At 55.4% G+C, this 57,671-nt stretch carries 43 protein-coding genes; 21 read left to right on the forward strand and 22 right to left on the reverse strand.

Annotated features, from left to right (window positions below):
- Positions 1-748: 748 nt before the first annotated feature.
- Both Poly41_RS18230 and Poly41_RS18235 read left to right on the forward strand, forming a co-directional pair.
- A complete protein-coding gene (locus Poly41_RS18230; RefSeq protein WP_146528141.1) occupies positions 749-1,705 on the forward strand; it encodes an ornithine cyclodeaminase family protein in 957 nt (318 codons plus the stop codon).
- 234 nt (positions 1,706-1,939) lie between these two features.
- The gene (locus Poly41_RS18235) at positions 1,940-3,457 is read left to right on the forward strand and encodes a sulfatase family protein (RefSeq protein ID WP_146528142.1); all 1,518 of its coding nucleotides are present in this window, start codon (positions 1,940-1,942) and stop codon (positions 3,455-3,457) included.
- Between the two features lie 110 nt (positions 3,458-3,567).
- Here the strand turns inward: Poly41_RS18235 and Poly41_RS18240 are convergent, their stop codons facing one another.
- Positions 3,568-4,143 (reverse strand): J domain-containing protein, encoded by a 576-nt coding sequence (locus Poly41_RS18240; protein ID WP_146528143.1) that lies wholly within the window; start codon positions 4,141-4,143, stop codon positions 3,568-3,570.
- A 428-nt stretch (positions 4,144-4,571) separates the two neighbouring features.
- Positions 4,572-5,318, reverse strand: coding sequence for a hypothetical protein (locus Poly41_RS18245; protein ID WP_146528144.1), 747 nt, complete (start codon positions 5,316-5,318; stop codon positions 4,572-4,574).
- A 184-nt stretch (positions 5,319-5,502) separates the two neighbouring features.
- On the opposite strand from Poly41_RS18245, the gene Poly41_RS18250 reads away from it, so the two are divergent.
- Both Poly41_RS18250 and Poly41_RS18255 read left to right on the forward strand, forming a co-directional pair.
- Positions 5,503-6,774: a prolipoprotein diacylglyceryl transferase gene (locus Poly41_RS18250; RefSeq protein ID WP_146528145.1), complete on the forward strand. Its 1,272-nt coding sequence runs from the start codon at positions 5,503-5,505 to the stop codon at positions 6,772-6,774.
- Positions 6,771-7,544, forward strand: coding sequence for a methyltransferase domain-containing protein (locus Poly41_RS18255; RefSeq protein ID WP_197231419.1), 774 nt, complete (start codon positions 6,771-6,773; stop codon positions 7,542-7,544). The genes Poly41_RS18250 and Poly41_RS18255 overlap by 4 nt, the downstream gene beginning before the upstream one ends.
- 250 nt (positions 7,545-7,794) lie before the next feature.
- Here the strand turns inward: Poly41_RS18255 and Poly41_RS18260 are convergent, their stop codons facing one another.
- Entirely contained in the window at positions 7,795-8,883 is a 1,089-nt protein-coding gene (locus Poly41_RS18260; RefSeq protein ID WP_146528147.1) for a DUF1570 domain-containing protein, read from the reverse strand.
- 178 nt (positions 8,884-9,061) lie between these two features.
- Between Poly41_RS18260 and Poly41_RS18265 the strand changes: the two genes are divergently transcribed.
- A complete protein-coding gene (locus Poly41_RS18265; RefSeq protein WP_231615760.1) occupies positions 9,062-10,366 on the forward strand; it encodes a hypothetical protein in 1,305 nt (434 codons plus the stop codon).
- A gap of 12 nt (positions 10,367-10,378) precedes the next feature.
- Here the strand turns inward: Poly41_RS18265 and Poly41_RS34975 are convergent, their stop codons facing one another.
- Positions 10,379-11,317: a hypothetical protein gene (locus Poly41_RS34975; protein ID WP_146528148.1), complete on the reverse strand. Its 939-nt coding sequence runs from the start codon at positions 11,315-11,317 to the stop codon at positions 10,379-10,381.
- Positions 11,318-11,456: 139 nt separating this feature from the next.
- Between Poly41_RS34975 and queG the strand changes: the two genes are divergently transcribed.
- On the forward strand, positions 11,457-12,434 hold the full coding sequence (queG, locus tag Poly41_RS18275; RefSeq protein ID WP_146528149.1) for a tRNA epoxyqueuosine(34) reductase QueG: 978 nt from the start codon (positions 11,457-11,459) through the stop codon (positions 12,432-12,434).
- Between the two features lie 30 nt (positions 12,435-12,464).
- On the opposite strand, the gene Poly41_RS18280 is transcribed toward queG, so the two are convergent.
- Positions 12,465-13,799 carry a hypothetical protein gene (locus tag Poly41_RS18280; protein WP_146528150.1) on the reverse strand — a complete coding sequence of 445 codons (1,335 nt, stop codon included), beginning with the start codon at positions 13,797-13,799 and terminating at the stop codon, positions 12,465-12,467.
- A gap of 219 nt (positions 13,800-14,018) precedes the next feature.
- Between Poly41_RS18280 and alaS the strand changes: the two genes are divergently transcribed.
- Positions 14,019-16,850 carry an alanine--tRNA ligase gene (gene alaS / locus Poly41_RS18285; protein WP_146528151.1) on the forward strand — a complete coding sequence of 944 codons (2,832 nt, stop codon included), beginning with the start codon at positions 14,019-14,021 and terminating at the stop codon, positions 16,848-16,850.
- 64 nt (positions 16,851-16,914) lie between these two features.
- Entirely contained in the window at positions 16,915-17,751 is an 837-nt protein-coding gene (locus Poly41_RS18290) for an SDR family NAD(P)-dependent oxidoreductase (protein ID WP_146528152.1), read from the forward strand.
- A gap of 371 nt (positions 17,752-18,122) precedes the next feature.
- Here the strand turns inward: Poly41_RS18290 and Poly41_RS18295 are convergent, their stop codons facing one another.
- From Poly41_RS18295 to Poly41_RS18305, 3 genes are all read right to left on the reverse strand, one after another.
- Positions 18,123-20,069, reverse strand: a complete 1,947-nt coding sequence (locus Poly41_RS18295) for a hypothetical protein (RefSeq protein ID WP_146528153.1) — start codon at positions 20,067-20,069, stop codon at positions 18,123-18,125.
- A gap of 250 nt (positions 20,070-20,319) precedes the next feature.
- Entirely contained in the window at positions 20,320-21,498 is a 1,179-nt protein-coding gene (locus Poly41_RS18300; protein ID WP_146528154.1) for a cysteine desulfurase family protein, read from the reverse strand.
- The gene (locus tag Poly41_RS18305) at positions 21,495-22,490 is read right to left on the reverse strand and encodes a tetratricopeptide repeat protein (protein WP_146528155.1); all 996 of its coding nucleotides are present in this window, start codon (positions 22,488-22,490) and stop codon (positions 21,495-21,497) included. The genes Poly41_RS18300 and Poly41_RS18305 overlap by 4 nt, the downstream gene beginning before the upstream one ends.
- Before the next feature lie 208 nt (positions 22,491-22,698).
- Here Poly41_RS18305 and Poly41_RS18310 point away from each other — a divergent pair, with 208 nt between their 5' ends.
- Both Poly41_RS18310 and Poly41_RS18315 read left to right on the forward strand, forming a co-directional pair.
- The gene (locus tag Poly41_RS18310) at positions 22,699-26,373 is read left to right on the forward strand and encodes a PAS domain-containing protein (protein WP_197231420.1); all 3,675 of its coding nucleotides are present in this window, start codon (positions 22,699-22,701) and stop codon (positions 26,371-26,373) included.
- Positions 26,374-26,504: 131 nt separating this feature from the next.
- Positions 26,505-27,410 (forward strand): ATP-binding response regulator, encoded by a 906-nt coding sequence (locus Poly41_RS18315; RefSeq protein ID WP_146528157.1) that lies wholly within the window; start codon positions 26,505-26,507, stop codon positions 27,408-27,410.
- 33 nt (positions 27,411-27,443) lie between these two features.
- On the opposite strand, the gene Poly41_RS18320 is transcribed toward Poly41_RS18315, so the two are convergent.
- Both Poly41_RS18320 and Poly41_RS18325 read right to left on the reverse strand, forming a co-directional pair.
- Entirely contained in the window at positions 27,444-28,364 is a 921-nt protein-coding gene (locus tag Poly41_RS18320) for an RluA family pseudouridine synthase (protein ID WP_146528158.1), read from the reverse strand.
- 8 nt (positions 28,365-28,372) lie between these two features.
- A complete protein-coding gene (locus tag Poly41_RS18325) occupies positions 28,373-30,022 on the reverse strand; it encodes a sulfatase-like hydrolase/transferase (RefSeq protein WP_146528159.1) in 1,650 nt (549 codons plus the stop codon).
- 203 nt (positions 30,023-30,225) lie between these two features.
- Here Poly41_RS18325 and Poly41_RS18330 point away from each other — a divergent pair, with 203 nt between their 5' ends.
- From Poly41_RS18330 to Poly41_RS18340, 3 genes are all read left to right on the forward strand, one after another.
- On the forward strand, positions 30,226-32,418 hold the full coding sequence (locus Poly41_RS18330; RefSeq protein WP_197231421.1) for a cation:dicarboxylate symporter family transporter: 2,193 nt from the start codon (positions 30,226-30,228) through the stop codon (positions 32,416-32,418).
- A gap of 373 nt (positions 32,419-32,791) precedes the next feature.
- Entirely contained in the window at positions 32,792-34,402 is a 1,611-nt protein-coding gene (locus tag Poly41_RS18335) for an OprO/OprP family phosphate-selective porin (protein WP_231615761.1), read from the forward strand.
- 128 nt (positions 34,403-34,530) lie between these two features.
- Positions 34,531-35,139, forward strand: coding sequence for a hypothetical protein (locus Poly41_RS18340; protein ID WP_146528161.1), 609 nt, complete (start codon positions 34,531-34,533; stop codon positions 35,137-35,139).
- A 124-nt stretch (positions 35,140-35,263) separates the two neighbouring features.
- Here the strand turns inward: Poly41_RS18340 and pstB are convergent, their stop codons facing one another.
- The 6 genes from pstB to Poly41_RS18370 form a co-directional block, all read right to left on the reverse strand.
- The gene (pstB, locus tag Poly41_RS18345; RefSeq protein WP_146528162.1) at positions 35,264-36,088 is read right to left on the reverse strand and encodes a phosphate ABC transporter ATP-binding protein PstB; all 825 of its coding nucleotides are present in this window, start codon (positions 36,086-36,088) and stop codon (positions 35,264-35,266) included.
- A gap of 11 nt (positions 36,089-36,099) precedes the next feature.
- Complete coding sequence (gene pstA / locus Poly41_RS18350) at positions 36,100-37,014, reverse strand: phosphate ABC transporter permease PstA (protein WP_146528163.1); 915 nt, start codon at positions 37,012-37,014, stop codon at positions 36,100-36,102.
- The gene (gene pstC / locus Poly41_RS18355) at positions 37,011-38,009 is read right to left on the reverse strand and encodes a phosphate ABC transporter permease subunit PstC (RefSeq protein WP_146528164.1); all 999 of its coding nucleotides are present in this window, start codon (positions 38,007-38,009) and stop codon (positions 37,011-37,013) included. The genes pstA and pstC overlap by 4 nt, the downstream gene beginning before the upstream one ends.
- Before the next feature lie 23 nt (positions 38,010-38,032).
- Entirely contained in the window at positions 38,033-39,100 is a 1,068-nt protein-coding gene (pstS, locus tag Poly41_RS18360) for a phosphate ABC transporter substrate-binding protein PstS (protein ID WP_146528165.1), read from the reverse strand.
- Positions 39,101-39,351: 251 nt separating this feature from the next.
- A complete protein-coding gene (ppk2, locus tag Poly41_RS18365) occupies positions 39,352-40,269 on the reverse strand; it encodes a polyphosphate kinase 2 (RefSeq protein WP_146528166.1) in 918 nt (305 codons plus the stop codon).
- Between the two features lie 177 nt (positions 40,270-40,446).
- The gene (locus Poly41_RS18370) at positions 40,447-40,869 is read right to left on the reverse strand and encodes a VanZ family protein (RefSeq protein ID WP_231615762.1); all 423 of its coding nucleotides are present in this window, start codon (positions 40,867-40,869) and stop codon (positions 40,447-40,449) included.
- Positions 40,870-40,982: 113 nt separating this feature from the next.
- On the opposite strand from Poly41_RS18370, the gene Poly41_RS18375 reads away from it, so the two are divergent.
- The 3 genes from Poly41_RS18375 (at position 40,983) to Poly41_RS18385 (ending at position 43,733) form a co-directional block, all read left to right on the forward strand.
- Entirely contained in the window at positions 40,983-41,828 is an 846-nt protein-coding gene (locus Poly41_RS18375) for a family 16 glycoside hydrolase (protein WP_146528168.1), read from the forward strand.
- A gap of 50 nt (positions 41,829-41,878) precedes the next feature.
- Positions 41,879-42,322, forward strand: coding sequence for a tRNA adenosine(34) deaminase TadA (gene tadA / locus Poly41_RS18380; protein ID WP_146528275.1), 444 nt, complete (start codon positions 41,879-41,881; stop codon positions 42,320-42,322).
- A gap of 199 nt (positions 42,323-42,521) precedes the next feature.
- On the forward strand, positions 42,522-43,733 hold the full coding sequence (locus tag Poly41_RS18385; protein WP_146528169.1) for a hypothetical protein: 1,212 nt from the start codon (positions 42,522-42,524) through the stop codon (positions 43,731-43,733).
- Positions 43,734-43,881: 148 nt separating this feature from the next.
- Here Poly41_RS18385 and Poly41_RS18390 read toward each other — a convergent pair whose 3' ends face one another.
- Together Poly41_RS18390 and Poly41_RS18395 are read right to left on the reverse strand one after the other, a co-directional pair.
- On the reverse strand, positions 43,882-44,736 hold the full coding sequence (locus tag Poly41_RS18390; protein ID WP_197231422.1) for a leucine-rich repeat domain-containing protein: 855 nt from the start codon (positions 44,734-44,736) through the stop codon (positions 43,882-43,884).
- Positions 44,737-44,830: 94 nt separating this feature from the next.
- The gene (locus tag Poly41_RS18395; protein ID WP_146528171.1) at positions 44,831-45,757 is read right to left on the reverse strand and encodes a sigma-70 family RNA polymerase sigma factor; all 927 of its coding nucleotides are present in this window, start codon (positions 45,755-45,757) and stop codon (positions 44,831-44,833) included.
- A 377-nt stretch (positions 45,758-46,134) separates the two neighbouring features.
- On the opposite strand from Poly41_RS18395, the gene Poly41_RS18400 reads away from it, so the two are divergent.
- Entirely contained in the window at positions 46,135-47,013 is an 879-nt protein-coding gene (locus Poly41_RS18400; protein ID WP_231615763.1) for an amidohydrolase family protein, read from the forward strand.
- Between the two features lie 9 nt (positions 47,014-47,022).
- Positions 47,023-48,063 (forward strand): zinc-binding alcohol dehydrogenase family protein, encoded by a 1,041-nt coding sequence (locus Poly41_RS18405; RefSeq protein WP_146528172.1) that lies wholly within the window; start codon positions 47,023-47,025, stop codon positions 48,061-48,063.
- A 107-nt stretch (positions 48,064-48,170) separates the two neighbouring features.
- Here Poly41_RS18405 and ispG read toward each other — a convergent pair whose 3' ends face one another.
- The 3 genes from ispG to Poly41_RS18420 form a co-directional block, all read right to left on the reverse strand.
- Positions 48,171-49,310, reverse strand: a complete 1,140-nt coding sequence (ispG, locus tag Poly41_RS18410) for a (E)-4-hydroxy-3-methylbut-2-enyl-diphosphate synthase (protein WP_146528173.1) — start codon at positions 49,308-49,310, stop codon at positions 48,171-48,173.
- A 104-nt stretch (positions 49,311-49,414) separates the two neighbouring features.
- The gene (locus Poly41_RS18415) at positions 49,415-50,872 is read right to left on the reverse strand and encodes a DUF1501 domain-containing protein (protein WP_146528174.1); all 1,458 of its coding nucleotides are present in this window, start codon (positions 50,870-50,872) and stop codon (positions 49,415-49,417) included.
- Positions 50,873-50,890: 18 nt separating this feature from the next.
- On the reverse strand, positions 50,891-54,397 hold the full coding sequence (locus Poly41_RS18420) for a PSD1 and planctomycete cytochrome C domain-containing protein (protein WP_146528175.1): 3,507 nt from the start codon (positions 54,395-54,397) through the stop codon (positions 50,891-50,893).
- A gap of 322 nt (positions 54,398-54,719) precedes the next feature.
- On the opposite strand from Poly41_RS18420, the gene Poly41_RS18425 reads away from it, so the two are divergent.
- Both Poly41_RS18425 and Poly41_RS18430 read left to right on the forward strand, forming a co-directional pair.
- Positions 54,720-55,037: a carbon storage regulator gene (locus Poly41_RS18425; protein WP_146528176.1), complete on the forward strand. Its 318-nt coding sequence runs from the start codon at positions 54,720-54,722 to the stop codon at positions 55,035-55,037.
- Positions 55,038-55,045: 8 nt separating this feature from the next.
- Positions 55,046-55,294: a BON domain-containing protein gene (locus Poly41_RS18430; protein ID WP_197231423.1), complete on the forward strand. Its 249-nt coding sequence runs from the start codon at positions 55,046-55,048 to the stop codon at positions 55,292-55,294.
- Positions 55,295-55,347: 53 nt separating this feature from the next.
- Here the strand turns inward: Poly41_RS18430 and Poly41_RS35430 are convergent, their stop codons facing one another.
- Positions 55,348-55,482, reverse strand: coding sequence for a hypothetical protein (locus tag Poly41_RS35430; protein ID WP_261344903.1), 135 nt, complete (start codon positions 55,480-55,482; stop codon positions 55,348-55,350).
- On the opposite strand from Poly41_RS35430, the gene Poly41_RS18435 reads away from it, so the two are divergent.
- Entirely contained in the window at positions 55,481-57,637 is a 2,157-nt protein-coding gene (locus tag Poly41_RS18435; protein WP_146528178.1) for a beta-galactosidase, read from the forward strand. The two genes, Poly41_RS35430 and Poly41_RS18435, sit on opposite strands and share 2 nt — an antisense overlap.
- Positions 57,638-57,671: the final 34 nt, after the last annotated feature.

Below are 57,671 nucleotides of genomic sequence, written 5' to 3' on the forward strand. Positions count from 1 at the left end.
TTTCTCGCTTTCTCTCTTTCTCTCTTCGTTGGCGGCCTCTATGCGGGTGAATCGCGTCGCGTTTTCTCCCTCTGCGAAACCCAATGGGACTGGAATGGCTCACACCGCGTTCCGGTATCTTATCGCGTCATGGATGAAGACGCTTCCGGAGAAACGCATTATGAGTATGAGTTCGCGCTTGATTGGAAGATCGGAGACGACAACCCAGACAGGTACCCGGAAACTTCCGTTCACGATTGGCGGCTGGGGTACTGCAAACTATTTGAACGAAAGTGTCACGATCAGGATCAACTGGACATAGACCGACGTGCATTAACCGATTTTATGTTTAGGGAGAAGCTCGGTGAAGATGACGAGAAAAGCTCCGATTGATCACGCCGGCAACGCTTTGTTTTCTGACATCGCCTCGTCGATATCGGTACCTGTGCGACAATCGTTGTGAATGGTAGTGGACGAGGCAACGAGTCCTCGTGAAGGATGCATCTGGGATGCAAGGGACTCGTTGCCTCGTCCACTACAGCCGACTCCGGTAACCTATCTGGATGAAACCCTAGCTGAATCGAAACTGGATGTTGGGCCTCGAGAAATGCTGGGCCTCTGTCAAAATGGATCCCTCGGAAAACTTTACACCAGAAGACATCAACGTCAGTGACAATTGATGTAAGATTCTCCCGTACGACGTCTGGATCCGTGCCGGTGGGTTCTTGCCAGATTTACGTTTTCGAAGACAAGTGCAGAGAATAAGCAAATGCAAGTCAGGATGCTGAGCGGGGCCGACGTCGCAGAATTGTTATCAATGGCGGAGGCGATCCGATTGATGCGAACCGCTTTTGCTGCCTTGTCGGCTGGGCGAGCGGTCATGCCGATGCGATCCTGCGTGGATTTCCAGAACGGCGATATCCATATGATGCCTGCCGCTTTGGATGGCGGCGACATCTGCGTCAAGCTTGTGGCAACCTTTCGAGGCAATCGACAACACCACCTGCCTGTCGTACAGGGACTGCTGACATTGACCGACGGCGAGACAGGCACGCCACGTGCTGTCATGAATTGTGGGCCGTTGACGGCGATTCGCACGGGTGCCGCAGGCGGTTTGGCGATCGATGTGCTCTCTCGCCAAGACAGCGAGGTTCTTGGCGTCATCGGGGCGGGTGTCCAGGCGCGTATGCAGATCGAAGCGGGATTGTGCGTGCGTGATTTTCGACAAGTGATTCTGTACGATCGCGACGTGAAGGCAGCACAAACGCTTCGTCAGCTGCTGCTCGATCGTCCCAATCCACCGGAGGTGACCATCGCAGCCGATTCGCAGCAGGCAGCCAAGCAGGCGGATGTCTTGATCACGGCAACCACGTCCGCTTCACCCACTTTCGAAGGCGCCGGCGTGCGGCCTGGCACTCACATCAACGCGGTCGGTGCCTACCGACCCGATGTCCGAGAAGTCGATGATGTTTTGGTCGAGCGTGCCTATGTGGTCACCGATAGTCGCGAGGCCTGTCAACGCGAGGCGGGTGACTTGATCATCCCCGGTTGTAAGGGCGATGCCGAACTTGGAGACATCCTAAACGGAGTGGCAGAGGGGCGATCGGATGACGAACAAGTCACCTTTTTTAAATCCGTTGGCCTGGCCATTCAGGACGCCGTCGTGGCCAGTTGGCTATTGAAGCAAGCTGAAGAACATGAGATCGGTTCGCTGATCGAACTCTAAGCATCGCGTGAACAACAAGTGACGACTTTGGTAGTGGACGAGGCCACGAGTCCCGTGTTGCAGGACTCGTTGCCTCGTCCACTATGTTCGTTATTGATCCCGCGTGCGAATCGCAAGCGTTGCCGGCAAACCGGCTCCGTGCAGACCACTCAACTTGATTGTCTCCGATTGGTAGACTGCGTTTCCAATATTTAGAGATAGCGAATTCGTTTTGGATTGTGAAGGGAGACTCGAATGAAGACTTGGTTGGTGCGTTTGGCGGCAGGTCTCGTAACGCTAGGGGGCCTTGCCGCGGAGGTGTCACTTGGGCAGGCAACGGATGCGTCGCATCCGAACATCATACTGCTCATGGGAGACGACCATGGCTGGGACGAGACAGGCTACAACGGCCATCCACATCTGAAGACCCCGGTGCTGGACGAAATGGCCGCTTCAGGACTGCGGCTGGACCGATTCTACTCCGCGCACCCCTCGTGTTCACCGACCCGCGGCAGCGTCATGACCGGGCGACATCCCGTCCGCTACGGTACGTTCGCTCCGGGCTGGTCCCTGCGACCCGAGGAGGTCACGATTGCGCATCTTCTAGGCAATACGGGGTATGCCTGTGGGCATTTTGGCAAATGGCATCTCGGTCCTGTCAAAGCCAATTCCCCCACCAATCCGGGAGCAATGGGATTTGACCAGTGGCTCTCGCATGACAACTTCTTTGAGCTGAACCCCACCTTTTCACGCAACGGTGGTCCGCCTCAGAAATTCGAAGGGGAATCCTCGGAGATCGTGATCCGCGAAACGATTGAGTTTTTGGCAGGGGCGAGGAAAACGAAACAGCCATTCTTTGCGGTCGTCTGGTTCGGGTCGCCTCACGAACCGTATAGCGGTCTCGCAAAGGACCTCGCCCTCTATGACGACTTGCCCAGCGAATACTCGGACCAGCAGGTCAGACTGACATCCAACGAAACGGGACGCCAAACAATGCGACCGCTCCGCGATGTCCTCAGGGAACGTTACGCAGAGATCACGGCGATGGATCGTTCGATCGGACAGCTTCGCCAGTGGTTGAAACAAGCACAACTGCAAGACAACACGCTGTTGTGGTATTGCGGTGACAACGGCACCCCACTTGACGGGATCGTCACATCACCTTTCCGCGGACAGAAAGGAAATCTGTATCAAGGCGGCATCCGAGTCCCTGGAATCATCGAATGGCCGTCAAGGATCAGCAAGCCAGGCATCTCGGAGATGAATGCCGTCACCAGCGACATGTTGCCGACCCTTTGCAAGCTGACACGCACCCCCTTACCGGATCGCCCGCTTGATGGAATGGACCTGACGCCAATGATTGACGGTCAGATGAGCCAGCGTCCGAGTCCGATCGGATTCTGGACGTTCGATTCCAATACCGAAGCCAAGAACGAACCGTACATCGAGGCGGAGCTTCAGCGCGGCACGACACCCTTGGTCAAGTTGATGGGAGACATCCACACTCGCAATTTCCGTAACTTCCATCACTCAGAAATCACAGAGCAGGACTTCGCCGGTTCGCGCGCGCTTGTTGGGAACCGATACAAACTGGTCGTTCAGAACAAGCGAGGCGGCGAGCCCATTAGCGAACTGTATGATCTCCTGAACGATCCCTCCGAGACGAAAAATCTCGTCGAGTCCAAATCTCAAGTCGCTGCGGGAATGCAGGTCGAGCTGAAGGACTGGCAACAATCGGTACTCAGCAGCTTGACCGCCGCCGACTACGAGTGACCCTCAACGAAGCACAAGAGCAAGTTTCGCGAACAGGGTGCCATCGTTCCAGGGCCGGGCTAGACGGGTACAACGCAGCCCGCGTGCCCTGGCTGGGGCCATCCTGCATTCTACGCGGATTGCAATGGAGAATCGGTGATTTTTGCGGGGCTATGTTCAATTCTCAAATGATTTGAAACTGTCGCTTGGTGGATCGATTCGATTTGGTCCACTCCGGCAGCCGTGATTGACAACTGGCCGCTTTCTTCGCGTCCGACCCAGCCCTTTTCACGAAAGTACCAAAGATGAAATTGGACGACTTCGGGTGGGTACGGAACAAGGGATTCGAGGGTGCCGAGACCGATCCCCGGTTTTCGGAAGTCGCGTCGTCGCTGCGAGTACAGCACCGACAATAACTTGTACCGCTCGATGCAATCATCGCCCGCTGAGTTCGCCCCTTCGACAATCTCTGCATTGACTTGCTTGTGCCGCTCGTACGAGATGTCATAGGCAGCTCGGGCTTCGGGATCACGGAGCGTTTCATAGGCATCGACCAACTTGGTGAATTGGGCGACATCATGATTCGCCGTCACATCGGGATGATACTTCTTCGCCAAGTAGCGAAAGATACGCTCGATGGTGGCCGGGCTGGCATTGGAGCTCACTTCGAGAACTTCGTAGTGGTCGACAAATTCTTGCGACGACATTTTCGTTCCTTAGGTCGATTGCGGGGGGCAGTTGAATCACAACAATGATTCAAATGAAACCTAGGTCGGTTTTCGCATGACCGGAGCGGAATCCGCGGATCACCACACGTTGCAGGGCAAGTCGTGCCGAATGAAACGGTTGCAGGGATTCCCCGGGCTACGGGGATTCCTAGCCCGGATGATTCGTTGGAGTGGTAGGCTTTAGCCGATTGCGTGCTGGATCCTTACGGAATCGGCTAAAGCCTACGACTCCAACGTGCGCAGTCTGTTTTTGACTCAATCGATGTAAGCGAATTGCATACACAGGGTTACGGAGAATGGGTTTGGACGGATGAATAATCCGGGCTAGAACGGCTTGCGGACGCATTCTGGTTTGGGTGCGACGATTGGCTACCGAGCGGCAGCGTGTTGTTTACGGCTTCGCGACCCTACGGCTGCATTTTCTCGAGCCCAACTTCGTTGTAGAGGGCCAACATGCTGCCAGCTTCTTCGATCTGTTTTCGATCGGATTGACTTAAGTAAGCGATCACTTGATGCGTCGAGCGAAATCGATCGACCGCAATCCCTCGTCGAATTGCCAATGAGGTCTCTTTGGGCATTTTGCCGTCGGTTGCAATCCGCTGGTTGAGTGACATGCGGGCGAAAGGTGGCAGTCCGATTCTGCGGACCAAATTGAGCCGCGATGCGAGATCTGCGAATTGCCCGTACTGCAAGGCGATATCGACATCGCTCGTTTCCTGAACGGTCGTCTTGTAGCTTGCCTCTCCGAATTCGATCGAATAGACGCTGGCATCAGGATCAAACTCGGGTGTCGCCAAGATCCCGAGCCTGGCTTGTTGTTCACGTGTTTCCGCGGCACTTCGAGCTTGGGCCGTGATCCGTACCAAGTCTTCGATCCCGATCGTCGAGCGTGTTTTGGTTTGCCGATCGAGCAAGATTACTCGTTTACGAGGTGAATCGTAAACGGTCACGAAGCGGTCCTCGATGATGGGCAGGTCATAGACCAAGCCACCATCGAATAGAATCAGGTGCTTAGCGACCGCATCCTTGCTGCTGCCCTCAAAAATGCTGGTTTCGACGCGAAACGTCGCGGGTTGAGCCCCCGCGGTTGCTGACAAACCGCAGGTCAGGGAAAAGACCCAAAGCAGCTGAAAAAGAGAATCGTTCCGTAGCATTTGATTTCTGACAGGGCAATGGAGGCAAGACGTCTGGACGCTTCTATCCGGTTCAACGTAGAAAAGATGCTTGCGGCGCGTCTAGATCAACCGTTCACTTTCCCCCTTTTCGGGATTGGATTCCGCCAGCCATCGTCGCCCTGGCTGCGTGTGAAACTCAATTCTTTCGTCGAGATCCCTTGTCATGCGCAGCACCCTGTTTACGATTCCACACGAATTTGCGGATCTACCGGTGTTCGGATTCGGGTGGGGCTTGATTTTGCTAGCGATCGCCTTGATCGTTCGGCTTGTGATTCTGCGCCGGCTTCAAAAGCATGCCTTTAGCGACTTTTTGTCGAGTGAAGCGATCATGTGGGGCGTCCTCGCGTTGGCGGTCGTGATCGTCTTGCCGATGGTGGAAATCAAGAACATTGACGGCGCACCGGTGGGTATGGCGATTCGAGGCTACGGCGTGATGCTGTTGATCGGCGTTTTGACGGCGGTTGGCCTGGCCATGCTGCGTACACGGCGGCGCGGCATCGATCCCGAGGTGATCATCAACATGGCGCCCTGGGTGTTCATTGGCGGAATCGCCGGAGCTCGGTTGTTTTATGTGATTCAATATCGCGACCGTTTCATTGGCGACTCGCTTTCCGAAACGGTTCGTGGCATCTTGACGTTCACCGAAGGCGGCTTGGTCGTTTACGGTGGGTTCATTTTTGGTGTGTTGGCAGCCGTGTTCTTCGTGGTTCGCCACCGTTTGCCCGTTCTGAAACTGGGTGATGCCATCGTGCCGTGCATGTTCTTAGGACTGTTTTTTGGGCGGATGGGATGCCTCCTGAACGGCTGTTGCTACGGGGGTCAGTGTGCCGAATACTGGGCCGCACTCCACTTCCCGGTCGGCAGCCCCGTGTACGTTGAGCAACTTGAAAAGGGTGTATTGGTTGGATTGGAAATCGATGAATCCTCAGGTCGAATCGAAAGCGTTCGTAAGGGTAGTCTCGCGGACAAGGCCGGGATTTCCAGCGGCAGCCGAGTCGAACGGATTCGCCTCGATGATCGATACCTGCGTGATGTCCCCAAAGACCGGCCCATTGAACGTGCACCGCGAGGTTTGTTGATGCTCGTTGATGGCAAGACCTATCAATGGAGTCCCGATCAATTACCGCCGCGAGCCGAAGCGGTCCAACCGGCTCAATTGATCAGCAGTTTTTCGGCGATCTGCTTGTGTGGACTACTGTGTGCCGCCTCGTACGTGTTTCGACGCGAAGGAGCGATTATGATGTTGGGGTTCGCGAGCTACGCCGTGCTCCGCTTTGGTTTGGAGTGGATACGAGTCGATGAGAAGGGGCAATTTGGAACAAGCCTGTCCATATCGCAATGGGTCAGCGTCATGGTGCTCGCCGGATCGGTCGCCGGATTGATCTGGATTTATCGGCGCGGTGCAATACAGTCAGTCCCAACCGCAAACACGTGAATACTCAAAAACAGTTCAAGGCGATGCCGCTGAATCGAGTCAGACAACTTGAATGGATGGACGATCCATCGCTTCCGGAATCCGATCGTCGATGGGCGCTCGCGGGTTTGTCGCGAATCAATCGGCTCAGCGGCGTTGCCGATGTCCTGCTCCATCAACTTCAACACTACGCACGCTCGTTACCGGAGCGGCCGCTACGAGTCCTTGATCTGGCGAGTGGTGAAGGGGATTTGCCGATCCATTGGGCTTTGAAAGCAAAATTGGCCAATGCAAAGCATGCCGATTGGGATTTGTGTGTGACCGCCAGCGATTCCTGCGACCGGGCCATCGAGCAGCAGCAGCGTCGAGCTGAGCAAGCGGGCGTCGGAATTCGAAGTTTGCAAATGGATTGTTTGAATGTTCCACTACCGAGCGGTTTCGACGTGATCGTTTGTTCGTTGTTGATGCACCAGCTTGACGAGTCCCAGGTTTTTCGGCTGCTTCAAGCGATGCAGCTGGCCTCGACTCGAGCGATGCTCGTTTGCGATTTCGAGCGGACCCGGTGGAATTTGGCAATCATCAAGACCGCGTCGCACTTATTGACTCGATCGCCCGTGTTTCATCATGACAGCGCCATCAGCGTCAAATCGGCGTTCACACGCGAAGAATTCGCACGCATTGCCCGCGCCGCATTGACCCGGCCAGTTCGAATTCGCTCTGTTGTTCCTTGCCGGTTCATGATGGTGGCCGATGAATCGGTTGTACCGGTTGTATCGCCTGTCTTCGCCTAAGATCGACCCCCCGTCCTTTTGCCGATCCCCGCTCGCCCTATTCCGCCACCAAAGCGGCGTCGGATCACTTGGCTCGAGCTTGGAAAACGACCGTTCAGTAGTACCTCGACCATCGATCGTGGTGGCAAGCCATTCTTGACGGGAAGTATCAATTGCAGCGTCTTGGAGGCACCAGCGAATGGGTGGCGCGGAGCGGGAAAGCGATGCCACCGGCTTGCCAACCCGCGGTTTGGGATTACGAATCAACCACCTACAACGAGCGGAGGAACCTTGTCACGCGGTTGCCAAAGTCGTGCACGTCCATTCCGACCACTCGCTCGAAGTCCTCAATCCGCTGGTCTCGATCGTAGTTTTCCAGCGGTGGCCGAGAGGCGGTGTGATTTAGGATCGCCGCGAATTGTTGTGGTTGACGTTCCGCCAAATAGAACATGACGGCCCATGAAACGGCGTAAGCCTGATTGACTTGTTTGACATCTTCGAACATTTCGTCACTGCCGACCAAACAATGGATTTTTGTCGCCAGCAAGCCATCTTCGTTGGCAAGGCCCTGCTGATTCAGTTCTCGCAAACTGTCGACGTTCACTCGCTCGGCGCGTCGACCTGCGGTTTGGGTCACGGTCATCGCTTCGGGTTCGAACAATTGCCCAATCCCTTCGGTGATCCAGCGGGGGGTGTCATTGACTCGGCTGTGAACGCCGCTGTTGAACGCCGATTGATGGGCTGCCTCGTGGCGGACCGTTGCGGCAATGATCGACGAATGTCGTCCGTCATGGGTCATGACGCGATTGGATAAAATCGAATAGACGCCTGCGACACGACTCATATCGATGCCTACTTTTTTGAATTCCGTATACATCGCGACCTCGTCCGGAAACACGATGGCGACCATCGGAAAACGACCTTTTCGCGTCCGTACGCCTCGTTTGCTCATGTAGCTGATAAAGCCACGATGGGACTGTTCAAACAAATGAGGCCAACGGTTACCCCGCCCGCGTGGCTGGACGATCAAGAAGTTGGAAGTCGATACCACCTCGTAACCCTTTCCGAATTCGGCTTGTAACTGATTGCGAAACAGTGGGACCGAGATCGGTTCGTACGATTGGCCGAGTTGGCGAATTTGCGTGTTCGGTTCCGTTGGATCGATCGAGTGCAGCCAACCGTCGGTCCCAATCACAATCATTTCTCGGGCAAGGCTGACGAGTGGCAATCCTTGGCGAATTCGACCCCCTTCGCGGAATTCAATCAAACCGGTGACTTGGGCGAGCGCCCGTCTTGGCGATCCAATGGATACGCATGCAAGAACCAGAATCGCGGCGAAGGCCGTTCGCTTGAAAACCATCAAATCAGTCCAGCAGTCGAGGGGGAACGGTGTAGAAACCGAGTCCGTGAATCGATACAGTGCACCTCAACCGTAGGTTACAATTGGGGGCTGGTGAGGATTGGCCGAGCGTGTCACGGGCAATTGACCGTCGCCGTGGCCCAGTACGTTTGACCGAGTAGCGACAACAAGGAATGCGATGAAGATGACAATCAAATCGATCGTCACGATTGGATGGAACAACAGCGCCATCGTGGCCGCCGTTGTGTTGCTTGGGATCGTCTCGGCGGCTGTGGCTGAGGAACGAGCATCGACCGATTTGAAGAATGATGTCCTGGAATGGATTGATCAACTCGACAGTCCAAGTGTGTCAAAGCGTGCAGCGGCAGAGCAAGCGTTGATCGAAGCGGGACCTGAGGCGCTGCCGTTTCTGCCTGAGACGAAGCAGGGGATGTCGATCGAGGCGAGCGAGCGTTTGGCACGAGTGCGCAGCTCGTTGCGTTCCACTCGTGCGGAAACCAACTCGGATGCGATCACCGTTCGACTCGACGGAGCATCGACGCTCGGTGATGCTCTTGAAGCGATCAGCCGCGACAGTGGTATCGAATTCGAGTATCCCGGAGACCAAAGCATTCCGATCGAAGCCGTCGCGACACCACTTTCGTTTTGGCACGCAGTTGACTATGTGCTGGATCAAGCAGACTTGGACATCAACTTTTATGGTGGCGATCGGGACACGTTGCAGTTGCAGAAACGGGAGGAAGATCGTCCTTCGCGAGTCGACTCTGCCGCCTACACTGGGGTCTATCGAATTGAACCTACATCGGTAACATCGCGTCGGGTGCTGAACCACCCGAACCTGAGCGCACTCAACATCAGCATGGAAATTAGTTGGGAGCCGCGACTGACGCCGATTGGTATGTCGATCCCTGTGACCCAATTACGAGGAAAGCTTGATGATGGTGCGATGCTGAAACCTCAAGAATCTGGTGAGACGATCGACATCGCGACCCATAGCGACATTTCGTTCAGCGAGTTTTATCTGCCGATGCAATTGCCGGCGGGTCAACCGGAATCGATCGAATCGCTCTCCGGCGTGATCCATGCATTGTTACCCGGTCAACGCCAAACCTTCGAGTTGCCGCTATCCGATTCGGCCGCCAACAAGAAAATCGATGCGATGGAAGTCAAGGTTGAGTCCATTCGCAAGAATGGACCCCTTCATGAGATTCGGATCGCCGTGACGCTGGAAGAGGCCGGACGGTCGCTGGAAAGCCACCGCCAATGGATTTTTGAAAACAAAGCCTTCGTACGGCGACCCGATGGATCGCACGCAGAACACTTGGGGTATGAGGTCTTTCGGCAATCCACCGATGGTGCGGGCATCGGCTATTTGTTCGATCTTGGTGACTCGGCACGCGAATCGATCTTTGTCTACGAATCGCCGACCGCGGTCGCGGAAAGCGAAGTCTCGTTCGTCCTCCAAGATATCCCGCTGCCGTAGCTCCTTTGCGACTCAGTCCGCTTTTTCTTGAGGCGACTCTTTTTGATCACCAGAATCGGAAAGTGACATTTCTTCCGTCTCCGCTTCTGGTTCCGGCGCCTCTTCGCGGTCGCTCGATGCATCGGGCTCAGCGGTTGCATCGGGCTCAGCGGTTGCTTCGGGCTCAGCGGTTGCTTCGGGTTCAGCGGTTGCTTCGGGTTCAGCGGTTGCTTCGGGTTCAGCGGTTGCTTCGGGTTCAGCGATTGCTTCGGGTTCAGACGTTGCCTCGGGTTCAGCGGTTGCTTCGGGTTCCGCGGTTGCCTCGGGTTCCGCAGTTGCCTCGGGTTCCGCAGTTGCCTCGGGTTCCGCAGTTGCCTCGGGTTCCGCAGTTGCCTCGGGTTCCGCAGTTGCCTCGGGTTCAGCGGAGGGTCGGCGGCGACCGCGAGGTCCCTCTGGGCTCGCTGCTGGATCGTCGCTGGTGTCAATCACGACGTCGTCGGGCATGTGCGTGAGCGTCGGTTCCGCAATCGGAATCAACTCCTTGCTCCATTCGTACTTGTAGGCATGGAGTCGAAACAGCATCAACTGACCATTGTTCGGTTGATAGACGGCATACAGATTGTAGTCACGAAACGGCAGCCCTGATGCCCAACTGTAAACCTCCACGGTGAAGTTCCCATCCTGAAATGTCTCCTTTGGCGGTTTGCCGATCATCTGTTGGACCATCTGATTGCTCATGATCTCGTTTTCGGGCACCGCATTGTGAAGCACGTTCTGATTGGCGACTTGATCATGCGCGCGTTGAACCGCAGCACGCGCGACTTTGTAGTCATAAAACAATGCAGCGGATACCAATCCTAAGACGAGTAACAGCAGCACGAGTCGACGGTTGCTTGAGGTGCTGTTGTTGCTCTGATCGGATTGGGGTTGCGACTGCTCAGAGTTCACGGGTTCGGGCTGGTGTGACATCATAGGATCCATTAGAACAGGACAGAAACAGGGAATTAATAAGCCGTTTGAAGCGGCGCATTGCCATCGTTGCCGAGAGGATCATTGTATCGCAACCCATCCTGTCCATGTGCAAGCGATCTTCACTGGAACCATCCCTTTTATGCATGACCCACGCGACACCGAGTTCTCCGCCTTATCCGTTGACGCGTTGGTCGAACAACTTCGGCTGCGGGCAACGGAACTTGGATTTGTCGGGTTCGGAATCTCAGCGGCGGTCGAGTCGACCGGCTTTTCCGATTTGGTTCGCTGGATCGATGCGGGCTATGCAGGCCAAATGGATTACTTTGCCAATCGTCTCGATGCCTACCGCCATCCCGGGGGTGTGTTGGAGGGTTGCCGAGCTGTCATTTGCTTGGCCTACCCCTATCCCGCCGGTCCCTCTGCGGACGTTCCGTCAGGGTTTGGCAGAGTGGCACGCTACGCATGGCCGGGAATCGATTACCATGACATTGTGCATCCGAAGTTGAAGAAACTGTGCCGCATGATCCGCCGATGGGATCCTGACTCCAGCGCACGCGGCGTGATTGATACCGCACCGATCCTGGAACGCGAATATGCGCAGCGTGCTGGCCTGGGGTGGCGGGGCAAGAACACCCTGCTGCTGAACAAACAACTCGGCAGCTACTTCTTCCTTGCCTGTGTATTGGCCGACATCGAGTTACCCCCGACGGAACCGCACGAGTCCTCGCACTGTGGAACCTGTACTGCATGTTTGGACCAGTGTCCAACCGATGCGTTTGTCCGTCCCGGCGTCCTCGATGCAACGCGGTGCATCAGCTACTTGACGATTGAACACCGTGGTGAGATTTCCCCGGAGTTTCACGAGCCCATCGGAGATTGGTTGTTTGGCTGCGATGTGTGTCAACAGGTCTGTCCATGGAACCAAAAACGGTCGCGTCAAGTGACGGCGCCCGAGGCTTCGTCTCCGTTACAAGCCGTTTCGCTGCAAGAAGTCGACCAGTTGGACGAGGCATCGTTCCGCCAGACCTACCGCAAGACTCCCTTTTGGCGGACCCGTCTGAGCGGCATTCGGCGAAACGCAAAGATCGTCCGTTACAACGGCCGCATCGGAAGTTAGCGGATCATGAAGGCGGGTGCATTGCGATCCTTAATTCTCTTCGACGACAGCTGCTGGCGTCGCTGCCTCCGTCGGGCCCCCCAGCAGTTCGCCGATCTTTGCATCACTGGCTGGCGAAACCCAACGCAAATCGACCGAGATCGCATGGTCGTCAAATCCGACGATCAAGGTAGGCAAATCCTCACGCAGTCGGTCGGCCCATTCCTTTGCAGAGAGGGTCTGATGTTCGACACGAACTTGACGCGATGGGAATCGCCATCGTCCTTTGGGCGTCACGAGCGCGGATTCGGCGGTGACTTGGCAAGTCTTGATCGAATCGGACCCGCTCAACCGAGTTGCCAATCGTTCGCAACGGGTCCGCAGGTTCTCTTCGCTGGTACGCATCAATTCCTCGATCGGTAACGCTCGCCCTATCACGCGGGTGGAATCTTGCAGCGTCGATGCCAACATCGCCAATACCGCGTTTCCTGCCGAAAATGAAGGCCAAATGGCGGTTGACGTGATCGCATCCAAGCGTTCTTTCTTGCCGATTAAAATGCCGCATTCTGGACCGCCGAACACGCCACCGCCTGCGACTAAAACCAGATCAGCTCCTTGGCTCAATGTCTGTTCGACGGAGGGCAAATCGGCCTGGTCACTTTGACACAGTGTCGCAACCGGTAACACAACCACCTGAGTCACCTGACGATCGCCAAAATCGAGTATGTTCGGAGGTTGGGTCGCCTGATTGTCGGCAAGGATCAAACAGAAGGAATCGAAATCGTCGAAGTCGGACATTTCAATACCATCGTTTGCACCAACTTCTTGCACAATCGGTACCAAGGCGTTCATCGTATCGACTAACGATACGCCGCTGCGCAGCCGAATCGATTGACTGCGATGCACCACGAGATCCTCTTGACTGCTCCCAATCACAAACGCGACCAAAGCCGCAGGGAAATTGTTGGTTACCGCGATGTCATAGGCTGGAGCGTCTGGCAGGTAGCGATGCAGATTCCTGCGCAACCGCTCCACCGCATCGTGATCGCTGCGAATATCTCCATGCAGACAAGCATAGGCCGCATCGACGGCGTCCGCCGAGACCGGCACTCCGGTGCCAAGCGGTGTCGACAAGATGCCGCTGGCGTTGATCAGCGGAATGGTCACGGCCGTTTGCTTTTGCGACCACTTCTGAACATTCTTGCGGCCGACTTCGGTCGCTCGCATCACGGCGTCGAATCCACGAGCAGCGGTTTGGGGTATTTCGTTCAGAATCTCCGTCGCCTGAGTCTTCAATTTTTCGATCGTTTCCGGTTCGCTGGCTCGGCGGGCAACATCGTTGAGGCCGCGGCGAAGGAGTTCTACGGTCCAAGGAGGAATGGCCATCGGGGGTTCGTTTCATGGGTGAAGGGCGGGAAGCGTAAGGGATCAATGGGCCATTATATCCGCTTTGTAGGAAATCGTCGCATTGACATCGGTTCTCGGTGGCTTTCGGATGTGCCCTCTGCCGAAACGGCTCGTTTCGATATCATCATGGGGAGTGAACGGTGCCGGTGGGCACCCCTTCCTGTTGACCCGCTGTAATCCCCCACGGCTGCAAACGCTATGAAAACTGACGAGTTACGTGAAAAATACCTAGCCTTTTTCGAGTCCAAGGGATGCGTTCGCAGACCGAGTGACGTGTTGGTGCCGACCTGGGACCCGTCGGTATTGTTCACCCCCGCCGGGATGAACCAGTTCAAAGACCACTTTCTCGGCAAAGTGAAGCTGGACTTCACACGCGCGGCAACCTGCCAAAAATGCCTGCGAACCGGCGATATCGATAACGTCGGTCGGACGGCTTTTCACCATACTTTCTTCGAAATGATGGGGAATTTTAGTTTTGGTGACTACTTCAAAGAGGATGCGATCCGCTGGGCGTGGGAGTTTCTGACGAGCAAGAAATGGCTCGGCATCCCCGCCGAAAAGCTCTCGGTCACGGTCTACAAGGACGATGACGAAGCGCATCGTTTGTGGCACGAAATCGCGGGTTTGCCGGAATCGAGGATCGTCCGGATGGACGAAGAGGAAAACTTTTGGCCTGCATCCGCGCCGAGCGAGGGGCCGGATGGCGTTTGTGGTCCCTGCAGCGAGATCTATTATCATCTCGATGACGGCAGCGACGTTGAAATCTGGAACCTCGTGTTCACTCAGTTCAATCGTGTTGGCGATCCCCCCAACAACCTCAACCCCTTGCCGAGCAAGAACATCGATACGGGCATGGGGTTGGAACGGACCGCCAGTGTGTTGCAGGGCAAACCGACCAACTTTCACATTGACAACCTGTTCCCGATCGTCGAAGCCGCCTCGGAAGTTTGCGGCATCAAGTACGAATACGCCAGCGACAACGGCCGCCGTTTGCGCCGCATCACCGACCATGCGCGTGCCAGCGTGTTCGCGATCCACGAAAACGTTTACCCCGGCCCCAAGGATGCCAAATACGTGATCAAGCGTTTGATCCGGCGGGCGGTCTTGGACGGCTACCAAATGGACCTGCGTGAACCGTTTTTGTTTAAATTGGTGGAAGCGGTCGCAGAGGCGTCCAAAGTTCCTTACCCTGAACTCAGCGAAACGACCGAGCGGGTTGCCCAAGTCATCGAGGCCGAAGAACGCGCCTTCTTTGGGACGATCGACGGAGGCATGAAGCGGATCGAGCAACTGTTTGAGCAGATGCGCGAAGAGTCGGGCGTGATGGTCCCCGGGTCCGAAGCGGCGGAACTCAACACCACCTACGGCGTTCCTCCCGAATTGTTGCAAACGCTCAGCGCCGAACAGAATTTCACGTTTGATTGGGCCGGTTATCGCGAAGCCATGGACGAGCATGCCCGCGTCAGCGGTGCCGGACAACGCGAATTGTTCCAAACCGGACCGTTGGAAACACTCAAGGAAGCACTTCGAGAAACGCCATTCTTGGGCTACGAGGCAACGGAATCGGAGGCCATTGTGAAAGGCATCATCACCCGGAAAGGAGGGAAAGGGGATGAGGGACAACTACTCAGCCATCTCGATCGCGCAGGCAAAAACGAGTTGCGATTGGTGCTGAACCATTCGCCGTTCTATGGCGAATCGGGAGGTCAAGTTGGCGATACGGGAGTGATTTCGAGCGACAAGTTCGAGTTTGTCGTCACCGATACCCAACGACATGCCGGATTGATCGTCCATCATGGCGTGCTCAGCCGTGGGGAAATCAGCGAAGGGGAAACCTGTACGGCGAAGGTCGACGCACAACATCGCAGTGCATTGTGTCGAGCCCATTCGGCGACCCATCTTTTGCACCATGCGTTGCATAAAAACGTGGGGAAACACGCACAACAACAAGGCAGCAAGGTGGAAGCAGACCGCTTGCGATTTGACTTTACCAATCAATACGCCATCGACGATGACACATTGCTACAAATCGAGAGGGACGTTTGGAATCAAATCGAGGCCAAGTCGACGATTGGTTGGGAAACGGTTCCTTTAGCCGACGCAAGGGCGGCCGGGGCGATGATGTTGTTCGGCGAGAAGTACCCGGATCCGGTACGCATGGTGTCGATGGGAGGATTCAGCAAAGAGCTTTGCGGTGGTACCCACCTCACGAACACAGAACAAGTTGAGGCATTCGAGTTAGTGGTCGAAGAGAGTGCTTCAGCAGGAACGCGGCGTATCGAAGCGTTAACCGGATCGCGGGCTCAGGCCCATCGAGTGGAAACGCAGCAATTGCTTGCCGACGTTGCCAAGACGCTCGGCTGCGATCCGCCACATGCCGTAGCGGTCACCGAGCAATTGTCGGCCGAAGTCCGGCAGCTGAAAAAGGAGTTGACGGCCGGAAAATCGGTCGACCATTCCAATACGTTTGTCGCGAAACCCGCAGAGAAACCGATTGATGCCGAAGACTACAACTCGGTTCGTGCGGCGGTTCGCGAAATCACGCGCCGCTTGAATGTCGCCGTGACGGATGTGCTCGAACGCTTGCAAGCACTCTTGGACGACCGCAAAAAATTGGTTCAGGAACTCAGTCACGCCACGGCCGGAGGCAAGCTCTCGGCCGATGACTTGATTGCCAGCGGGGTTTCCGTCGGCAATTCCTTGGTGATTGTTGCCGAGACCCCCGGCGCAAATCCGAATGTGATGCGAGGCTGGATCGACCAAATTCGAAAAAGGAGCGATCAACCGACGGCGGTTTTGCTTGCCGCAGTGCAAGGTGATAAAGTAGTTCTCGTCGGCGGAGTTAGCCGCGACTTGGTCGAGCGCGGAATCAAGGCAGGCGATTGGGTCGGAGCGACCGCGAAAATCGTCGGTGGAGGGGGTGGCGGACGGCCAGATATGGCACAAGCCGGCGGCAAAGACCCGACTAAGTTGCCCGAGGCCCTGGCAGCTGCCAAGCAATCGATGCAAGACAAAATGGCGAGTAGCTAGTCCACTTCGCATGGACCCCTCGCGAAGAAACGGTGCCAATCTGCTAACGAAATCAAGGAACAACATGACTGTTTTGAAAGGCCAGCGAGCCGTTGTGAGTGGATCTTCACGCGGCATCGGCCGAGGGATTGCAACCGAATTGGCGAAAGCCGGTGCGGACGTTGTCGTCAATTACCGCAGTGGTTCTGCCGAAGCCGATGAAGTGGTCGCCGAGTGTCGAAAGCACGGCGTACGTTCCTTTAAAGTCGCTGCCAACATGGGGGTGCAAAGCGAAGCGGAAGGGCTGATTGATCAGGCCGCAGAATTGCTTGGCGGTCTTGATATTGTTGTCAGCAACGCAGCGTATAGCGACCGACGTTTGATGTTGAAACAGGACTTGGACGAGTTCCGTAAGACGATTGACGTGACCATGTATGGTGCGTTTTACTTTGTTCGGCGAGCGGCTCAGTTGCTTGTCGAGGCAAAAAGCGGTGGCAATATTGTCGTCATTGGTAGCCCCATGGGACACTTAGGAATGCCAGGGTCGATGCCGTACAATATGGCCAAAGCAGCGCTCAACCAGATGGCCGTGACGGTGGCCTGTGAGTTGGCGGAACATCGAATCCGTTGCAATATCTTGCATCCGGGATGGATCGACACGCCCGGTGAACGCAAGTTTTTCAGTGAAGAAACGCTTCAACAAAAAGGCAACGAATTGCCACTTGGGCGACTTGGCAAGAGCGAAGAGATGGGCCATGGCGTCGTCTTTCTCTGCAATCCCGCCAGCGAGTACATCACAGGCAGCACACTGACGATCGACGGAGGTATTCAAATGCCGTTCGGGGAAATGTACCGCGTCCACGAAGCCGAAGCGCGCGCGGATGCTGAGGCAAAGGCCAAGTCGTCACGCTCGCAATCCTAGCCCGGATGATTCGTTGGAGTGGTAGGCTTTAGCCGATTGCGTGCTGGATCCTTGCTGAATCGGCTAAAGCCTACGACTCCAACGTGCGCAGTCTGTTTACGACTCAATCGATGTAAGCTGATTGCATACATAGGGCTACGGGGAATAGGTTTGGACGGATGGAGAATCCGGGCTAGCTCTTTGTCACAACGAAAGAATGACGGTTGAGGGTAGTGGATCTTGTTGAAGATCCCCGTTCGTAGGATCTCTAACAAGATCCACTACCCTAAGATCAAGCTGTGACGAAGGACTCGTCTGGCAGACATCACGATACCGGCCGGTCGCGTCGATCTTTGATTTCATGCGTTTGCGGGATTCGATTTCCTGCGGTATTACGCCACGGACGAATTGGCGACTTGTGAGATTCGCTTGGCGGCGACCAGGTCGTGGAATTGGTGCCGCAGGTTCTTTAGCCAAAAGATCAGGTACAGATTGCCGACAATCGAAATCAACAGTAGCCCATTGAAGAGCTTCTGAGCGGCAACCGTCTTTGGCGTCCCAGACAAGTGATCCGGTGGGGGCTTTGAGCCTGAAAAATCATTGCCATTTTGATCGGATGCCGACGAGGTCGCCCCTCCGTTGGCGAGGGGGCCTTGCGGCGGTCGAACCGCCGTGCCGGGGGCGCGCTGCGGAGGATCCTGCGTGCCAGGAAACCCGGTTGCAAAACCGGCACCTGCATAACTCGGTGGCGCTCCAACAGTTGGGCTTGGCGCAGAATCCGTGTTGTTGGCATATCGCGGTGCTGCGGGCGCAACGACTTGGCCATACTCATTCAGAACGCGGCCTTCGCGGTCGATGGGTTGATTCAAATGATTGTAGCTGTAGCCGCCCGGTGGGAGCGCATCCACCAAGTAGCGAGGCAGGCTCGGGTCGACCGTCGGATGAGATGAAGGGGGCGGAGAGAAGGTGGAGCCCATGCTACTTCCATAGGGCGCAATCCCCGTTGGTTGTGCGGGTTGTTGAGACGTTGTGGGGGCCGCTGCCGGCACCGTCAAATTCGCGTACGAGTTTTGCTGAGCTTGGAGGGCTTGTCGCTGAGCCATTTCCTGTTCACGTAGCTTTTGTTGCTGCAGCTCGCGCTCGTATTGTTGGCGTTCGTATTGTTGACGCTCATACTGTTCGCGCTGCAACGACTGCAGGTTCGTCGAAGGCATGCTTGTGGAAGTGGAGGCCGCGGTCGCATCCCAATTTGGTTGTCCAGTTGCCGCATTCGGCATCATCCCCGTTGGCGGCCTCCCAAAGGTCGGCGTGGTCCCCATCCCTGCGGTCGACCCTGAAGCGGAACTTGCCGGCGTCGCCCCCAGATTTGAAGCCGCCAGATCTGAAGCGGCCTGTGCACCGCTGGCGGATCCTTGATAGGGCGGTCCCTGGTAGGTTCTCGCTGCATTCATGCTCGACGTCGTGTCCGATGAAGCGGTGGAGCTCTTATTCAAGTCGTACCACGGACTGGCAGAGGCCCCGCTTGGCGCGGTCATCGGATCGGTTGTCGGTCCACCAGCGAGAGGGCTAGCGGCCGCAGCCATCGGATTACTGGAGGTAAACGCAGGAACCTGGTTGTTCGTGTTGCTCGACCCCGTGCGGGTCTGGATGGCCCCCGAGGCCGTTGGAGCCGGAGGCAAACTGTACTGGCTCGCGTTCCCAGAAGCAGCAGGGATCGAGGCCGAAGCGTTTGTGGGATTGGGCGAGAAACCCAGTGTAGATTTCGCCTGTTCCCCGAATGCGTTGGCAGCGCGCATCAGGTTGTCTTGAGCGGAATTCCCCGTGCCTTGCAGCGATGGCGGCAAGCTAATCCCCGTACCTGCCAACGGGTCATTCGGGTCCGGCTTCATCAGCGATTCGATTTGATTGGTTGACACGCCCGAGAAGGCAGTGGTGTTCATCCCGGGAATCGGATTTGCCTTTCTGGCGTGATTCATTTCTGGGATCGGGACGGCGGCTTGATCGAGCACATCGTAGGGGGGGCAATCGCCCAAGGCTTGTCGCAATTGGGTTTCTTGAACCGCAACGGTGCTCGGCGAATTCAACCCACGATGAAGCTGAGAAATGGACGTCGGTGTGCTGCGTGGGACGGGGCCAGTCCCCACGCGAATGATCACTCGCGATACATGGCCTTGTACCTCAGGATCGATGCGACTGCTGATCTCCCCAGCGCGCTGCAATTGTTGCAGATCTTCTGGGGGAACCTGAATAATGTACTCAACGCCGCCGCCACTATCCGGTTGCCAGCCATAAGTAACGCCGATTGCAGCTGCTAGCAGTAGCACGGGGACTCCGCCCATTGCCTCAATCCTTGATCAATCGCATAAAAAACTGTCAGTGGTGCTGCTGTCCGATCGAAGTTCCATCAACATTCGACACGATCGTCGGCATCCACTGAGCGTGGATATTGCCCGCGATGATAGCGGTTCACCCGACCGACGGTAAAGAGACATTTGGTGGGTAATTCAAGTGAGATGGATGTTTTCTGGCGAGCCAGGCGATCTAGAAGGAATGGGACGCTGTTTCATGCTAGCATCCACGGCAATCTTGTCACCGCTGCCCCGTCAATTGCTGCAGCTTTCGATAGCTTTCGACAAGCTGGTCGGCAGCCTCCATGATCTCGGGCTCGGTGTTGAAACGGCCAATCCCAAAGCGCACGCTTCGTCGTGTCGCGGACTCGCTGAGACCGATCGCTCGCAGCACGTGACTCGCGCCCGGCTCGACACTGCTGCATGCCGAGCCGCTGCTGAATGCCACCCCAGGCGTTGCGGACATCCAAGCCTCCCCCTCGACTTGATCGATTGTGAGGTTCAGGTTTCCCGGTAATCGACCGGGTAGGGTCAACTCGGGTCCATTGAGTTGGATTCGTTCGATCCGCGATCGAAGTTGTTCGAAGAGTTGACCTCTGAGCCCCATGATTTGCGGTTGGCTCGATCGCATTTCGTGATTCGCAAGTTCGATCGCCTTGGCCATCGCAACCGCCGCAGCCGGGTTCATGGTTCCGCTCCGGAGACCATCTTGCTGACCGCCACCGACGATTTGTGGCAGAATCCGAACACGTCGGTTGCCGTTGCCGACCACCAAGAAGCCAACGCCCTTGGGTCCGTAGAATTTATGCGCCGAGCCGCTCACCAGATCGACATCCGTTTTCCGAACATCGACATCGATTCGGCCGATCGCTTGCGTCGCGTCACTATGCAGCAACGCACCGCGTGCGTGACAGAGATCCGCAATCACCTTCATCGGGGCGATCGATCCCACTTCATTGTTCGCCCACATCACCGACACCAACGCGGTGTCGTCGTCGATCGCGTCGGCAAGGCGATCAAGGTCCACCGAACCAGCACAGGGATGACCTGCTTGATAGGCAGCGACGCGGGTGACACGAAAACCGTCGCGCCGAAGTTCCTCAGCGACATCCAGGACGGCGGGATGCTCGGTCGAAACGGTAACGAAATGTCGTCGTGTCTGTCGCGGGTGCAAACAGACCCCGCGGATTGCCAGATTGTTGCTCTCGGTCGCTCCGCTTGTCATCACGATCGAATGCTCAGGTGAATTCGTCGATCGCGTGATTTGCGATAGCGACTGCTCGATCGCATCAGCGGCCAAGCGGCCTGGCGAGTGCGACAGGCTGTGGGGGTTCCCGAAGTGTTCGCTCAACCAAGGCAACATGGCTTCCACGACGCGCGGATCGCAACACGTTGTCGCGTGGTTATCAAGGTAGATCATGACTTGTTGGGTTCCGCCGCTTGCTGGGCCTCGCGAAGCGACTGTGCCGTGTCTTTTTTGTAACCCGCGATCGTGGTTTTCTCGATAGCGATTTCATAGTGAGGGATTGCTTTGGCCGGTAGGGCGAGCTTCATGAAAAGATCGCCGAGATGGCGATGAAAGAAATGAGTCAACTGATCATTGCGAGCTTCCGCGGGCGCGACCTCGGCTCTTTCAGCCAACTTCAACGCCTTCGACGGATTCCCCTCTTTCATCCATGCGATGGCAGCCTCCTTTAAGTTCCACGCCTGCGTTGTCGGATCCAGCGGCGCGATGGCTTCATACAGCTTTGCAGCTTTGCGATACGCGTCACCGCGCAGGTACTCGCGTGCCAGATTGCTCTTCGCCAACACCATTCGCTGCTTTTCCGATGCTGACATGGAATCCGGATCGGAGACCTGACCTTTGGACTGGAGTTTTTGAAGCTGTTCCAACAGCTCGATCGTCCGTTTCGGATCGCGTCGCATGTTCGAGTAGATCTCTGCCAACAGGTAAACGGTGGGTTCGTCATTCGGTTCTTTCGTTAGCTTCTCTTCATATCGCTCGACCAACTCATCGATCTGGCCTCGGTTGTACGCAAACGAAATAAAACTCCGTCGCGTCATGGACCGCTGATATGCTTTGTCTGATTTTTCGATGATGAATTCTGCGGCATCCCGAAAGGGCTCGAACTCTGGAATCTGGCGATAGACCGGCAATAGCATTTCGTAGACTTTGAGCCGCTCAGCCTCGCTGGTGGAAAGTTCGAGGGCTGCTTCAAGTGGCGGGCGGGCAAGGTCATATTTCTTGGCCCTCAAATAGGCGGCACCGACTCCCATCGCTTCGTCGGCCGAGTCAAATGCAACGGCCACGTCGTCGTCGGCATGGACCGGCGTTTGCTCGGAAAAGGACACCAAAGTGAAAGCAAGAATCGCCAACGACGCCGGAAGGAGGTGCGATCGAATCGAATGCATGGGAAGTGCCGGATGCGAGAAAAGGAAGAAAAAGCCGCGGTCGGCTGTCAACCATATCGGAGAAACCAAGCTTTTTCCAGCCATTTCTGCGGATTTGTCAACGGAGAGCGGGTTGGCAAAGTTACGATTCCGGGCCGCAAAAGCATGTAATGGGGGCGGCGGGCAGCTAAACTACAAGTCTAGTTCACTTGCACCGAGGCTTATCTGCATGAATCACTCTCCGTCCGAACGAGACGTCTTAGTTCTGCGGACACCGTTCGAGCTTTCGCAATCGATACTCGATAAAGTATCGGACATCATTTGGTCGTCGACCCTTGACGGGCAGCGGTTGATCTACTTGAACCCAGCAGCCGAAAAGGCGTTTGGAATCTCGGCGAACCAAACGCCCGATGCGTCCCATCGCGACCGGCGTATCCACCCAGAAGACCGCATCTTGGTGGGGCGAAGTTTGGCAAGCGTTGTTCAAGAGAAGACACTCCGGCACGAGTATCGGGTGACGGACGAGCATGGAAAAACAACGTGGTTAGACGAGCAGTTGACCGTTGCAGTCAATCCCGTGGGAGAACCGATTCGAATCGACGCGATCGCGCAAGTGATTTCGCTCCGCGAATCATCTCACCTAAGCCAAAAGGAATCCGAGGCACTCGAATCCTTTAGCGATCACCAACGGCTTCGCGAGCAAGTCCAGGTTTGCGTCATCTGTAAGGATCGGGCCGGCAAGATCACCTACGCGAACGAACAGTTCTGTGAATCGATGCACGCGTCACTCGACGAGTTGATGGGCAAAACCGATTTTGACCTTTTTCCCGCAGATCTCGCCAAGGTCTATTCCGAAAATGATCAGGCGGTCATGCAAAGTGGCAAGCCAGAACACGTCGTCGAAGAACATCAAAAAGCGGACGGCTGTCGTTCCTATGTCGAAGTCCTCAAGCTTCCGACGTTCGACGCCGACGATCAAATGAATGGGCTTCAGGCGATCTATTGGGATGTGACGCAGTCGAAACGCAATCAGTTGGAGTTGGAACAGTCCCAGTTTCTAATGGACACGTTGTTGGACAACGTGCCCGACGCAGTCTATTTCAAAGACAAACGTAGTCGCTTTTTACGAGTCAGCCGGGCGCTCGCGAAGCTGTTTGAATTGGACAATACGGCGGCTGTGATCGGCAAATCGGACGCCGACTTTTTTGGGATCGAACATGCGCAACAAGCGCTTGCAGATGAGCGGCAGATCATTGAGTCTGGGGAACCCATTGTCGGCAAAGTTGAGCAGGAGACCTGGCCCGACCGTGAGGACACTTGGGTTTCGAGCACCAAGATGCCACTTCGCGATCCCTCGGGTGAAATCATCGGTACGTTTGGTGTTTCAAGAGACGTGACGAAGCAGATTCGTGCGGAATTGGAATTGGCGCGAGAGCGGGATCTGCTCAAGACCATCACCAACAACATTCCGGATTTGATTTACGTCAAGGATCGCTATGGTCGCTATATCACCGGCAACACGGCACTTTTAAGACTGTTAGGACTTGAATCATTAGACCAACTCGTTAGCAAAACCGACTATGATTTCAATCCACCTGAATTGGCCTGCAACTTTGTCGCCGATGACCAAGGAGTGGTGCGTTCGGGTGAGCCCTTGTTGGATCAAGAGGAATCGTCTCAGCACGCCGATGGCAGCCCGATTTGGTTGTTAACCACCAAAGTCCCGCTGCGCAATAAAGAGGGCGAAGTCGTCGGGATCGTTGGCATTGGGCGAGACATCACGGCTCGCAAAATCGCAACGGTCGAGCTGCTGAGGGCGAAAGAAGCTGCGGATGCTGCCAATCGAGCCAAAAGCGATTTCCTGGCAAACATGAGTCATGAGATTCGCACGCCGATGAATGCCATCATTGGCATGACCGAACTGCTGCTCGATACGAAGCTCGATGTCTCGCAACGCAACTACTTGAAAATGGTTCAAGAGTCAGGCGATGCACTGCTTTCCATCATCAACGATGTCTTGGACTTCTCCAAGATCGAAGCTGGCATGCTGGACATCGACAGCATCCCGTTCGATCTGCGGGAAAACTTGGGCGACACGATGAAGACGCTCGCCGTCCGGGCCCATTCGAAGGGGTTGGAAATTGCCTTTCGCGTTGCCCCGGATATCCCTGCGTTCGTCGTCGGCGATCCTGGCCGACTGCGTCAGGTGGTGATCAATCTGGTGGGAAATGCCATCAAGTTTACCGAGCGAGGAGAAGTGGTTGTCGACGTTGAGTTGCAATCACGGTCGGAACAAGAAATGGAGTTGTTGGTCGGAGTCCGCGACACGGGAATCGGGATTCCTCCCGATAAGTGTAAGACGATCTTCAATGAATTCGAACAGGCCGATTCGTCAACGACGCGACGGTTTGGCGGGACGGGCCTGGGGCTGGCGATTTCGTCACGGTTGGTGCAGATGATGGGGGGAACCATTTGGGTTGAAAGCACAGTCGGTATTGGAAGCCGTTTCAAATTCACGATTGAATTGGAACAGGCACCCGACAACGTCGAAACGAACAACCTTCGCGGCGCGGTTGTGGTTGGCGGAACGCGTGTCTTGGTGGTGGATGACAATGAAACGAATCGGTTGATCCTTCACGAAATGCTAAGCAATTGGGGAATGAAACCGACGTTAGCAAGCGGTACCGAGGAAGCGATCGCAAAACTTGAAGCTGCCAGCCAGGATCAGACGCCATTCGGATTGACGATCGCCGACGTGAACATGCCCGATCTTGATGGTTTCGACTTTGCCGAGAAAGTCCGCGAGCGCAAGACAGCCTCCGAGATGCCCATCATTATGCTCACCTCGGGAGGCCGTCCTGGCGACAAACAACGTCGCGACGAACTCAAAATCGCAGATCGCTTGATGAAACCCGTCAAGCAATCAGAGTTGTTCGATTCGGTCGTGCGCGCTTTGGGTGTAACGGTTTGCGAAGACGATCCGACTCACCATTCCCATGACCACTATGGCTTGGACGAATTGGAGGTGCTACTTGCCGAAGATAACGTCGTCAACCAGAAATTGGCCGTTGGGGTTCTGCGCAAACATGGGCATCAGGTGACCATTGCAAACAATGGAAAAGAGGCGATCGAGTGGTTGGCCAAGAAGGAATTTGATCTGGTGTTGATGGACGTACAAATGCCCGAAATGGACGGCCTCGAGGCGACCAAGGCCATTCGAAACGCAGAAAAAGAGACGGGAAAGCATATGCCGATCATCGCGATGACCGCACATGCCATGAAAGGTGACCGCGAAGGGTGTATCGACGCGGGAATGGACGAGTATGTCCCAAAGCCCATTCGGATGGCGATGCTGTTTGAGAAAATCGCCGGCGTGTTGTCCAAAACACCCCAAAAGCGACAACCTGTCGCAGCGGAAGAGCAAGGGGATTGCCATGCCGAGTCAGCGGAAGAGCCAGAGGATTGCCAGCCCGAGTCAATGGCTCCCCCCAACGCCAAGGCGATCGAGACAGACCCGAACCGGGAAACGTCACGCGAGCCGGAGTCGGCCGAATCGGCAAAGATGATCGACTGGCAACGATTAAATCAGACGGTAGGGGAAGACCGGGAATTGACCGTTGAACTGTTTCAGGCTTTTTCGGAAGAAAGCAAGACGCTTCGGAAAAACGTTGCAGACGCGATCAATCATCGGGATCCGGCCGCTTTGAAGTCGAATGCTCACACGCTCAAAGGAGCGGCACTCGCGATTGGGGCGACCCAAGTCGCTGAAACGACTGCGAAATTGGAACAATACAATCTTGACGAAGATATCGACGCAGCAGAAGAGGATTTGGCCTATTTGGCCGATGCCATTGATCAAACCCTCTTCGAGACGGACCAATTTATTCAGCAATCATCGAGCTGATGGCGATTGCGCACGCTTTCTTCTCGGACACGATACCTTTATTATAGAGTGGGGAAGCAAACGTATTGGAACTGAGCGGCGGTTTCGCGTTTGCGATTGCCGTCCTACGAAAGCTGGAACGAGGTTGCGTCATGGCGCGGGTATTGTTGGCAGAAGATAGTCCGACGCAAGTCGTGATGCTCAAGGCACTGCTTGAAGAAGACTCACACGAAGTGGAAGTTGCAGCCGACGGCGCGATCGCGCTGGATATGATTGAAAAAGACATCCCAGACATCGTCGTGACCGACATGCAAATGCCAAATCTCGATGGACTCGGGTTGGTTCAGCAATTGCAGAGGCGACAGTCGCCGGTTCCTGTGATTCTGATTGCCGCTGAGGGGAGTGAGAAATTGGCCTATCAGGCACTGAAGGTCGGTGCGGCATGCTATTTGCCAAAATCTGCGGTGGATGATTCGCTGCTTGATTCGATCGATCGGGTTCTCAGCCTGATGGAAACCGAAATGAGCTACAAGAATCTGATTGAACACCTCGATTACAACGAATACCAGTTTACGCTCGACAGCAAGCCAGCCTTGATCGACCCGCTCGTCAATCTGATGCAACAAGTCGCAGGCGGTCTGCATCTGTGCGACGATGTCGAACGGGCCCGTATTGGGATGGCGGTGCAACAAGCGCTTTTGAACGCAATGTTTCATGGCAACTTGGAATTGTCACGCCAGCAAATGCTTGACGACGAGGAAATCGCTGTTGAAGGTGAGGCCTCGCTCGTCGAAAGTCGCCTGAACGAATCGCCTTACGCCGACCGGAAGATTCACTTCCGTGCCAACCTTGGCTTGCACCGGCTTGAGTTCATCATTCGTGACGAAGGCAATGGATTTGATACGTCCGAGTTGCCTTCGGCCGAAGAAGCAGAAGACTTGGACATTGAGGGCGGTCGAGGCTTGGTCATGATCCGCTCGTTTATGGATGAAGTCTCGTTCAATGAAAAAGGGAACGAGATTACGATGGTGAAACGGACAAACGATTCGGCTGAGTGAGTCCAGTTTCCGTGGGGCCATCGCTTCGCCAACCTATCGATTTCCAGCGACAAACTTCTGCATGGCCGAGGGAAGTGGCGATTCAAAGGTGACGGTTTCGCCGCTGGCCGGATGAACGAACGCTAGCGATTTGGCGTGCAGGGCAATTCGCTTGCGAATCCACTTTGGGTGCTGGGCCTTGCGTGATTGGTAGCGCGGATCGCCCAAGACCGGATGCCCCACGTCCGCCAGCTGAACACGAATTTGATTTCGTTTGCCTGTTTCCAGTTGCAGTTCCACCAAGGTGGTATCGCGAAGTCGCCTCAACACGCGAAAGTGGGTGATCGCTTCCTCGGTATCGGCCGAAGGACGCGTAATGTAACGGTCGAGGTTATTGCCGGTTGCCAGATGGGCCCGAAATTGCCCTTCGTCGCGATCCATCACGCCAGCGACGATCGCCACATACAGCCGTTCGGGTTTTCGCTGCTTGAACTGCTCGATCAAGGCATCGGCGATATCCTTTCGCTTTCCAAACACCAACAATCCGCTGACCTCTCGATCTAATCGATGGACGACCCACGCTTCTCGCTCACCCCGCGAATGGCTCAGGTAGACCGACACACGCTCGACCAGTGTGTTTTTTTCGTTGTTATCGGTGGGGACCGTTAACGAACCCGCTGATTTGTCAACGACGATCAAGGTTTCGTCTTCGTACAGAACGCTAAAGGTTCGGTCTTCCCACGTTTTCTTTTTTTCGTGGTAACGTTGATGCGGGTCAAAGCGGACCGAAACGACATCACCGGCGTCGACCGTGGCTCCAATGTTCTTGCAAAGGACTCCGTTCACGGTGACACATCCATGATCCACCAAACCGCGGACCTGGCTGCGAGAGAGTTCGACCAGATCGCGAACCGCCAAGTCGACACGGCCAGCGGAATCGGCTGCGATGGTGGTAGAAAGTGTTTTGACTGCCATGAAAGTGACTACGATGCGCCAGCGTTGATGTATTCCTCAGCCGTTAACTTACCATTCCCGTCACGATCGAACAGGGGAAAGCGTTTCGGAGCCTGCGAGGGATCGGGTTGGTTTATGAGAAACTCGTCCATCGTCAAGAATCCGTCGCCATCCGAATCACGTTTTTTGAATGCTTTGGCACGAACCGCTTGCTTAGCCTTTGCTTCTGAGGAGTCCTTCACACTTTTCCATTGCGGCTTTGCTTCGGGTTGACGAGCAAGCTGTTTTCGCATCGACGCGACGACATCGGGAAACTGCTCCGCAAGATTCTTGGTTTCCAGCGGATCACTTTGGTAGTCGTAGAGTTCGATGTCAGCCGAATCGGGTGCATCGCCCGGTCGCTTCCATTCGACCATTCGGTAGCGTTGATTGCGAATCGCTCGGCCAAGTCGATCCCGTCGAGGATAGACGTGTGTCACGAACTCACGACCCTCAGCCTTTGGGTCGCGCACGACCGCTGCCAGGGTGATTCCATCCAATCCAATGGGCATCTCGATGCCGGCTAAGTCCGCAACGGTGGGATACAGGTCGACGGTTTCAATCAAGGCGTTGGTGGCGGCTCCCTGTGGGCATCCCGGTACAGAGACGATGACGGGGATCCGCGCTGCTTGTTCGTAATTCGTGTGCTTGCACCACATCGCATGGTCACCGAGGTGCCAACCATGATCCCCCCACAGCACGACGAGGGTCTTGTCGGTAAGTTGTTGCTGATCCAGAGCGTCGAGCACTTTACCGATTTGCGCATCGGTGTAGCTGGTCGCAGCGTAGTAACCGTGAATCAGATGCCGGGTCGTAGCGGAGTCGATTTCTGTCTTGTCCGCCATGTCCGAGTAGCTAAACAACTCACCGCTGCCGGTCCGCGCATAGTCGGGGGCTCCCTCCGGCGCAGAAAGGATTTTCGGCATCGGTAACGTTTCCGCGTTGTAGAGATCCCAGTATTTTTGTGGAGCGACGAACGGCAGATGCGGCTTCAAGAAACCGACGGCTAAGAAGAAGGGTTGATCCGGTTGCCGAGCGATTTCCTCGATGCGTTGGATGGCTTCCAATGCGATCTGTCCATCACCATAGACCGCATCCTCCACGTCTGCCGCCTCCGTCGCGGGGCCTCGTTTTTTGCCCTGTTTGTCAACGCGTATCTGATCGAGACTCTCTGCGGTGACATAGCTGGGAGCTTTCGGCCTCCACGAATTGCGACTCCATGAATTGCGGTCATCCTTATTGCCATGGCCGGTGTGATAGATTTTCCCTAAACCCTGCGCGTGATAACCTTGATTGACAAAGTGCTGACTGAACGTGACGACATCGGGAGCCGCCAATCGAAAGTGAGTTGGCAGGTCATAAACCCCAATGCTTTGAGGTCTCCGTCCGGTCATCAACGAGTTTCGGCTTGGCGAGCATACCGCTTGGTTGCAATAGGCCGCATCAAAGCGCACGCCACGGTCGGCCAACCGGTCGATATTCGGGGTCACCGCGACGGGATCACCGAAGCAGCCGAGGTTGGGTTTCAGGTCATCGATGCAAATGAGCAGGACGTTGAGGCGGTCTGCGCCAACGGCCGGCGTCATTGCAGCAAACGGAAGCAGGCTGAGAAGGGCCCAGCAGGTAGTGCGGCGTGGCATCGTCACTCCGAATTTGGTGGCGGGAGAGTGGGAGGGAAGCAAAAGCCGATTGTAACGAAAGGACGACGCCCCGTGTTGACACGTCCCTGGCTGGAAACGAACGTGCTAGACTAGTGCAGCTAGGGTGCCCGTTTTCCCCTTTTACAAAGCATGGCAGACCGCTGAACCAGAATCCCCGTCTCGCCCCTGTTGCTCCGTCGATCTTGGACGAACGCACTTCGCGGCAAACGAAACTAAGCCATAAGCCACGAAAGGGGCATGGGATCGCTCTTGCCTTAGTACTTGGTGGCGTCTGCGGCATTTTATTTGGCGAAGGCTGCGAGATTCTGAAGCCGATTGGCGACGCCTACATTGGCTTGCTGCAAATGACGGTGTTGCCCTACCTGGTACTTTCGCTGATTTCGAAGACGGCACGACTCGATGCCGTTCGGGCGAGCAAGTTGGCAGTCGCAGCAATTGGCGTTTTGTTAGGCTTTTGGCTCATCGCGATGGTTCTGATCGTGCTGGTCTCAGCGATGCTACCACCGGTGGAGGGCGCTTCGTTCTACAGCCCCGAACAAGATGCAGCGCAGCAATCGTTCGATTTCAACACCACGTTCATTCCGACCAACGTCTTTCGAGCGATCAGCAACGAATACGTTCCGGCCATCGTTGTCTTTTGTTTGTTCCTGGGGATCGCCCTAATGCGGGTACCTGGAAAGGAGAAATTGGTCGATTTGATGGAAATACTTAACGCGGGGATTGGCCGAATCAACTCGTTTCTTGTCCGTCTCGCTCCGTTAGGACTGTTTGCACTCTCTGCGGCCGCATCGGGAACGATCCGCTTGGATGAGTTTTCTCGGCTTCAAGCCTACCTGATTCTGTTCACCTTGGCCTGCGTGATCGCCGCGTTCGCTGCGTTGCCTCTGCTGCTCAGCGGGATCTCGGACATCCCCTATCGAAAGGTACTGCGAGCGGCCGAGGAGCCGATGCTAACCGCGATCGCCGTAGGAAAACTGTTCGTCGTCTTGCCTCAGATTGCCGAGAAATGTGAACAGTTGCTGGCTGAACAAATGAAGACGTCCGAGATGGATGCGAGCGAAGATGGATCGACCGCCAGTGTCATGGTTCCGCTGGCCTACCCGTTTCCTCACATCGGCAAAATACTATCGTGCATCTTCGTTTCCTTCGCTGCCTGGTATGTTGGCCGCGATCTGTCCCTGGGCCAAACTGCTATGATGGCCGCGGCAGGAACCGTTTCGGGTTTTGCGAGTCCGCTTGTGACGATTCCGGCGCTGTTGCAAATGTTTGAATTACCGCAAGACCTGATGGCGTTGTTCATTCTGCCCGGTTTCATCACCACGCGATTGGCTGATGTTGTGGGTGTGATGCACTTGATGACCTTAACGATCATTGTAACGCTGATTGTCAGTCGTCGCATTCACGTGCGTTGGGGAAGGCTTGGGGCATCAGCGCTCGCGATCATGCTCTGCTTGGGAATGGCGGGATTCGCCAGCCGATTGTACCTGAAGACCACTGCCGTGGAGTACGATTTAGATAAGCGACTTCTCGCATTAGAAATTTCAAGTGATTTTGAAGACTTCACCGTCTATCGAATGGGGGACACGATTCCTTCGCGACCCGGCGGTCATCAGTCGACGCTCGAGCGAATCAGGTCCGAAAAGGTGTTACGTGTCGGTTACCACCCCGAACACATGCCCTACTCGTTTTTCAATAGTGACGGCGAGTTAGTTGGTATGGATATCGAATTGGTTTACCAGCTCGCGGAGTGGTTGAAGGTTCGCTTAGAATTTGTGCCCTGCAACCGCCAATCGGTGATCGAGCGGTTGGAAGCGGGCGACGTGGATTTAGTGGTCGGTGGTTTGATGATGACTCCCGAACGCCTGCTTCGCGTTGGATTCACTAAGCCCTATCAATCCGTGACACTCTCGATTGTCCTGCCCGACCACCAGAGCCATGGGTTTCAGGATTGGAATGCCCCGCATCGTGAAAAGACGTTACGACTTGGCGCGATTCATGTGAACATTGCGGAGGAAGCAAGACTTCGCCTCGATCATGTTCAGACGACGGTACTTGATTCGATCGCGTCTTATTTCCGCGGCGAGCACCCTGACTTGGATGGCTTGATTCTTGGAGTCGACGAAGCGATCGCCTGGAATGTGCTGTACCCCGATCATGCCGTGGTCGTTCCGAAGCCTGTGATTCGTCGACCGGTCGGGATGGCGGTGCGATCGTCGGACACCGAGTGGCTCCGTTTGCTCGATCGCTGGCTCGATTTCGAAACCCACGACGGAGCCGTCGAGCGTCTCAATACCTACTGGGTCAAAGGTGGCGGAACCGAAACGCGGCCACCCAGGTGGTGCGTGATGCGTGATTTGCTCGGTTGGATCGAGTGACGAAAGCGGGGTGTTGTTGAACGCCAAGGTAAAGTTTGCGGGTCTTTTCGAAGAATCCGAGTCAAACGAACGTAGCTTAACCTTATCTTCTTATTCGATGGAATTGACTGTTTGGCGGCTTGATCACCTCAAGAGCAGGACGATGAACTGCCTAGATGGCAATCCCAACCTTTGTGCGTGATCGCTGCCAGACAAAATCACCTTAGGTTAAGCAGGATTTCTTTGAAAATAGCGGATGCGTGGTACTTCTGCTCGAGGATTTCGAGCCGGAATCCCGCGGCAGCAGGATGCTGTCTATTTTTGCCACCACGCTGCTTTTTGCAGTTGCGAAAGTCCACTGACGAACAACAAAAACCAAGGATGGTTCCCGATCATGAATCTTCAATCCCCTCGGGCGCGGCACGCCCTGATGGTTGCATTTGGCATTGTCACTGCAACGTTTCTCTACGGCGAGGCAGCCGTCACTGCGACAGCAAATGAGCCTCTCGTCGCTACCCAAGGCTTGCTCACAAGCGATGGGAGTCCAACTGGCATCGAGCCGGTAGCCTATACCTTGCTTGAGTCAGACGACGACAAGGATTCCAAAGAAGCGGAGAGCGACAACGAAGCGGAGACGTCCGAAACCGTTCCCTTGGCCGACTATGAAAAGCTACTGAGTCGCGTTGATGACATCGAAGAATCCTGGGAAGGCTACCAGGAAAAATTGGCTGATGAAGCAGCGGAAAAAAAGAAAAAGTCGACGTATAAACTTGGCGGTCGGGTCCACCTGGACAGCTGGAACTTCCTCGAAAGCGATCCCGGAATTAACTTCCTTGAAACGGGCGACTACGACGACGACCCTGAGAACCGCTGGGATTTCCGACGCATCCGACTGGAACTAGAGGGAACCGTTCCCAATAACATGCTGTACCGGATTCAAATTGACTTCAACAATCCCAGTGCTGCTGAGATGAAGGACGTGTACGTAGGATGGAACAACCTGCCCTACAATCAAACCCTTCTGCTCGGAAACCAGAAACGTCCGATTGGTCTGGACCACCTCAACAGTAGCCGGCACAACGTCTTTGCCGAACGGCCCTTGGCAGTCGAAACCTTCAATGAAGATGCCCGCCGTCCTGGGATTGGCATGTATGGATACACCGATGACGAGTTGCTCCATTGGCGATACGGTGCCTTTCTGTTGGAAAACATCAGCACCGATGGACGAGTCCGTGGCGACTACACCGAGGGAGGACTGTATGGCCGCTTGTCATCGAGCCCTTGGTACGACGACATCAGCGGCGGACGTGGCTACCTGCACCTGGCGCTCGCCGGATCCTTGAACCAAACGGATGGCGATGGCAATTTGGATCTTGACGACAACAACAACGAAGCGCGTTTCCGCACTCGACCGGAAGCAAGGAGCGACTCTCGGTGGTGGAATACAAACCGAATCCTCGGTGCGAATCACTACCAACAGCTCGCTTACGAGTTCATGCTTAACGTCGGCGCGTTCCAACTCACCAGTGAGTACTTTGGCAACTGGGTCCAACGTGATCCGCTTGGTGGCTTCAACGGAGACGACTTGTTCTTCCATGGTGGTTACGTCTTTGCCTCCTACTTCCTGACCGGAGAGCACATTCCGTACGACCGAAAAACCGGCACGATCGGGCGAGTCAAACCGTTCGAGAACTTTTTCTTGGTCGATCGTTGCTGTGGTGGCACCGGGACGGGCCTGGGAGCGTTTGCCGTCGCATTGCGGTACGACTATTTGACCCTCAGCGATTCCGATATTCGCGGGGGCACGGGGCACTCGATCACCGCAGGATTGAACTGGTACTGGACCGCCTACTCCAAGGTGCAAACCAACTTGATCTGGGGGACCATCGAAAACGCCGGTCAGGGCCAATCCAATAGCGGCCCAGACGATACCACGGTACCCCTTGCCAGTGGTGTGGGTGGTGACTACGCGATCCTCGGTATGCGATTCATGATCGATTTCTAACCCAGCCGGGTGGTGATGGGGATTGCCATTGGGATTCCCCAATCACCCAAGTGCTGAGTCTTTAAACCATCCATTATCCACGTCACCGCCATTGGAAGCGGTGAACCGATTCATCAACGAGGAAACCCATGAATATCCGATCATTCGTTCGTCTCACGCAACTTGCAATGTTTGCCACTGCCCTCTGCGTTCTTACACCCCAAACCGCGTCCGCTGGAAAACTCGGACAGGGTTGTCTCGACCAAACCGGCTGCTGCCAACGCTGCCCGTCATGCGACCACGTCTGCAAGCTCGACGCCAAAGAAGTGGAGGTCGAGAAGGAATGCTTTGAAACCGAAACCAAAGTCATCTGCATCCCGCGCGTCGTTTTTCCCTGGCAGAAAAAGAAAGCGATGCGGTCGTGCGCTGGATGCGACTCGTGCGATGGGGGTGGCTGCACTCACTGTGTTCACAACGGAGCACGGACGCGAACCATTTGTGTCTTGAAAACTAAGAAATACAAGTGCCCCGCTTGCGAGTACACCTGGTCAGCTGAAAAGAAACCATGCGGCTGTATCGGCGCTTGTGACGAGGCCTGTGACAGCATGATGTTGACGGTGCCGATGCCGGTCGCCGGTCCGTCCCAAAGCTGGGAAGGTGTCTCCGCACCGGTGTATCAAGAACCTTTGCTTCCTCCGACGCCAAGCGTCTATCAAAATGCCTACTCCGATGGGCTTGAAACCGTCGAAGTTCAATAGTCGGTGGGGCGGACAAAAAACGCCATCACCGCATGAACGTGTAGCGATCCTTTCGAGTCTCCGCCGGCGCAATGCCTCGGAGGCTCGTAGCATTTTCGGAGGCCATTCGACTTCCGACCCGATTCTAACTGAACTCCCCACGGATGTACTGCTTGGTTGCCTCTTCTTGCGGCGATTCAAACAGGCCGTCCGTCTCGCCGAATTCGACGAGATAACCCGTTCGTCCTCCTTCCGAAGTGTCGACATACATGAACGCGGTACGGTCCGCGACCCGTTTTGCCTGCTGCAAGTTATGGGTCACGATGGCAATGGTGTACTTTTCCTTTAACTCCTGCATCAAATCCTCGATCCGCCGCGTTGCGATCGGGTCGAGCGCCGAGCAAGGTTCATCCATCAGCAACACCTCCGGCTCCGTTGCGATCGCTCTCGCGATACACAGCCGTTGTTGCTGCCCACCAGAGAGCGACAAGCCGCTGTTCTTCAGCTTGTCCTTGACCTCGTCCCAGAGCGCCGCGCCGCGTAGTGCAGCTTCCACTTTCTCTGCAATGTCACCTCGGTAGCGATTCAGTCGCAGCCCAAAAGCGACATTGTTGTAAATGCTCATTGCAAAGGGATTGGGTTGTTGGAACACCATCCCGATGTAGCGGCGAACGGCAACCGGATCGACCTTGGCGTGGTAAATGTCCTTGCCGCGGAAATGAACGTGGCCTTCAAACCGAAATCCGCGCACAAGATCATTCATGCGATTCAGACACCTCAATGCACTACTTTTTCCGCAGCCAGAGGGTCCAATAAACGCGGTGATCGAACTCCGATGGATCGGCACATGGCTATCGCGAACCGCACGAAAGTTACCGTAATAAAGATTGTCGATTTTGCAGTCGAGCAACAGGTGATTTTTTGCGTTGGGACCCGGTGATTGAGTGGGTTCGTTCGTGGTTGCAATCATGGTGACGTTTCCTAAACGGATTTTGAACGGTGAGAAATGAATTGCCCTGAGACGTTGATCGTCAAGACCATCAGCACCAAGACCAAAGAAGCTGCCCAGGCCATTTCGATTTGATTCTCGAAGGGCATGCCGGAAAAGTTGTAAATAAAGACTGCGAGCGAAGCCGTGGGCTCCATGATCTGCGATTGCCCCTCTTCGAAGATCCAGTAGTTGCTAAACAGAGCGGTAAACAGCAGCGGCGCGGTTTCACCCGCTGCACGCGCGATCGCCAACATGACGCCAGTCAGAATGCCCGGGAACGCCGTCGGTATAACGATCTTCCAAGCCACCTGTGTCTTGGTGCAACCCATTCCAATCGCTGCCTCTTTCATCCGCAGCGGCACCATCCGCATCGCTTCCTCGGCCGTCAAGATGACCGTCGGCAGCATCAACAGCGACAGCGCGACGCCACCGGCCGGAGCCGAGTAGGATCCCGTCGCCAACACCACGGCTGCATAGGCAAAAACGCCAGCGAGAATCGATGGCAGCCCGGTAAGCGTCTTGGCACAAAACCTCGCCACAGACGCCGTTCTGCTATCCGGACCAAACTCCGCCAAAAAAACGGCCGTCAAAACACCCACCGGAATCGAAATCAAGGCCGCAATGGCGACAATGACAAGTGTCCCCACAATCGCGTTGCCAAAACCACCGCCCTGTTCAAACGCGGTGGGTGGCAATGCCGTAAAGAGTTCCAGTGATAGTTTTTTTCCTCCCCGCCAAATCAGCATGACCAAAACGCTGAACAGCGGAATGCAAGCGACGACCGTCGCGATTCCCGTTCCGCAACTCAACGCAGCACTGAGAAACGTTCGTGGATGTCTCAGCGACCGTTCCAGCTGCGAGAAGTCGACGTCTTTGAATTCTTCCGCGATTTCCGCCGAGTTCATTTTGGCCCTCCGCGAGCACCGAGTCGACTCGATGCCTGTTTTAAAAGCAATGCACCAAAAACATTGACGAGCAACGTGATCGATAACAACACCAGCGCCGCGTACATCAAAACCGGCTCTTCCTTTTCTCCCGCTTCGGGGAAGTGGTTTGCCAGCAGAGCAGCAAGTGTGTTGCCCGGTGAGAAAAGCGAAATGCTCATCTGGTTCGAATTGCCCACCAACATCGCAAGCGCCATGGTTTCGCCAAGAGCCCGGCCAAAACCAAGGACCAACGCGCCAAAGATCCCCGTCGATGCCGTCGGAAGGATCACTCCAAAGATCGCTTCCCAGCGAGTCGCGCCGAGTCCGTAGGCCGCTTCCTTTAACTTGCCTGGCACGTTACTCAGCGAATCACGTGAAATCGCTGACACGGTCGGCAGAATCATAATCGACAAGACCAATGCGGCTGGCAACATTCCTGGCCCCGACAAGGAGGTTCCGAACAAAGGAATCCAGCCAAGATGCTCGTGCACCCAGCCTGCTGCAGGCCGGATCATGGGAATCACAACGAAGATCCCCCACAATCCGTAAACGACGCTGGGGATCGCAGCCAACATCTCAACAATATTCTTGAACACCCACTCCATCTTCGGAGGCAGGAAGTCCTGGGTGAGAAAGATCGCAATGGCGATTCCAAAGAATCCGCCAATCAACAGTGCCAGCAGCGAGCTGTAGAGCGTCCCCCAGATCTCAGGGAGAACTCCGAATTGCTCTTTCTGCAAATCCCAGGTTGTTGTCGTCAGAAAACGGAGTCCGTGCTCTTGAATCGCCGGCATCGCTTTGCCGCCAACTTCGTAAACAATGTAGAACACCAATCCCACGGTCAACCATGCGAACCCTTGCGTCAACCCGCGAAAAACTCGGTCTTTCACAAGTTCGGATCCCGAGGGCGGCGATGAGATCGACGAGGTCGACAGCGCATCGCTGAATTCGGCTTTGGACGTCTTAGCAGCCATCAGAATCCTCAGGGTGATCGTGACTACTGAATCGAATCAAGCTTTCGTGTCACGGCTTCAACAACGATCTCAGGCAGCGGGACGTAGCCCATCTCGGCACTCGATTTTTGTCCTTCGGTCAGACACCAGCGCACGAGATCACTCAATGCTTGCGCCTGCTGCGGATCGTCATACTTTTCATAGCACAACAACCAGGTATAGCTGACAATTGGATAAGCTTGATCACCCTTCGGGTCGGGGAGCCATGCTCGCATGTCGGCCGGCATCTTCACACCTGCCAAAGCCGCTTTCGCATTGTCCAACGTCGGCGAGACAAAATTGCCCGACGCATTCTCCAAATCCGCCATGGCCAACTTGGCTTGCTGTGCGAACCCATACTCGATGTAACCAATTGCACCGGGGGTTTGCATGATCGTCGCAGTCACGCCGTCGTTCTTGGGTGCCGCGATGAACTTGTCGCTTTCAGGCCAATTGACGGATTTTCCTGTTCCAGGTCCGTCCGCAAATTCCTGGTTGATTTCACTCAAATGATTGGTAAACACAAAGGTTGTCCCGCTGCTGTCTGCCCGGCGCACGACGGTAATCGGTAAATCGGGAAGCTTCACGCCCTCATTCGTTTTGGCAATCTCAGGATCATTCCAGTTCGAGATTTGCCCAAGGAAAATTTTAGAGTAGGCGACTCGCGATAGCTTCAACGGCTTGGAAAGCTCGGGAAGATTGTAGGACAAAACAATGCTGCCCGCTGTCATGGGAAGCAGCACAACCCCTTGATCGACCTGAGAGATCTCGTCGTCATTCATCGCTGCGTCACTGGCTGCAAAGTCGACGGTGTGTTCAATGAAGTCTTTAATGCCCCCACCGCTTCCCTTCGCTTGGTAGTCCACTTTTACACCCGCGGTCGCGGCGCTGTATTCTTTAAACCAACGTCCGTAAAGGGGAGCGGGGAAACTCGCTCCTGAACCTTGCAGCTTGATGGTCTCGCCGGAACCACCCGCGGAAGCCCCCGAGGAGTTGGGTGACCTTGCAGGACCACATCCTGTGGCCACCACGATCGCGATGCAGGTGAGACATAAGGGTAAGTGCTTGGACACGGTGTACCTCAGACAGGCGAAAGAGCCCTGGTTAGGAGAGTTCAAGAGTCGACCCCACCTTTTTAGTTGAGCGAATTGCCTGGGGAAACCTTCCTTAACGTATTATTAACCAACCTGCGAAGCTGTAACCGTTACGGGAAACATTTCGGCCAACCCGAGCCAGAGAACGGCTCACCCGTTGCGATACCGACGGGCAACGGCCTCAAGTCCGTCACTGCTCGATGTGAAGCGAGGGAAGGTGGACCGAAGTACTAATAGTATTCCGGCACGATCAAATCGCGAGGCACGGGCGTACGGGCATAGTCGTCATGGCGTTCTCGCTTCGGTAAGTCGAGTGGTTCCCGTTCGACTTCCCGATAGGGAATTTGCGACAACAGATGTCGAATACAGTTCAGTCTCGCCCGTTTTTTATCGACCGCGTTGAGCACGAACCAGGGAGCTTCCGAAAGCGTCGTGCGTTCAAGCATGATCTCTTTGGCGATCGTGTACTGTTCCCAGCGTTTGCGTGATTCTAAGTCCATGGGACTGAGCTTCCACTGTTTCAGCGTGTCGTGAATTCGGCACTGAAAACGAAACTGCTGTTCTTCATCGCTAATCGACAACCAGTATTTAAACAAATGCATTCCTGATCCAACCAGCATCCGTTCAAAGTCAGGGACCGTTTTCAAGAACTCTTCGTATTCCTCATCGCTGCAAAAGCCCATCACACGCTCGACTCCTGCTCGGTTGTACCAGCTTCGGTCAAACAAGACGATCTCGCCAGCGGCGGGCAGATGGGCGACATAGCGTTGGAAATACCATTGAGTCTTTTCCCGTTCCGTGGGGACCGGCAAGGCCGCCACGCGACAGACGCGAGGATTGAGTCGTTGAACGATGCGTTTGATGACACCCCCCTTTCCGGCTGCATCACGCCCCTCGAAGAGAATGCAAACCTTTGCACCCGATTCAACAACCCACTCTTGAAGCTTGACAAGCTCACGCTGAAGTTTTACGAGTTCGACAAAGTACTTCCGTCGAAACCCCTTGGGCCGCTGTTGCCCCGGGTGGTCAGGACGTTCGACAATCGCATCATCAAGTTCCGCCTCAAGTTCTTCATCAATGGAATCGAGAATTTCCTCTCGAATCCGACGGTAGCTTTCATCGTTCGTCTGCAAACTAGGCACTCCCATGCATGATTCTTACCTGACGCGAGATTCATGGAACGATTCTTGTTAATTCAAGAATCCCGTCAAGGTTACCGAGCAATCGGCCCAGCCGATTCGCAAGAACCTGCGTAACGACACTCCGTTTCTTAACAAGAATCTAATAAACAGAGCCGCAAAACCAGTTCGAAAACGAGGGGCGTGTTAGCCCACCGAATCGAGCCTCGGCTCGTTGGCCGTGGCGGTCCAGCGATAGTAAATCGCTCGACAAATCAGATAGACGGCGATGGCGGCAAACAACCCAGCCGCGTCTGCCAAAAAATCCATCACGTCGGTGGTCCGCCCTTTGACAAATCCTTGTGACCATTCGTCGGCTGCGGCATAGCACAATCCGATCGCCGCGATCATACTGAACCGACGGACGAGCCGGTCCGACGTCGTGATGTAGCACAACAGCAAACCCAGGCCGGCGAAGGCACTAAAGTGCATCAGCTTGTCGCTAATGGCAGGGCCGTGGATGACGTGATTCGGCAGGTGCGTTCCGACAAAGATCGCGACCCAATACGCAACCAGCGTGGCAACGGCCAAGCGGACTCCCAAGATGGTTTTTTTTGTGACGGACTGCATGGTTGTGTCGCATGTGGGATAAGCTGGAATAGTTGACATACTGACTCCGTTTCGTTTGAAGGCAAGTCTTCGGATCGAAAAACTGCCCTATTGAGCTAAGTGATACCCCCACCATGAGGAATCGTGCTGTGCTTTGTTTTTGTTACCGGATGATTGAATCTCGACCACGTTTTTCAGCTTTCGCCTTATCGCTGCTGATTAGTTTCGGGTGCCAGCCCAGTTTTTCGGTCGCGCAAACGGTGTCGGAGGACACGACCGCCACCGATTCGGCCACCCAGCCGGACAAACCTGCTGCGAAGAAGCCAGAACCGGCGGAAACAGCCAATAAAATAAAGATGAAGCCGCTACAGGACTCTTGGGTTCCTTGCGACTTTGGGGGAGATGGCGAAGTCGTGCTGAAAGGCAATTCGGTGACCCTAGCCTCGGGTGATCCGCTGACGGGAATTCGTTGGGAGGGCCCCGTCCTTCGCGAAAACTACGAGATCTCCTTGGAAGCTCGTCGAACCGATGGTTACGATTTTTTCTGTGCCTTGACGTTTCCCGTCGGCAAATCGCCCATCAGCTTGGTGCTTGGCGGGTGGGGAGGCGGCGTCATCGGGCTGAGCAGCGTTGATGGGTACGATGCGAGCGAGAACTCGACGACCCGGTTCCGCAGTTTTGACAACGAAAAGTGGTATCGCGTCCGAGTACGAGTGACGGACGCGGCGATCCAATGCTGGCTTGATGACAAGAAAGTCATCGAGCAAGTCCGCGAGGGCCACGAATTTGACATCCGATCCGAGATGTTTTTGTGCGTACCGATGGGCATCGCGGCGTACGAGTGCGCCTCGGAAATCCGCAATATTCGGATCGGAAAATTGCCCGTGACGAAGCCAGGTGACAAAACGGTGCCGGACGCGGGTGCCAAAGAAAGCGACGCGAAGAAGAGTGACGTGAAAAAGGATGTGACCGCCGAGTGAGCGACCAGGAAATCTCCCAACCCTTAACGCTGGACGTCGATGCTCACTTTATGGGGCGCGCGTTGGAGTTGGCGTATCAGGCGACTTTGGAGGACGAGGTTCCGGTGGGTGCGATCATTGTCCGGCGGAACAGCGTGATTGCTGCGGCGTCGAACCAGCGAGAATCCTTGAAGGATCCCACGGCTCACGCAGAAATGATAGCGATCACGCAAGCCGCCGCTTCCATCGAAGATTGGCGGTTGGAAGATGCCACCCTCTACGTCACGCTTGAGCCGTGCATCATGTGTGCGGGGGCGATTCTGCAATCTCGAATTCCTCGCGTGGTGTTTGGTGCGGCCGATCCGAAGGCCGGCGCGGTGAGCAGCTTGTACCACCTGCTTGAGGATCCGAGGCTGAACCATCGTTGCGACATCACGTCCGGCGTGCTGGCGGACCGATGCGGTCAAGTCTTGACCGAATTTTTTGCAAGCAAACGAGCGATGGGCAAAAAATAGCGTTCCCGGCAATGGCAATTTGTACCGATTCTGCAGATTCTCGGTTTTTTGCCGCTTCCACAGCCAAACAGACTAAGCCTTCGTGATCAAACCAGCCGATACTACCGGCACAACCTGAATTAGAATCTGTTTGTGTCGATGCTTCGTGCGTCGATATGATCGCTGCATAGCCGGCGGGATTCTACTCAATCTCAACTTCATGAAGACGGTGGAACACGCGATGTCGGTACGGAAGCTGACGGCAAGCCTGCTCACAAGCCTAGCAATGCTGGGTGCAATCGCCATAGGAAACGCACAGGAACATGTTCCGCCAGCGGATCCCTTTGCTTTTGAACCTGACTTTCAATGGTTTCGTCCGGTTACGGACATGGACCTTGCCGACATGAAGCCCAAGAAACGGGCGAACACAGGGTGGTTTGCCACCTACGATCGGCTGGCTCTTTACGCATCGCGTCCAGAACTAGACGATTTGACATCCGCTGAGACCAAGCTCGATCTTGGCTGGGGGAACCGCTACGAAATCGGCTACATGTTGCCGGACGTCGAGCACGGTTGGATGTTCACCTACACAAATCTTCATGGTCCCAGCGCCTATGACACGGTCATCCGTGAACGACTCAACCGCACCAATGAAGGAGACTTGTTGCCCTACGGTTCCAAGGACGGTGTTGTTGGACCTCCATTTGGAGCGATCGTTCCTGCGGGTGACGGAAACGTTCTTCAATACAATGTGCGTCAGTATTGGGTTCAAGACGCACTGAACGTCCTGGAATACGACAGCTTCGAGCTCAACAAGCATTGGCGAATGGAACCGTATCACTATGGCGGCATCTTGGAACCGTTTGTCGGATTCCGATGGAGCCGATTGAACGATTACAACGTCCGCCAAGATTACCGCACGACGCTTGATGGCAGTTTGTTGTCCGACCTCATTCTTGGCGATGATTACGAACGATTGCTGACCGATTCCACGATCACCGAAAACGATGTCCTTGCCGGTCAGGTTGGCTTCCGGTACATCAAGTTCCGCGATCGGTTTACTTTCTCTGCGGACTTCCGAGCCTTCACCGGTGGAAGCCTGCAGTGTGCAAAGACCCAGCAAACGGTCGACACGACGGTTTACGATGGCAACGGAATTGGTTCGGAGGTTTCTTTCGAGCTCGTAGACAAGACAACCCCCGTCTACACTCGCAACGAGGAGTTCGTGATCGGGTTTGATATACGTGGAGAGATGGCCTACCAATTGACCAAGTCGATCAAACTTCGCGGTGGCTTCCAAGTGATCGATTTCGCAACCGGGATTTGGAGAGGTGGCCCGCCACAAGGCCCATCAAACCTACTGATCGGTGGCGACTCGGACCAAGACGTCGTCATGGTGGGTGGCACATTCGGCATCGAGCTAAATCGATAACCCACCACGTCACAACGCAAATCGCATCCAGGACAGGCTTACCACCTGTCCTGTTTTCGTATGCTCTGTTCGTGTGCCCCCTCACGATCGAAAAGCACTTGTTCGAACGGACATGCCATCCGAAAACGGTGTCACGGACCCAAACGCTTTAGGGTGAAACGTGAACTTTGACGCCCAAGGACCGGAGCTGGTTGCTTTGATCGCCGAGGGAATCACCCGTCCGAGAATCTTCGCTGAGGTAGACTCGCAGAAACGGAGCAAAGTGGCGGCCACCCTCGAAATCCTTTCGACACATTTCGATCAGGGGACCAAGGTCACGAAGCGGCGTGCCACGAAGGATCAACCTTTTTAGTTCTTGCAGCGATGCCAAGGGGGCTAACGTTTGCACCGGATTGGCGTCGAGGTTCAAGGTTCGCAGCCACTTCAGATGCTTGAGCGCCGACAAATCGGAAACATGGTTGTCTGCGAGATCAAGGGACCAGAGTTTTCGCAACTCCGTAAGCGCGTCGATCGACTCGATCTGATTGTCGGCAAGGTAAAGCGTTCGCAAATTCGCCATCTTTTTCAAAGCGGACAGATCTCGGACGTCGTTGCCTGAGAGATCCAACCATTGCATTGCCGCAAGTCCGTCGAGCGCCGCGATGTCATGAATTTGGTTACTCGATAAGTTCAGCGATTGCAATCGCGGCAATCTCGCAAGGGGCGATAAATCCGAAATCTCGTTCTCCGAAGCATCCAGCAGCATCAAGGATCCGCAATGCTGAATACCTTCCAAGCTCTTAATGGTCCTGCTGGATGCATGGATTTGCGAGACGTTGACGACATCGTCAGGGGTCAGCGGGACGACGGTGTCGCGTTTGTTGTAGACCTGGGCACGAACCGCCGCATCGAGACCGGCATCGGGGAACAGCGAGGAAGGAGTTTTGCCATCCTGATCCGAAAACACCGTGATCGGCATCAGCAGCAGAACCAACGGCGCGAGGGCAAGCTTCAGGGGAGGCATTTGACAACTCAAGCAGGATAGACGTCCGAGACCGATACTCAACATGGCGGTCTTTCTATCGTAACTCGACGGGGCCTCTCATCGAAGGGGATTCCTATCCAAACAATCGCTCATGGGGATCGGTCAAACCATCCGCCAATCGTCGCAGCGCCTCGGTCTCGATCTGGCGGACGCGCTCGCGCGTCAGCCCCAATTCGGCACCGATTTCCTTGAGCGTCTTGGGTTCGCAACCGCCCAGGCCAAATCGAAGTTTCAAGACGGTCGCTTCCCGGTCTTCTAAGTCACCGAGCAATTCCATCGCATGACGAAGGATATCGTGATCAAGCATCTCCTCATCCGGGGCTTTGAGACGCTCGTCCATCACCATGTCACCCAACGACCAGCCCGCTTCGGTTTGGTCGCTTTGTGGCGTGCTGTTACTGATGCGAATCGCCTTTCGAATGATCGGCAGCTTCTTTTTCGGCAAACCTAACACGCGAGCGATCTCTTCGTTGGATGGCGTTCGCCCCAATTCTTCACTCAGCCGCGCCGTCGCTCGACGCCACTTGCTCAGCAACTCGACCATGTAGGCAGGAATCCGAATCGTTTTGGCGCTGTTGATCAAAGCACGTTTGATGGACTGCTTGATCCAATAACTTGCGTAAGTGCTGAAACGAGTCCCGACCGTCGGGTCAAAGCCCTCGACCGCTCGCAACAACCCGAGATTGCCCTCTTCGATCAGATCCTGCAAGCCAAGACCTTTGCCGGTGTAGCCGCGAGCGATGTTGACCACCAGTCGCAAATTCGCTCGCACCATGCGGTCACGAGCCAAGGCGTCTCCTTGTGCGATGCGTTCGGCAAGCTCCGACTCGTCGTCCGCTGACAACAGTGCGGTCTCATTGATTTCACGCAAATACGTCTCAAGTGGCGATTGTGCCGCGGCGGAGCGGGGAGCCCGTTTCTTGGTACGGACTCGTGACTCTTCGAGTTCAAAATCGGATGCGGTATCAAATTCAAGCGAAAGAACTTCAGATTGCGACATGGATAGCTCGGCAGTCGAGGTGTCAAGTCGTTCGCGCTCATCTTACGTTCTGGACACCATCCACTTTCCTGTCCCGCGGCGTCTGGAGGTGACGCGGTGCGGGGAGAAGGTGATGCTGCTGGGAGGGTAGAACGTAAGTGAGCCGAGCGTCTCGACAGGGATTGGGGTCAGGGGAACAATGCTAGCATCGGCAATTGCAGCAATCCCGCTTCAAGACCGGTCAAAAGGGAGCGATCATTCCGAACGTTCCGATTAAGTGGCCGCGTTGGATTGGAGAAAGAAGAGGGTGTTCGGCCACAACGCTTCCTGGGTCGCAGGCCACCCGGTTGGCAGGCTTCCCGATGGATTGCGAAAACGGCACAAACGGGATAAGTTCCTTGCCGGCGAAAGACGGTCACTTCAAGCGAAAGACGGCTCATTTGGATATGCGAATCGATAGCCACCACCATGTTTGGAAGTACTCTGCTGAGCAGTACACATGGATCTCGGAGGAGATGGCGGTGTTGCGGCACGATTTTTGGGGACCCCAACTTCGCGAAATCGCTTTGGCCGCCAATCTGGACGGGTTTGTATCGGTTCAAGCTCGGCAAACGCTCGAAGAAACCGACACCCTGCTGCGATTGGCGGATACGGAGCCCCTGATTCGTGGTGTCGTCGGCTGGGTTCCGCTGGTGTCACCTGAGCTGCCTGAGGTGTTGGCCCGATATGCCGATTGTTCAGCCTTGAAGGGGGTTCGACATGTGGTCCAGGACGAACCGGACGATCAATTCCTGTTGCGAGCGGATTTCAATCGAGGCATCCGGTTGTTGAAACCGTTCGGCTTGGTGTACGACCTGCTGATCTTTGCACGTCAATTGCCCGCTGCGATCGAGTTTGTCGACTTGCACCCCGAACAACCGTTTGTGCTCGACCATATCGCTAAACCCACGATCCAAAACGACCAGTTCGACCAGGATTGGGAGGTCCACTTTCGCGAGCTGGCTAAACGAGACAATGTGGTCTGCAAGTTCTCGGGTGTGGTGACCGAAGTGAGAGATGCGTGTTGGGATTTGGATTCGATCCGGAGGTATTTTGACATTGCGCTCGAAGTGTTCACTCCCAAGCGATTGATGTTCGGCAGCGACTGGCCCGTCTGTTTGCTGAAAACCGAATACTTGCGTTGGCTGCAAACCACCGAGCAGCTTGCGAGTCACCTTTCGACCACGGAACAGGCCGAGTTTTTTGCCAATGCGGCAATCAATGCCTACACCCTTTAGGAACACATCATGCGTGCGATCCAGATCAGTGAACCCAAGCAACTGAAACGAATCGAGATCGACGAGCCCTCGGCACCGGGGGTCGGGCAGGCGCTTGTCCGCACGCACCGCATGGGCGTTTGCGGCACGGACATCAGCTGCTACTTGGGGAAGTTCCCGTTCTTTGATTTTCCGCGAATTCCTGGCCACGAGTTGGGAGTGGAAGTGATCGCAGTGGGCGAAGGTGTTACAAATGTGAAGGCTGGCGACCGATGCAGCGTGGAACCGTACATGGACTGTGGCGAGTGTTATGCGTGTCGGCGCGGGGCATTGAATTGTTGCCAGCGGCTCAAAGTCATCGGCGTCATGATGGATGGAGGGTTGTGTGACTCGTTCCTGTTGCGGGCGGATAAGTTGCACCGATCCGCCCAGCTCTCTTACGAGCAACTTGCGCTGGTGGAAACGCTGGCGATCGGATGCCACGCGAATGATCGTGGCGCACCTGGGTCGGGAAAGTTCGGTGCGGCGGACCATGCGTTAATCATTGGAATGGGGCCGATTGGACTCGCAACCCTTGAGTTTGCTCGGCTGACCGATGCGACCATCAGTGTGATGGATATGAACGAAGCGCGTCTCGATTTTGTTCGACAGCACTACGGCATCGAGAACACGGTGTTGTTCAAAGGTGATGGATCGGAAATCGATCGAATGCAACAAGTCACCGGAGGTGATCTTTACCAGGTGATCACCGATGCGACGGGAAACAAGCACTCGATGTCGGCAGCGCTGACCTATTTGGCACCGACTGGTCGTTTGGTGTACGTGGGCATCACCACAGACGAACTGTCCTTCAAGCACCCCACGATGCATCGTCCGGAAGCGACCTTGTTGGCGTCGCGCAATGCGATGCCGACCGATTTCTCTCGAATCATCGGGCTGATTGAAGATGGCACCATCAACACCGATCCCTGGGTCACACACCGAACCGGATTTGATGCCGTCCTCGACGATTTCGACGCATTCACTCGCCCAGAATCGGGCGTGATCAAGGCGATCATCGAAGTCACTTAGCATCGCGAGATCAATAACCAACGTAGTGGACGAGGCCACGAGTCCTGCAACACGGGACTCGTAGCCTCGTCCACGACCCAAGTCGTCACTTGTTGTTCACGCGATGCTTAGGGCTGCCTTTTGGCGATCAATTGATCAAGTTCGTGCTTGAGCTTGGGCAAAATTTCGTCATAGCCGAAGGCACCAAGCGCTTCGGTACCTCGCTTCAGATTGACTTTTGCGGGACCGCACCACAACCCGAGGTCGGCATCATCCGTTTCGCCAGGACCGTTGACGCGACATCCCATCACAGCGATGGTGATCGCATACGCTTGGGCATAGGCGGTCATCTCTTTGACGCTCGCCGCCAATTCGATGAACGCCTCGTTCTCGACTCGCGAACAGCTTGGACAACTGATGATGTTCAATTGGGTATCGTCAAAGACGACCACCGAGCGGACTCGCCCATCGTAAATATCGCGAACGATCGATAGCCCCGCATCGATTTCTTCGGGTTTGCGATCGTTCGGCAGCGTCAACGAAACCCGCACGGTATCCCCGATCCCTTTACCAATCAGTTGTTCAAAGGCGATGCGAGTCTTGACGATGCCGTCCGGCGGCATGCCAGCTTCGGTCACCCCCAGGTGCAGCGGCACGTCGGGACGCATCTCGGCAAACCGTCGATTCACCTCAATCACCTGTCGCGGGTCACTATCCTTTAGCGACACGACATAGCGGTCGAATCCCATCGAGTCAATAAACTCACAGTGCTCGATCGCGCTGCGGATCATGGGGGTGATGGAATCCGTTGGGTCCCCGGCCTCTTTTTTTGCAGGATCGACACTGCCACAATTCACACCAATTCGAATCGCACAATCGTGCTCGATCGCTTGCTCGACCAGGAAGCGAACTTTGTCTTGCCACGGCTTTTCTCGCTGATGATGGTAAAGGTGGCCAGGGTTGTATCGAATTTTATCGACGAACGGCGCGACCTTTTCCGCCAAGCGAAAATTCTCTTGCAAATCCACCGCCAAGTTTGCGGTGGTTTGTTTGCGGATCTCGGCAAGGGCCTCCGCATCCTTGTCACTATCGACCGCGATCCGCACGACGCCAGCGCCTCGTTCACGCAGGGCTTCTGCTTGTGCGACCGTGGCGTCAATGTTTTGCGTCTTGGTCGCGGTCATGCTCTGTACGGCGATCGGATGCCCAGCGCCGATGCAGATCGAACCGATCGGGACGGCGCGCGTAGGATTGCGTTGAATGGTCATGAAGCGGAATCGAATTCAGTGTGAGACTCAGTGTCAGGATCAACTCGTTTGGGCCGCCAAAGATAGCGTTGAAACGTCACGCTGTCAGGATGACCTGTGGGGGGCTACGTCAGAATCTGGCGGACGATCCGACTTTCCTCGACGCCCGTTAACTTTTGGTCGAGTCCCTGGAACGGATACGTGAACCGTTGGTGATCGATTCCCATCAAATGCAAGATGGTCGCGTTCAAATCCCGAATGTGAACCGGATCCTTGACAATATTGTAACTGAATTCATCCGTTTCTCCGTGAACGACGCCTCCCTTGACTCCGCCGCCCGCCAGCCAAACCGTGAAGCACTTGGGATGATGGTCGCGTCCATAGTCCGTTTTCGTCAATTTGCCCTGACAATAGACCGTTCGACCGAACTCACCTCCCCAAACCACCAGCGTATCATCAAGCATGCCTCGTTGTCGCAAATCGCTCAGCAAAGCGGACGATGGCTGATCCACATCACGACATTGGTTCGGCAAGTCCTTTGGCAGCGTTCCGTGCTGGTCCCATCCACGATGGAAGATTTGAGTGAATCGCACACCACGTTCCGCCATCCTCCGCGCCATCAAACAACAATTGGCAAACGTCCCTGGAACCGTCACGTCGGGACCATACATCTCGAGAATGTGTTTGGGTTCATCGCTGATATTCGTAAGTTCAGGGACACTCGTTTGCATTCGGAACGCCATCTCATATTGGGCAATACGAGCGTTGGTTTCGGGGTCGCCGAGACGTTCCGCTGTGGCTAGGTTCAACTCAGCCAAACTATCGAGCATCCGACGGCGGACCGAACGATCGATCCCGTCTGGATTTGACAGGTACAACACGGGATCGCCGGCGCTGCGAAGTGCGACGCCTTGATATTTGCTCGGCAAGAACCCGCTGCCCCACAATCGGTTGTAGAGCGCCTGTGCCTCTTTACGTCCCGTCCAGGAGGCGGTCATCACGATAAATGCGGGTAAGTTCTCGTTCTCGCTACCGAGCCCATAGTTCAACCATGCCCCCAAACTCGCCTTTCCCGGAAGCTGGTTCCCTGTGCAAATGTACGTGATCGCTGGATCATGATTGATCGCTTCGGTGTACATCGATTTGACCAAGGCGATCTCATCGACCTTCTTCGCCATGAACGGAACCAATTCACTGGCCATCGTTCCTGCTTCACCATGAGGCGAGAAGGAATAGATACTTGGCGCGATGGGAAACCGCGACTGTCCACTCGTCATGGTCGTCAATCGCTGGCCCATACGAATCGATTCGGGCAAATCCTTGTCGAACCAATCTTCCATGGCCGGTTTGTGGTCCCACATGTCCATCTGGCTGGGCGCCCCCGACATGAACAGATAGATCGCACGGTTTGCCTTGGGGGGGTGATGCGGCAATCCAGGCAATCCACGCACCGCAGATGCACCAACCGATTGATCCAACGATGCGAGCGCGGCGGCCCCCATGCCGGCCGACGTCCGCGAAAAAAAGGCACGGCGAGTCAATTGTTGACGAAGGGTTTGCAGAGAGTCAAATGGGAGAGTCATTGTATTCTTCGAATCAAGTTACTTGTTCACGACTTCGTCGAGGTTCAAGAGGGTGCTGCATAGAAGGGTCCATGCTGCGGAATCGGCTGAAGAGTCGCCGGTCAATTTCGCGGCCTGTTCGGGATGCTGTGTATAGTGAACGGTCAAATCATGAAGGAGCCCCACGAGCTCTTCAAGTTCCTTTGACTGTGGCGGGCGAACCGTAACGGTTTCGAATACCCAAGCCACTTGGTCCTGGGGTGTCTTCAAGTGCTCTTGCTCGAACACACGACCCGCCAGGGCTCGTGCCGCTTCAAGGTATTGCGTTTCGTTCATCAACAGCAGTGCTTGCAGCGGCGTGTTGGTTCGTTCACGCCGAGCAGCACACGACTCACGACTCGGAGCATCAAACGTGGTCATCTGGGGGGGCGGACTCGTGCGTTTCCAAAAAATGTAGACGCTACGTCGGTACACCTTGTCACCGCTGTCGGCCGAGAACGTTGCGGTATCGCTGCGTGTGTAACCCACCGCTTGCCAGAGCCCCGACGGTTGGGGTGGCTTGACACTCGGGCCACCGATGTCGTCGACAAGCAATCCCGAAATCGCCAACGCTTGATCTCGTAGCATCTCGGCATCGAGTCGAAAGCGAGGACCTCGCGCGAGAAAGCGGTTTTCCGGGTCGAGTTCCTGCGCCCGCGGATGAATCCTTGCCGACCTGCGGTAGGGCGCACTCATCACAATCGCTTTGGTCAGGCGTTTCAGATCCCAACCGTTTTCGCGAAAATCAACGGCCAACCAATCCAGCAATTCGGGATGGCTTGGCGGTTGGCCTTGGCTTCCAAAGTCTTCACTCGTCTTGACCAATCCGATACCAAAAAATTGTTGCCAGACTCGATTCGCTGCCACTCGCGATGTGAGCGGATGGGAATCGGACGTCAACCATTTGGCTAAGCCCAGTCGATTGTTTGGCAACGCGTCGTCCATGGGGGGAAGGAAACCGGGAGTCCGTCGCTCGACCGCTTCGCCAGGAGAATCGTATTGACCGCGAAGCAAGAGGTGTGCTTGTCGTGGTTTTTTGAGTTCCTTCCAAATCAACGTGGTCGCAATCGAACTGCGAATCTGCTCGATTCGTTTCAGTAATCCCGATTCGAGCTTTCCGAGCAACAACCAATCGGGATGTGTGCAAACAACGCTTCGGAAATACTTGCGAAGTGAGATCGTTTCTGCGTCGCTTCGGTCGGACGGGGGGATCCCCGCGAGTTGAGCGAGTTGTGGTCCTGTGTCGATTGCCGGAGAGCGGAAAGCAAAACAAAACATCGAAGGTTCCGCATGATTGACGACTTTGACGTACAAACGATTCTCACCTTTTTTGAGATTCAATTCGTATTCCTCCGACAGCGGTCGGATCGTTTTGGGACCTTGACGTCTTGCGACCTCTTTGTCGTTCAGATAAACGACGTGACCGTCGCTGGTGTCGATCAACAGAGTTACGTTTTGATCGGATGGGGCTGTTAACGGTTGATGGAGTACCATCACGCTCGCTCGGTCACTTACGGTGCCAAGCCGATGAACCGCCACGGTCGGTAAATCCTCACGGTGCTGCCACCCATAGTCCTGATCTTCAAATCGAAAGCTCTCGCTCGGATCGAACTTGGACTGCTCGGATGCGAAGGATTGGTCATACGCGAGATCGGTGTTGGCAACGGGAAAAGGTCCGACGCTGTGCATCGATCCCAAGACAATCCGTTGCGACTCGGGGACCGACGGCATGGTCGTTGCCAACGATAAACGGATCTTGCGAAATTGGTGTTTGGCATAAACCGACTGATACTTGAGTCGGATACGCAGTCTGGCATCCGGCGACTCCGTCAGCAGGGGGGCAAGGACAAACCAAGCGTTGCGCGGCCCGCTCGGCCCATGCCCGTGGACGGCCCAACCCTCTTGAGCCTTCACTTTTCCATCAATCGCATACTTCACGGCAAAGGAACCGTCCGATTGCTCAACATCCGCAACGGCATGTACGACCGGGACTTCCATCCAGCCCTCTTCCGCGTCGCTCTCATTCCACTCGACCACGATTTCCGAAAGGACGACGTTGCCATTGGATGACAGCCCCACTCGATCGTTTGGTTCCTCGACCAAGGCTTCAAGATGGAGGGTTTTCCAAGCCGAGTTTGCTGGTAGCTGCGCGATCAGGGTCGTCGTGTCTTTCGCAGCAGCCTCTCCGACCACCTCAACGGTTCCATCCTCGTGCGTCTTCATTTCCACACCGGCTTCGGACACCACGCTTGTCGGATGCAGGACAACCGAATTCTCCGCAGTTTGATCCGACAGCGAACGCTCCCAATCTCGCTGGGAAGCATCAACGGTTTCGATGGGACCTGCCATTTCGGTTCGCAAGGCGACGAGTTCCTTCTCGCACTCCGCAATCTCATCCAATTGCTGCTGCGTTGGAACCGGCATTGACGGCGGATGATCCTTGATATTCGCATCCATCGCTTTGCCGTCGAGGCTATTGAAATAGGCGGATAAGGAGTAGTAGTCTCGCATGGTCAACGGATCAAACTTATGGTCATGACAAACACTGCAACCCGTCGTCATCCCTAGAAAGATGGTTCCAAACGCGTCGGTTCGGTCGATCACGTTGCGTGCAAACACTTCGTCATAGATGGAGCCGCCTTCATTGGTGGTAACATTCAGCCGATTGAAACCGCTGGCGATCCGCTGAGCCTCGCTCGCATCGGGAAACAGATCCCCAGCCAATTGTTCGGTGAAAAACTGGTCGATGGGCATGTTCGCGTTCATCGCGTCAATGACCCAATCGCGATAAGGCCACATCTCGCGATAGTTGTCCAAATGCAACCCGTGCGTGTCACCATAGCGAACCAAGTCCAACCAGTACCTCCCCATGTGCTGGCCATAGTGCCGCGAGGCAAGTAGCGAATCAACCAGCCGCTCATACGCATCGTGGGACGCATCCGAAAGAAACGTATCCACTTGTTCGCGATTCGGCGGCAAGCCGGTAAGATCCAAACAGACTCGGCGGAGAAGCGACCGGTCGTCCGCAGCAGGATTGGCGACAAGTCCCATCTCCTCAATCGCTTGCTGGACAAAATGGTTGATCGCATCGGTTGGCGAATCGATCGGTACCGACGCAGGTGTTTGCTTCGTCGGCGCGACAAAGGCCCAGTGTTCCTGGTAAGCAGCACCGGCTGCGATCCACTGTCGAATCGCTTCGATTTGGTCAGCCGTTAACGGTTTGCCAAAATCGGCGGGTGGCATCAGCACGTCTTCGTCATCGCTGGTGATCCGAGCAAACATTTCGCTCGAATCGGCATCGCCGGAAACGACCATTGCCGCAACGTCGTCGGGCGAATCAAGCCGCAAGTCGGCCATCCGCTCTTCTTCGTCGGGACCGTGACACGCGAAGCAGTGGGCCGACAGGATCGGCCGAATATCGTGACTGAAACTGGGCGTTGCAGACATCGCCTCGCTCGAGATTGCCGAAACGAGCAGCAAACAGGTGATCCATCGGAAAACAGTCATGGCAGGACACAGGATGGCGGGTGAGGGGAAGGAGGCCCGTATTTGGGGGGATCCCGTATTTTGGGGGATAAGGTCCGTTTGTGAAATCCATTATAGCGTGGCGGCACAGCACGCTTGGACGGCAATGAGCGGTATTCGCACAGTTGACTGTACTCGATGCAATCCTTCGCGAACCCAGCAGAATCGCTGCCCAGCCCAAAAAGGGGAAAACGGGCGATGTTTTGAGGAAATTCCTGATAATCAACGCCCCGATTGATCTTGGCACGACCATTGCAGGTACTGTGCGGTGGCATGGCAATCCTTGCAAAACGGAGGGTAGGAGATGTTGGTTCTTAGTCGCAAGCAGGGCGAGTCGATCCATATTGGCGACGAGGTCGTGATTGTCGTCACCAAGATCGGTCGGAACCGCGTTCAAATCGGCATCGATGCTCCGCGAGAGACGGAGATTCGGCGGTCGGAGTTAGAGGGGGCAGCGAAGCAACCGGCTGGCCACTCGACGCTTCGAGCGGAATCCGCCTCGCGCCCGGCGTCGCCGGGGTGCCGGACACGCGCGGTTCGGAGGGAGTCGCCGGTCGCTCAGGACGGCCCAAGGGCGACGGTTGCTATGTCAAGATGTTCCACCACTTTTCAATCCGGGTAGCCCAAATCATGTTAGCCGAGTCCACAATCGCTGCGATCTCGTCGGTATCGTCGCAGCGACAGGCTTTGGTGCGTGCCGCGTTGTCGCGAACTTCGCACCAGGAGCTGTCGCAGATTGATGCCTCGATCGTCGGTGACGACGTTCTATTGCGGGGGCAGCTGTCAAGTTTCTATCTGAAGCAGGTCGCCCAAGAAGTTGTCCGCCAAACGGGTGTGGCAAAGAGGGTCCGTAATCAAATCGTGGTGCATCCGCGTTGAGGATGCACACAATTGGTTGTCACGAAATTCGATCGAGGTAAACTGGTGGCGAACTAACCGGTAAGCTCTGGCGTGAGTCGTTGCGCCAGCGTGCCGCGTTTCCCTCCTGCACTCGCGACATCGTTGTGAGCAGCAAGCCCTCCCACCTGTCGTGAGATCGTCACGGCTTCAAACCCTGCCAACATCATGACCGTGTCTTTCCTCTGCCGCTGCGCGGCTGTCTGTCTCTGCGTTGCTTTGAACTTCCCGTTGGTGACCTCGTGCCTCGCCGACCGCCCCCTACTGCGGATCGACTCTGCGTTGGATCCTTCCGTGCTGAAACCGCATGCGGTTGAGTTATCGGTCGAGCACCAACCCGACGGTTCGGTACTTCGGATGAGCGCAGGCCATGACTACCGGTGGCCTGGCATCACGATCACGTTGGAGGGAGACAACCGTAACTTGTCCAAGTACGGATTCGTGGCCGTCGATGTCCATAATGTTGGCCCCAAGAGTGTCGGTTTCGCGGTCAGAGTGGACAGTCTTGATGCCGACTTGGAATCCGATTCGCTGACGGAAAACCAAACGCTTGCCGCCGGAGAGACGCGAACGGTTCGTGCGGCGTTGAGACGCAAGATGCCCGATCATCTCAAGGGTCGGCTGATGGGGATGCGATCCAACCCCGAGGGGTTCAGTGAGGATCAAGGACTGGACACCGACGCGATCGACAAGATCTTGTTGTTTGTCACCAAGAAGGATCATGAGCAAACGGTTGAGATCTCAAGCGTTCGTGCCGAGGGTGATTCCAAGGTTGCCACGATTTGGCTGGATTCCAACGCAGATCCCTTTCCGATGATTGATCTTTTTGGCCAGTATGCTCACGCCGATTGGCCTGGCAAAACGCATTCGCTTGCAGAGCTCAAGCAGAACCTGATTCTTGAAGAGCAAGACATCGATGCAAACCCGTCTCCTGAACATTGGGACCTTTATGGCGGCTATGTCGCGGGTCCGGAGCTCAAGGCAACGGGGCATTTCCGCGTGCAGAAGTACGAGGGGAAGTGGTGGTTGGTTGATCCCGAGGGTCGCTTGTTCTGGTCCAATGGCATCGATTGCGTCGACACCAATTCCGCCCAAACGCCGATTACCGATCGAGAGTTCTACTTCTCGGATCTACCTCAGAGGGACTCACCCATGGGGGGGCTTTACGGTCGTGGAAACTGGGCACCGCATGGGTACTACAAAGACCGTGGCCGTTACGAGACATTTAACTTCACCGCAGCGAATTTGGTTCGCAAATACGGTGAAGACTGGCGAACCCTTTCGCGCGACTTGGCTCACCGTCGGCTTCGAAGTTGGGGACTCAACACCATTGCAAACTGGTCCGACGAGAACGTCTATCGAATGGAACGGACGCCTTACGTCGTGACATGCAATTCGGCGGGCCGGCGCATCGAAGGCAGCAGCGGGTACTGGGGAAAGTTCCCCGATCCCTTTGACTCCGAATTTGCAGAGTCGGTTCGGCGCAGCATGGAGTATTACCGCAACGCAGCAAACTCACCTTGGTGTATCGGCGTGTTTGTCGACAATGAATTGGCGTGGGGCGACGAATTGTCGCTTGCGAAAGCGGCCCTGCAATCTCCGTCGGACCAACCGGCCAAGCAAGCGTTTGTTGACGCATTGAAGTTAAAGTACGCTCGCATCGAAAACCTCAACGAAACCTGGGGAACCCCGTTTGCATCGTGGGCCGCGTTGTTGGAAGAACCGCTGAACGAACAGACGATGCCCGACGACGCGAAGGCGGGCGACGACTTGCGAGCGTTCTATTCGCAGATTGGAGAACAGTATTTTCGTGTTTGTCGACAAGCGGTCAAATCTGCTGCGCCGAACACCCTCTACCTTGGCTGTCGGTTCGCATGGGTCAACGATTTGGCGGTTCGGGCATCCGCCAAACATTGCGATGTGATCGGGTTCAATCGCTACGAGTATTCGGTTGCCGACTACCAATTGCCGGAGGGCGTGGATCGGCCAGCCATCATTGGTGAATTTCACTTTGGAGCACTCGACCGAGGGCTCTTTCACACGGGGCTGAAGCCGACGAAGAACCAACAAGCCAGAGCCGACGCTTACCGTGACTACCTTCGCGGTGCACTTCAGAACCCCATTTGGGTCGGAGCCCATTGGTTTCAGTATGGTGACCAAGCCGCTACGGGGCGCGGAGATGGTGAGAACTATCAGATTGGTTTTGTCGATGTTTGCGATACACCCTACCCGGAAACCATTCAAGCAGCGCGACAGATTGGCGACTCGATGTACCAACTACGCCTTGAGCCCGTTAAGATGAGTTCCCCGATCCCGGCGCCCTGACGCGAGTCTGTCCGGCGATCGACCCAAACGCTTG

Source organism: Novipirellula artificiosorum (genome assembly GCF_007860135.1).
Classification (GTDB): domain Bacteria; phylum Planctomycetota; class Planctomycetia; order Pirellulales; family Pirellulaceae; genus Novipirellula_A; species Novipirellula_A artificiosorum.

What these genes read in the sequence shown, in the direction of transcription:
- Poly41_RS18320 (WP_146528158.1), bottom strand. Translation starts at nt 28,364, where the DNA reads ATGGCAGTCAAAACACTTTCTACCACCATCGCAGCCGATTCCGCTGGC.
- Poly41_RS18305 (WP_146528155.1), bottom strand. Translation starts at nt 22,490, where the DNA reads ATGCATTCGATTCGATCGCACCTCCTTCCGGCGTCGTTGGCGATTCTT.
- Poly41_RS18415 (WP_146528174.1), bottom strand. Translation starts at nt 50,872, where the DNA reads ATGACTCTCCCATTTGACTCTCTGCAAACCCTTCGTCAACAATTGACT.
- Poly41_RS34975 (WP_146528148.1), bottom strand. Translation starts at nt 11,317, where the DNA reads ATGATGTCACACCAGCCCGAACCCGTGAACTCTGAGCAGTCGCAACCC.
- Poly41_RS18405 (WP_146528172.1), top strand. Translation starts at nt 47,023, where the DNA reads ATGCGTGCGATCCAGATCAGTGAACCCAAGCAACTGAAACGAATCGAG.
- Poly41_RS18430 (WP_197231423.1), top strand. Translation starts at nt 55,046, where the DNA reads ATGTTAGCCGAGTCCACAATCGCTGCGATCTCGTCGGTATCGTCGCAG.
- Poly41_RS18435 (WP_146528178.1), top strand. Translation starts at nt 55,481, where the DNA reads ATGACCGTGTCTTTCCTCTGCCGCTGCGCGGCTGTCTGTCTCTGCGTT.
- Poly41_RS18375 (WP_146528168.1), top strand. Translation starts at nt 40,983, where the DNA reads ATGAGGAATCGTGCTGTGCTTTGTTTTTGTTACCGGATGATTGAATCT.
- Poly41_RS18290 (WP_146528152.1), top strand. Translation starts at nt 16,915, where the DNA reads ATGACTGTTTTGAAAGGCCAGCGAGCCGTTGTGAGTGGATCTTCACGC.
- ispG (WP_146528173.1), bottom strand. Translation starts at nt 49,310, where the DNA reads ATGACCATTCAACGCAATCCTACGCGCGCCGTCCCGATCGGTTCGATC.
- alaS (WP_146528151.1), top strand. Translation starts at nt 14,019, where the DNA reads ATGAAAACTGACGAGTTACGTGAAAAATACCTAGCCTTTTTCGAGTCC.
- Poly41_RS18385 (WP_146528169.1), top strand. Translation starts at nt 42,522, where the DNA reads ATGAAGACGGTGGAACACGCGATGTCGGTACGGAAGCTGACGGCAAGC.
- Poly41_RS18395 (WP_146528171.1), bottom strand. Translation starts at nt 45,757, where the DNA reads ATGTCGCAATCTGAAGTTCTTTCGCTTGAATTTGATACCGCATCCGAT.
- Poly41_RS18235 (WP_146528142.1), top strand. Translation starts at nt 1,940, where the DNA reads ATGAAGACTTGGTTGGTGCGTTTGGCGGCAGGTCTCGTAACGCTAGGG.
- Poly41_RS18325 (WP_146528159.1), bottom strand. Translation starts at nt 30,022, where the DNA reads ATGCCACGCCGCACTACCTGCTGGGCCCTTCTCAGCCTGCTTCCGTTT.
- pstC (WP_146528164.1), bottom strand. Translation starts at nt 38,009, where the DNA reads ATGGCTGCTAAGACGTCCAAAGCCGAATTCAGCGATGCGCTGTCGACC.
- Poly41_RS18310 (WP_197231420.1), top strand. Translation starts at nt 22,699, where the DNA reads ATGAATCACTCTCCGTCCGAACGAGACGTCTTAGTTCTGCGGACACCG.
- Poly41_RS18300 (WP_146528154.1), bottom strand. Translation starts at nt 21,498, where the DNA reads ATGATCTACCTTGATAACCACGCGACAACGTGTTGCGATCCGCGCGTC.
- Poly41_RS18245 (WP_146528144.1), bottom strand. Translation starts at nt 5,318, where the DNA reads ATGCTACGGAACGATTCTCTTTTTCAGCTGCTTTGGGTCTTTTCCCTG.
- Poly41_RS18265 (WP_231615760.1), top strand. Translation starts at nt 9,062, where the DNA reads ATGAAGATGACAATCAAATCGATCGTCACGATTGGATGGAACAACAGC.
- Poly41_RS18420 (WP_146528175.1), bottom strand. Translation starts at nt 54,397, where the DNA reads ATGACTGTTTTCCGATGGATCACCTGTTTGCTGCTCGTTTCGGCAATC.
- Poly41_RS18250 (WP_146528145.1), top strand. Translation starts at nt 5,503, where the DNA reads ATGCGCAGCACCCTGTTTACGATTCCACACGAATTTGCGGATCTACCG.
- Poly41_RS35430 (WP_261344903.1), bottom strand. Translation starts at nt 55,482, where the DNA reads ATGATGTTGGCAGGGTTTGAAGCCGTGACGATCTCACGACAGGTGGGA.
- Poly41_RS18295 (WP_146528153.1), bottom strand. Translation starts at nt 20,069, where the DNA reads ATGGGCGGAGTCCCCGTGCTACTGCTAGCAGCTGCAATCGGCGTTACT.
- Poly41_RS18240 (WP_146528143.1), bottom strand. Translation starts at nt 4,143, where the DNA reads ATGTCGTCGCAAGAATTTGTCGACCACTACGAAGTTCTCGAAGTGAGC.
- Poly41_RS18315 (WP_146528157.1), top strand. Translation starts at nt 26,505, where the DNA reads ATGGCGCGGGTATTGTTGGCAGAAGATAGTCCGACGCAAGTCGTGATG.
- pstB (WP_146528162.1), bottom strand. Translation starts at nt 36,088, where the DNA reads ATGATTGCAACCACGAACGAACCCACTCAATCACCGGGTCCCAACGCA.
- queG (WP_146528149.1), top strand. Translation starts at nt 11,457, where the DNA reads ATGCATGACCCACGCGACACCGAGTTCTCCGCCTTATCCGTTGACGCG.
- Poly41_RS18340 (WP_146528161.1), top strand. Translation starts at nt 34,531, where the DNA reads ATGAATATCCGATCATTCGTTCGTCTCACGCAACTTGCAATGTTTGCC.
- Poly41_RS18370 (WP_231615762.1), bottom strand. Translation starts at nt 40,869, where the DNA reads ATGCAGTCCGTCACAAAAAAAACCATCTTGGGAGTCCGCTTGGCCGTT.
- Poly41_RS18280 (WP_146528150.1), bottom strand. Translation starts at nt 13,799, where the DNA reads ATGGCCATTCCTCCTTGGACCGTAGAACTCCTTCGCCGCGGCCTCAAC.
- Poly41_RS18425 (WP_146528176.1), top strand. Translation starts at nt 54,720, where the DNA reads ATGTTGGTTCTTAGTCGCAAGCAGGGCGAGTCGATCCATATTGGCGAC.
- ppk2 (WP_146528166.1), bottom strand. Translation starts at nt 40,269, where the DNA reads ATGGGAGTGCCTAGTTTGCAGACGAACGATGAAAGCTACCGTCGGATT.
- pstA (WP_146528163.1), bottom strand. Translation starts at nt 37,014, where the DNA reads ATGAACTCGGCGGAAATCGCGGAAGAATTCAAAGACGTCGACTTCTCG.
- Poly41_RS18260 (WP_146528147.1), bottom strand. Translation starts at nt 8,883, where the DNA reads ATGGTTTTCAAGCGAACGGCCTTCGCCGCGATTCTGGTTCTTGCATGC.
- Poly41_RS18335 (WP_231615761.1), top strand. Translation starts at nt 32,792, where the DNA reads ATGAATCTTCAATCCCCTCGGGCGCGGCACGCCCTGATGGTTGCATTT.
- tadA (WP_146528275.1), top strand. Translation starts at nt 41,879, where the DNA reads ATGGGGCGCGCGTTGGAGTTGGCGTATCAGGCGACTTTGGAGGACGAG.
- Poly41_RS18230 (WP_146528141.1), top strand. Translation starts at nt 749, where the DNA reads ATGCAAGTCAGGATGCTGAGCGGGGCCGACGTCGCAGAATTGTTATCA.
- Poly41_RS18390 (WP_197231422.1), bottom strand. Translation starts at nt 44,736, where the DNA reads ATGCCTCCCCTGAAGCTTGCCCTCGCGCCGTTGGTTCTGCTGCTGATG.